Source organism: Vibrio sp. 99K-1, from assembly GCF_013114585.1.
Taxonomy (GTDB): Bacteria; Pseudomonadota; Gammaproteobacteria; order Enterobacterales; family Vibrionaceae; genus Vibrio; species Vibrio chagasii_B.
In genome coordinates, this window is the sequence record NZ_VTXF01000004.1 from 57,672 (window position 1) to 115,342 (window position 57,671).

Below are 57,671 nucleotides of genomic sequence, written 5' to 3' on the forward strand. Positions count from 1 at the left end.
TTGAAGCGGCACTTCAGATGGGACTAACGACTCTCAAATTTTTTCCTGCCGAAGCCTCTGGTGGCATCAACATGGTTAAATCGCTCGTTGGTCCATACGGCGATATTCGACTCATGCCTACAGGCGGTATCACGCCATCAAACATCGATAACTACCTAGCCATACCTCAAGTTTTAGCTTGCGGTGGTACTTGGATGGTCGACAAGAAGCTCGTTGAAAATGGAGAGTGGGATGAGATTGCCCGTCTAGCACGTGAGATTGTTGAACAAGTGAATCGTTAAGCTAAACAAACCAAGTCAGCCAAACCGTTCACCAATTTGAGAACGCATTGCATACAAATAGAGCGAGAGGTTAACCTCTCGCTCTATTTTCTTCAATTTACTGTGACAATTGTTGCTCTACAAGCGTCTTCCAAAACCCAACACCGTGTTCCAAAATATTATCGTTAAAATCATAGTGCGGGTTATGAAGAGCAGTGCCTCCACACTCACCAACACCATTTCCAACTAACACATAACACCCTTTTACTTCGCGTAACATGAACGAGAAATCCTCACTGATGGTGAAGCGTTCACAAGCTCCATTCACATTATCTTCACCGACAACCGCCTGTGCTGCTTTTACCGCATGAGCAGTCTCTTCCGGCGTATTAATCGTTGATAGAAAGCTGTTGTTGAAGTGGTATTGGTAATCAACACCTGCTGACATGCACTGGCCAGCGACGACACGCTCAATCGCTTTCTCAATCTTGTGCAATGCTTGATCGGTGAAGCTGCGAGTATCACCAGAAATAGTCACTTGCGAAGGAATCACATTGACAGTACCGTTAGTAACAAAGTTAGTCACCGAGATAACAGCCGTCTCATCAATGGCGCTCAAATGACGCGAAACGATGGCTTGCAGTGCAGTGACCACTTGAGCACCAACCACAATCGGATCGGTTCCCATGTGTGGCATCGCCGCGTGGCCGCCCGTCGCTTTGATCACAATTTCAAAACTGCTTTCACTTGCCATGAGCGAGCTTGGACGAGTCACAAATTTACCTTCAGGGATACCCGGTAAGTTATGCATAGCGTAAATTGCATCCATATTCCAACGAGTGAACAGGCCATCAGCGATCATCGCTTTCGCTCCTGTACCTCGCTCTTCATCTGGTTGAAAAATGAAGTATACAGTGCCATCGAAATGCTTCTTGGTTGCCAACTCTTGCGCCGCACCCAGTAGCATCGCGGTATGGCCATCATGTCCACAAGCGTGCATCGCTCCTTCATGCTTTGAAGCGTGACAAAAAGTGTTCTTTTCATGAATACGCAGCGCATCCATGTCCGCACGTAGACCAATCGAGCGATCGCTTGTGCCATTTTTCAGAATTCCAAGCACACCTGTCCCGCCAATACCGCGGTGAACTTCAATGCCGAACTCTTCGAGCTTGTTCGCTACGAATTCAGATGTGATGAACTCTTTAGTACCAAATTCTGGGTACTGATGTAAATGGCGGCGCCATTCTGTAACGTTGGCAATGTTAGTCATGGAAACTCCAATAAATACTTAAAATTAATTCGTTAAAACTGTTTTAGATGTCATCTCGCGGGACTTGTTAGATGCCGCAAACAGCGTCATTGCTACAATAATCAAGCCCACAGCCAGCGCCCTAAAAGGTGTGATGGGTTCTCCAAACACCAAAACAGCGATGAAAAATGCAGACATAGGAATGAGATTTAAAGCCATACTGCTGCCTTCAACACCAACACGCTCTATGCCGTATATGTATGCGATGTAGCCCAGTCCTGATACAAAGCCACCCAACACAATAATGCAGAGTAACGACCAAGAAGGGCGAATTACCAGTAACAGACTTGGTACATCAATGCCTGAAACCAGTAGATAAATGAAAAATCCAACCGCCGCAAAACCAAATTGATAATGCATGGTGCAAGTTGCACCGTATTTTTCTGCAAGCTGAGCACGCAAATGAGTCACCGATGCAAAGCTCAGCACACTCAATAGACAAATCAGGTGCCCGATATTTACCCCTCTATCTTGAGAAGTAAACGGAGGAGCGAGCACTAACATGGTGACGCCAACCAAAGCAATTCCGCTAGAGACGATTTGCATGCGAGTAAATCGAGCGCCGTAAAAAAGCTGAGCTATTGCTAAGATAGCGATGGGAACAAGTCCCTGAATGACGCCATTTTCTGACAGTGAAATATAGTCCAACGAGAGAAACGAAAGAAAGCTAAACAAACCTTGGCCAACAACACCGCACACCAACAACTTGAATAGTTCGCTCCGATTAGCCCAACTAAACGCCAACTTCGGTTTGCTTTGAGTTTTCTTGTGGAGCATTGCAGAGAAAATCAGGACTAAAGATAAGACAAAGAATGCCATCATGTAGCGTAACCACACCAACAATCGCGCATCAATGGTTTGTAATGGCAAGGTAGCTAATGCGCCCTCAGAACCCCATAACAACCCTACGCCAATCGCCGCCATCCAACCTTTAGTCACAGATTTCATCATTTAGCTCGCTTCCGGTGTTGCTTTTTTATTGCTAGGCAATCTTTCCGTAGTCTGCTCTTCTTGTTTCGTTTCGAACTTAGTGAATACGTAAAGTGCTACAACAATCAGTGACACGATAATGGTTTTTCCCAGAGCCATCTGTTCGCCTAGTGTTAGTACCGCCACCAAATAACCAACCAAAGGCATTAGGTTAAGAGCCATTGTCGCTTTCTCTACACCAATACGTTTGAAGGAATAAAGTTGAATCAAGTAGCTACCACCAGAGATACCTGTACCTAAGAAAATAAGCAGAGCAATCAACAATGGGCTAGAGAATATGATGTAGATCTGAGATAAGTCTAACCCCATGGTGATCACAACAATAATGCCCATGACAGCAACTGAAATATATTGGTACAGCATAGAAACGACTGAGCCATATTTATCCGCCAGGCTCGCTCGTAAGTGAGCAGTCCACGCTAGCGCCAGCATTGAACACGTCACGTAAACATAGCCTAGTAGTGGTATACCACCTTCAATGGAGTTTGTTGGACCAACACTCATCGCATAGATACATACCGCAGAGGCAATAAAAGCACCCCACTGAATCTTGTTCATGCGGAAGTTCATAAACATCATGCCAAAGAAAACCGTCGCGAACGGCTGCATGCCTTGAATAACACCGTTTTCAGTCGCACCAATGTGAGACAGAGAAAGGAAGTTAAACAGTGAAAACACCCCTTGTCCAACGATGCCACAAAGCGCAATGCGACCAATATCTTTGGTATCGATCTTCAATGAAGAACCTAAATCAGCGCTCAAGCTTTTGCTACGTGATGTAAAAAAGAAAATGATGGAAAGGCCAATTACCGCGGTAACGTAGCGGAAAAATACCAATGTCATCGGGTCAACCGCCATAGAAAGTGGCTTTGATACAACCCCAGTTACGCCCCAGATACAGGCAACAGCAATGGCAGCAGTCCATCCTAAAAATGTGTCTCTGTTTGTTGTGTTCATCTGTCTATCTTCCATAATTTTTGATAACGGCGGTGCAGAACACCGCCTGAATATTCATGATTTACATGTAGAAACTAGTGGTTAATTCGCTTCCGTCGCCGTTTTCAGCTGAGGCACTTTTTTCTTCGCCTTGCCAAACTTCATGAACATCATCATCGAACCAATAACTACGGCTATCGCAAGTAATCGCATTGGTGTAACTGCCTCACCGAGAGCAAAAACAGCGAGTACAAATGAAGATAGAGGCATTAAGTTCAATGCCATACCAGTACCATCTACGCCAACACGTTCCATTGCGTAGATGTAAATCAGGTAACTGATACCAGAGATACCCACACCTAGAATCGCAATACAAAGCACACGAAGGGGAGAACTAAAGATTCCTAGCGCTGATGAGAAATCGGCGCCGACAACCAATAGATAAAGACCGAAACCAATTGCCGCAAAAACAAACTGATGATACATAGTTGCCACTGAACCGTATTTCTCAGCCAGTTTTGCACGAGCGTAAGCCATCGTAGAGAAACTCGCCGCACTACCAAGACAGATCAAGTGACCAATGTTGAACCCACTGCCTTCAACCGATGGATCCATGACCAAGATAGCCACACCAGCAAACGCACCGACAGCTGCTAAAATCTGTAATGGTGTAAAGCGTTCTCCATGACGAAGGAAACCTACACATAAAATGATGATTGGGATAAGGCCTTGGATTACGCCGTTTTCTGAAGCGGTAATGTAGTCAAGAGACAGGAACGATAGAAAACTGAAAGCGCCTTGACCGATAATACCGCAACATGCTGCCCAGAAGATGTCGTGTCGATTTGCCCAATTAAGTTTAAAGTCGACTTTTTTCTGTGGTTTACCTATAGCGTTACTGACTTGGATAATCACAAACAATGTAATGAAGGCTACGGTATAGCGAACCCATACCAAGACTTGTGCATCCATTACTTCAAGAATAGGCGTTCCAACGATCCATGGAACACCCCATAACAGGCCAATGAAAATAGCCGCAATCCAACCTTTTACTGTATTACTCATCTTTAAATTCCTTTCAGTGTTTGCTATTGATTTAGCAATTGGCCGTAACCTGGACATTGAGCTTTGTTGCCGACTAAGTGCATGCAGTGCCAGAACATCGCAGAGTTGCTGCACACGACAGGGATACCAAATCGGTCTTCAATCTCTTGAATGTGGTCAAGAACACGAAGGTTGGTGCAAGACATAAACACCACATCGGCACCTGAGCCTGGCAACATCTTGCTCAACGCTTCCATCATCGATTCCTTTGAAACCGTCGTAATGTCAGTGTCTTTCTCAATGCCAAGTGAACCTAAAACAGGAACTTCAAAACCAGCGGCTGTCAGTTGTTGATAAAGAGGGAAATTCACTTCTGTTGGATAGGGGGAAAACACGGCAACTTTCTTTGCACCCAAGTGCTTAAATGCGGCTTGAGCAGCTGTCCATGGATTGGTTGCGGGAATATCACCGCGATTTTTCGTAAGAAGGTTAGCGACTTTTTCTTCACCGATAATGATAGAAGCTGAAGTGCAACCAAACGCCATGACATCCATGGATAAACCCGTCGCTATCAGATCTGATGCTTCGCTGATCCCAACCGCAATTTGGTCGAGCGCTTCTGGAGTCATTTCGCTGCTGTAATAAACACGGGAGCTAAACACTCCTGCTTGTGTGCCCAGTAATTTAGCCCAGTCCATCTCTAATGAGTGGTCAGTACTTAGCTGCACTAAACCGATATGAACTCGACCAATCCTTGGAGCCTGAACGTGGTGTAATGGGATTTCAAATTGTCGAAACTGTTCTATTGTTTGCATGAGAAACTCGTATTTTTATAGTTTTTATATGCTGACTCCGGAGTCCAGAGTCAGCTTTTGTAGGGTGTTAAGTTTGTAAGGGGCTAAATAATGATCAGCTCTGGTTCAGCACGCTCGCTCAACCATTCAGCACCGTCTTCCGTGATCACGATGTTCTCTTCGTGCACCATTGACTTGCCAGGTGCGTAAACCATGCCCGGCTCTAGCGTCATCACCATGCCTGGTTTAAGCACTGTGTTATCGGTTGCTGTGTTAGACGGGCGCTCTGTCAGCTCCATACCTAAACCGTGACCAAGACGGCCAACGTCATTACCCAATGCACCATTGGCTTCCAATACTCCCCACATTGCGTTGTAAATATCAGTGGTTGTAGCGCCAGGTTTAGCAGCTTCGAAGCCTTTTGTTGTTGCTTCATAAGTAGCACGGTAAGCAGCTTTAGTTTGCTCACTTGCCGAGCCAAATGCCCAGTTACGGTCGAAATCAGAGAAGTAACCATCACGAACAGCACCGGTATCGATGATCAATACATCTCCCGGTTCAATGATGCGGTCGGTTGGGCCCATAATAATACTGTCGTAACCATCGGGGCCTGAACCAGCAATGATATAAGGACACTCATCAGCCCCTTCTAGCAACATATCGATACGGAACTGCTTACAGATTTCGCGCTCGGTCATGCCGGCTTTTGCATACCCAGGAATTTTGCTAAAGCCCACATTGGTAATACGACAGATTTCGCGAGTTTTTTCTATTTCAGCTTGTGATTTAATCTGACGAAGCTCATGCATCGCTAATGACACATCAACAAAATCTTTCTTAACCATGGTGGTTAATTTGAGGTAGTTATTTACTGGCATACGCAAGTGAGACTCAATCCCTAATGTCGCGCCAACTCTGCCGTGACGACAAGGTAAAGAGTTCAACGTGCTTGCAACCAAGCTAATGCCGTCATCTTCTGGCCTTGGTGAAGGCCAAGTAATGATGTTCTCAACCCATGTTCCTGCCATACCGCTAGCACCAATCTCAGGAACAATAGCAATAGGTTTACCTTCTGCTGGGATAACAACGAACCATGGTCTAGTTGGGCTGTGCCAAAACTGAGTGTGAAAACCAGTAAAATAGCGAACGTTTGGTTCCGTAGTAAAAATCATCGCGTCTAGCTTCATCTCATGCATAACTTTTTGAGCGCGTGATGTTCTGTTTTCAAACTCAGCTTGTTCAAAGCCTCGGTTTAGGTAGTTAGTCATTGGGGCCTCTAATTATTATTGTTGGGTCAGCAATTACGAACCGACCCTATAGTTCAATTTTGTTTACGTTACGATGAGCATCTTACTGACATTTCAGTTAAATAATGTGACCAGGATCTTACAGTTAACTATAGTGACCCAAACACATCTAAAACCAGAATTTTTGTTGATTTTGATCAATTTTAGGTACTTATTTGTAACTTTAGGCTTGTGCAAGGAGCGAGTGTATAGTTTTATAGTTACATAAAGTTAATTGGCAACTTGAAATCCATCGAGTAACCAAAGATAATGAAAGGCAATTAAAGTTAACAACAGTGGTCTAAAATGAACGCATCAGCATATAAATCGTTTAACGTAGAATTCACCGACAATGACAGAGAGCATCTCGCACTGAACTTTCGCTTAGCCGAAACTATTGCCGACTTTATTGGTCCGCATTGTGAGGTAGTGATTCACTCATTCGAGAGCTTTGAAAAATCAGTGGTGAAGATCGTGAACGGTCATCACACAGGTCGAGAAGTAGGGTCACCTATCACCGATCTAGGGCTGAAAATGCTGAGTGTGTTTGAGAGCACTGGTGAGGTCACGCCAAAGAGTTACTTCACCACCAGCAAAGATGGGTCACTGCTTAAATCTACGACCTGTGTGCTAGCTGGAGAAAATGGCAAACCGATTGGACTATTCTGTATCAACATGAATTTGTCTCACCCGTTTCCTGAGATCATAAAAACTTTAATGCCGGACATTGCTCATGCCCCTGTGGGTGTGCATGAGAACTTTGGAGCTTCAACAACAGAAGTGATTGAGCAAGCACTTGAGCACGCTATTTTTGAAGTCGATAACGATGAGTCAGTCAACTTGAAAGGTCGAAACAAAGCCATTACCAAGCTATTGCTTGAGAATGGTATTTTCGAATTGAAAGAGGCGACAGCATTCGTATCTGAACGTCTTGGTATAACTCGCCACGCTATCTATAAATATATCCGCGAGTTTAGAGCTTAAAAATCCTATAAAGAGAAATGAAATGAAAACAAAAATCCATACAGATCTAGCACCTGCAGCAATCGGCCCATACTCTCAAGGCATGGCATTCAAAGACCTTATTTTCACTTCTGGTCAGCTGCCTCTTGATGCAAAAACAATGGCGTTTGTTGAAGGTGGCATTAAAGAGCAAGCTCGTATGTCACTAGAAAATTTGAAAGCTGTACTAGAGCAAAGCGGTGGTTCACTGGACACTGTTATTAAGACCACATGTTTCCTATCTGATATGGAAAACTTCGTCGCATTTAACGAGGTATACACAGAAGTATTCGGGACTGAGAATGCACCAGCACGCTCTTGTGTTGAAGCGGCTCGTCTACCAAAAGACGCATTAGTTGAAGTGGAAGCGATCGCTTACATCAAGTAATCGCGTAGCATTTTTCGCAATACTACCTGTCGCTATGAACGACTAAACAAGGTCATTGACCATCGCTTAATGACCTTTAATTCATCTGTCTGTATCTAAGTGTGTCCTATGTTAAAACTATCAAAAAATTCATTCTATACTGGTCAAGTCTGCGAACTATTCACCGCTTCTCAAGCCCAACAAGCGCGTGAGTTTCACCGCCAGATCGAAGGTTACCAACCTACACCACTTGTCTCTCTTCCTAACTTGGCAAAACAATTGGGCGTCAAAGCCATCTTGGTGAAAGACGAATCAAAACGCTTTGGTTTAAATGCCTTTAAAGTGCTGGGTGGCTCTTACGCACTTGGTCGTCAATTAGCTAAACACCTAGGTATTGATATCTCTGAGATCAACCTTAAAACGGTGGCTTCAAAATTAGATAAACCATTGGTATTTACCACAGCGACTGCGGGTAACCACGGTACGGGCGTAGCGTGGGCAGCTCGTGAAATGGGACAAAAAGCCGTAGTTTATATGCCAAAAGGCTCATCTCAAGCGAGTGTAAACCGTATCCAAGGCCTAGGTGCCGAGTGTATCGTGACAGAAGTTAACTATGACGACACGGTACGTATGGCGAACCAAACTGCGCAAGACAATGGTTGGATGCTTGTTCAAGACACCGCTTGGGACGGCTATGAAGAAATCCCAACATGGATTTCACAAGGCTACATGACAATGGCAGATGAAGCCGTTGAACAAGTTCAGGCATCAGAGTTTGGGTCACCCACTCACGTCTTTTTACAAGCAGGTGTTGGCGCAATGGCTGGCGGTGTATTGGGCTACTTAGTTGATAAGCTAGGTGCGGGCACTTTCGAAACCATTATTGCTGAGCCAGCTGCAGCAGACTGTATCTTCCGCTCAGGTGTGAAAGGCGAAATGGTCAATGTATCGGGTGAATTGAATTCGATTATGGCAGGCCTTGCTTGCGGTGAGCCAAATCCCGTGACTTGGCCAGTACTCCGCGATTGCAGCAACCATTTTGTATCGGTTGAAGACAGTGTTTCAGCGAATGGTATGAGAGTTTTAGGAAACCCATTACACGGCGATAGCCAAATTGTCAGTGGTGAGTCAGGTGCAATTACGTTAGGTCTGTTGTACCAACTTTGTCGTGAAGGTGCAGACCAAGCAGTACGTGATCAGCTAGGTTTAAACCGAGATGCAACCATCATGGTCTTTAGTACAGAAGGCGACACGAACCAAGCACGCTACCGCGATATAGTTTGGAACGGTTTGCATCAATCGAACTAATTGATATCTAAAAGACACCAAAATAACAAAGCCACAGCAAAGCGCTGTGGCTTTCTCTTTTTGCTGATAACTGCCATGTGAGTTAGTTGAGTAACCAATAGCTCACTGGGTTATCTGGACACTGATAAGGACCACACTCAACAAAGGTAGCGATGGCATTGAGTGCAACCACGACGATGGCTAATAAGCACGCCACACGCCCCAAGTTACTCATCTTATAAGCTTCTTGCGACGGCTCTTTATTGGTCAATATTAGAATGACGGCAACCGCTAATATGGTCGCAGCAAATAACACGAAAGCCCAAGTGTAATAGTGCATCCCAAAGATAGGACTACCATAGCCAGGCGTGCCTGGAATCACATGCAGCGATACCTGTCTTAGAGAGGTGGCGACACCATACAAGGCACCGATCAAAACAATGCCATAGTGACGAGGTTGAGGCCCGTAAACCACATTCAACATAAAGCCAAACGCAACCATCACGAAACCGATGCGTTGCAATAAACACAGCGGGCAAGGCAACTCATGAAGCACAAACTGAAGGATAAAGCCTATCAACAGTACTGCGGTCATGCCGAGTAGGCCAAGCGTATTTAGGAGCGTTAACTGATTTCGATTCATGTGAGCTCCTTACAATAAGATGGGTAATGAATCAGTCGCATGGTGATTGAACCAATACAACCCAAGGATCACAGAGCCCGCAAAAAAGCCATAAGCCGCGGTCTTCTTCTCGAAAAAAGCGCATAACATCGCCACGAGTAGTAGTAGAAACAGTAAAGACATCATAAGAGGTATTCCCTCGCTATTTATCAAGTCCAGTCATATTGAACGTCAAAATGAATATCCACACCTACGCCCCAAACAGCATTCAAAATCGGCAAATCTATGGATTACGGATTAAAAATCATCAATTTAATACTTGTTAGTAAGCGTTAACCTGTCAAGTTTCCACGACTAACAAAGCCTTCTATGAAGAGAAGATGCAAGTAACACGCCGATATAAGCAAAGTGAGCACCGCTCAGCATTAGACATAACCGGAAACAGAACATAGATATTACGATTGGCTACACTTACGAGACAGGGATAACACTTAAAGAGTGAATGGCTAGGAAACATAATGAAAACAACACGATTAGTCTCAGCCATTTTTCTTACCGGCCTTACCTTTCCCAATATCATTTGGGCCAACTACACGATCGTTCTACCCGTTCAACATGAGCAAGGGATCGACTTGCAAGACAATGACATATCAGCCCACGATGTGGTTGATTGGGAGCTCAACAATAGTGATTTGATGTTTGGAGCGAATGCGGAACCGAGCCTCAACACCAAAGTCCAGGCCGTGGGCTACATGTACAACCAAAAGTTAGAGTTAAATTCAGGCCCATTCGAAAACGAGATTAGAGACATCGCTGAACGATACGGCATCGATTACGAAGACTTTTTTCTACACTTTTCAGAAGACACCATCCTTGCAGAGCCTGACCCGACTCATGGTGAGAACACTCTATTAAACCGCAAGCCTATGCTCGTTGGTTATACCGCAGACGAAATGCACGCAGGTTTTGCCCTTTACCAACCCACACCTTGGGATACCGATGTCTTTGAACATTTCCAACAAGGGGGTGCGCTCTACATTTATCACTCTGAAAAGTTTGACCATTTAGAATTTGAATTTTCACGCTTTGCACAAGGAGGAAAATTCCGGATTGAATATCCATCTTCGATGAATGCTGAGAATCATGTGACCGATTGGTCTCGAATCGAAATAACGGAAGATGGCACCAAGAACATGACTCAAAACCAAGCGGTTAGCTGGCAAGTGCCCTCTGATTGGTTACGAGCAAACACTCATGATGGTAGTGGCCAAAGTTATGGTGGCGGCCAATTTTTTGGCTCATCTTTTGTCCGTGATGGTGGGCGTTTATACGTTGTTAGAGTGCGCTGGCAAGGCCACGCAAATCATATTCGACCTCGTTTAAACCGTGTTCAACTCGGAGATAACTTTCCGAAAGTCGCTCCAAAATACTTGTCATCAGCAGCAGTAAATAACCGCTCTCCCGATAAAACAACGCATTGGAGAAAAATTCGTGGTTTCGACCAATCGGCCGATCTCAACGACGACAACTATTTATCTCCTGCTGAATACCAAAACCGAAGCAACAAATCTGCCACAGCTCGATTTCGTTGGCAGTCCCGTGTTATTCCTTTTGGTCGAATGTGGGACCAAAATTCGTCATGGTCGCTAACCAATCTGGCTAATCCCGGGCTATTGATGGCAATGGGCAGTTATTATGGTCAACACTGGACAAAACTAGGGCTCCGTGGCGCCTACAACGATGACACCAATAAGCTCTTAGGTAGCAATCAATTTGATATTTACTCTGGGGGAAACATCGCTGAGCTTGATGCTATCGCAGGCTCAACTGAAGCGGATGAACGCTATAAACAACAGTTCACCGCCTTTCTCAAACGATTGACTGCCGTTAATGACAAACCATTAATCGGGCTCAACATTGGAACGGCTAACCTCTATGGTCGAAATGGGCAAGCGCACCTTATCGATGCAGGAAACCTGTATTTCAGGGAGCACTATATATTTCCGTCAACGGGCTTTAGCGGCTATGGCGGGCTATCGAAGTTTTGGGATAACTCAGCACTCGGCTATTCAGGGGCGAAGGTTATTCAACAAGCCACTACGCGCTATGGACGAGTGCAGTTCTTTGGAAACAACCAAGAGAACTGGCAACAAGACCAGTACTCAACTCTCGCTGTCTATTACCTCAACTACCACCCTGAACACAGCTATTTCAATCAATGGAACAACAGTTACGTGTATGGGAGCAACAACACCACAACAGATAACTTCTGGAAACCGGGCGTACCCAAAAACATGGCTTATAAGCCCACAGCATTGCTCGATATCACTCTTGGAAAACCTTCAGGTGTGATTCCTTCGGGGTTTGAACCTATCTCATTGATGCTCTCAACTCGTACTCCACAATCTGAGGATTACACGATTGTTGGCAACACTTCGCAATCCCAGGTCACTCATCAAGACTTACCTAATGGCAAGGTTTCACTGCTAACGACTCATACCTATTTCCTATATCAATCAGATAAACAGGTTGTAGAAGGCGGCCCAGAAGACATGGTGATAGCCAGAGAGTTTGAGCATGGACGAGTTCTCTATCGCACCGATTTTTATGGGAAAAATGCTGACTTTTATGCTGCAGAGAAAATCTCGATTCGATTAGCCCCACCAATGAAGCCCGTAAATGCCGACGGCAGAGTGGGAGAATATGTCGATGAAGTACAGATCGGTGGCTACCAAGGTTTGCTATTACTTTACTGACTCGGTTTAAACTCGGAATAGCAATCATAAAACAAAAAAACCTAGCGAGTGACCGCTAGGTTTCACACATAAAAACGAGTTAATCTCTGCTTACTTCAGAGGATCATTATCAGGCAAAGCGTTGTGTATCCATAACGCTAGGCGCTTCTTAATATTTGCACCATCCAACTTACTGTCTGGTAACGGAGTGATTTGATTAACTTCAACAAGAAATAGATAAACAGCCTTAACCTTGATTGGTTGAGATGAGTTCGGCAAATCGAAACCTTGCAACTTTGCCATTTTAAAACCGACTTCTAGAGCCTTCTTAACCAGCTTATCTTCATTCATGATCTTCGCGGTTTTCGACATATCATCTCCATCATCTTCGTAGATTGAACCTTGAGTATACCAAACTGAATCTAAGACAAGATTACCGCGCTCTCAATTCGAACACTCTCTTTGATAAATGACATTAAACGAATTCCAGCCCCTAAATAGATACCAGCCTAATTGACATGTACAGGGCGGAAATCAATACGCAAACGGTATCTTAACAAAATACTCAATAAGTGAGATCTTAAGCCCAGAAATCAAAACGGAGCGAATTTTAGCTTAATATCCAACAAAATACCGAATACTATGTTTTCTTATAAAAATAATAAGCACTCTCTTTTCTATAGATAAACCACTGTTATTTAACTAGTTTTATACCATGTCGACTTAGATCATATTTACAGTCACCTATAACGAAAATTTATTTACAAAACACTCATTAAGAAAATAGAATAAATCCACTAATTTTATACTGGTGTTAAAAATGCGTTACCTATGGGCTTCATTCTGCCATAAAAACCCGATTCCCGGACGAATCGTTCATATCCTTGTTATCTTGGTAGCGTTAGCTTCTATCGTGGTTCCATTAATGACAAAAGATGCAACAACAATACTAATTTCACTTTGTGTTGCTTTGGTGTGTTTTGTGCTGTTTGTATTCTTTGCCCTTGCCGACAAAATGCGTTCGGGTATGCACTGATCTCGGGTTCTGATTACTTTAAGCCCATAAAACTATAGAAAATTTCAAGAAAAACGCCCAAAGTTATCCACTTTGGGCGTTTTTGCTTCAAGCGCAAATTGCATCAGAAATATATTCAATAGAGCTCTGCAAACTCTTCAATCCGATTCTTTCCTCTCAATAATAAAAAGTTTAGAAAGCGCGCTGTGGAAGTCGAGATTACTTTCTCTTCAGGTACTTCATGCTTGTCCAAAAGCGCAATGGCGAGATCTAAATGCGCAATCTCTTCACAGAAGTGAGCATCTGAGCCTGTTGAAAAATACACGCCCACTCCCTTACCGATTTCGACGATTTTAGAGCAGCGTACATCACTTCCCTTGCGGCTTTTTCCAGTCAAAGAGGTATTGTTCACCTCAATCGCCACATTGTGCTGTTTAGCACACTCAAGCACGGCTCGAATATCAAACGGGTAATTTGGGTTACCAAGGTGCCCAAGTACATCAACCTTTCCCCCCTCAATTACATTAATGAGGGCTCGAGTATGTATCTCTTCAGTGGATGGAGGAAACACAGGTTCGTGGAAGCTGGCGATAGTCCAGTCAAGGTGCTGATAGGTTGAAGGGGCGAGATCTAAGTCTCCTTCAATGTTGGTGATATTTGCTTCCACTCCACGAAGGATTCCAACATCGTGAAGAAAGCGGGGCAAAATTCTTTGATTGTTGAAAAACCAGTAGTGGGGGGCACCCGGCATTTCAGGAGCATGATCCGTTGTACAAAGAAGTTTTAGCCCCTTACCCTGTGCTGCTTTAGCGTTCTCAATAATAGTGCTGTAAGCATGGCCGCTGGCAAGAGTATGAGTATGGCTGTCGACGACGATCTTCATAGCGACCTCCTAGAGTTAATTGATATCAAAAGAACCATCTTGGTTCATATATAGAGTCAGGTCCGCTTTTACAGAATGATTTAAAACCATGTCTACATTCTTAGAATCTGAACTTTGATAAAAAGCGAGGGCCTCTTCAGGCGTTGAGCCACCACGAATCTTACGGTTCACTAAACGCTCTTCTAAAAACTTAGGATCGGTATCGATGAAGATGGTGAAATCAGCCAACTCATTCAACCCACTCCATACTGGTTCATCGAGCAGAAGCCAATTCCCCTCAATCACCACAATCTCTTTTTCAACAGTGATAGCATCATCAACCGGATCATGTAGGTTACGGTCATAGTATGGCCATTTCGGATCTTGGACTTTGAGCTTTTTTAGCTTGTCTATCAGGGATGTGAGGTTAAAGGTCTCGTGGGCACCTTTAATACTACGCAGCTTTACCTTCTCTTCACCACGCATGGTGTAATTCGAATCAAGAATCTCATTTGGGTAGTGGAAACCATCAAAAGGCAGCACCTGTAATGGCACGACATTAGGAATGGTTTGGGATAGATGCTCCCAAAATGCCGCTAAGGTCGATTTCCCGCTGCCGGGAGGCGCAGCCAGGAATATCACCGTTCGTTCGTTTTTTTCTTGGTAGAGGCGAGAAAACTTTTCAACCAATGGCTTATGAATTTGTTCGATATTGTTATCTGGGAATACAGCTTCAGTATCAAAGCCACTGACATTTAGGGAAACTTTCATATGAAAAGCCTTAATCTAAGATTTCGTTCTCCACGGTTTCTAACAAACCTTCGCAAGCGAGTTTCAACACGGTTTTGACCAGTGACTCATAGCGAGCTTGAGAAAAGGAGTCGAATGATGAAAATTTTAATTGGTTAATCGAATCAAGATAGATGCTGCCGTCGCTCTTCGAGAGCGTCGCTTGATTAGTGATGAAGTCGTAAATGACATCATCACTAAACGAAATTGGCTCTTGTTGCTGCGCGACAAAACCGTGCATTTGGTCAAACAAGTTAATATCTGCGTAACTCTCTAGTGAGATCTTACCCATCGCAAACATCAGCTTTGATACCACATCAATCTCGACCAAAGGACCATCCTCTTTGAGTAGAGGGGTCACGGCATACTCAATCACCAAAGGATCTTGAACAAATACCCTTGGTAACAAATGCTTTAACTTAACGCTAATCAGCTTATGAGATGCTTGGATAAAACAAGTGGCGGTTTCACACTCTTCTAAGGCATCTAATAATTCGTCTTGCACCGTAATAACATGTTCCTTATTGGTCGTGGCAGCAGTGTAGCTGCCACGAAATCATCGATTACGCCGTTAGGCTAACGCCGTAGAACTCAAGCAGTGCTTTCTCTGCCAGTTCGTTCCAAACGTAGTTGTTGTCTTTCAAAATTCGGTCTAGTTCGCCGAAGAACGGGTCTTGTTCTGCTAGCTTGTGGAATTCATCAATTGCCGTCAGTGGCAGGTCAATATGCGGGTAGATTAGCTTTTTACCACCCGGAATATCCAGTTGATTTAGGATAGTGTGAGGTGCCGCCTGTAAGCCACCAACGTGAGTTAGCATAAATGATGGGTTGATCTTACCCGCTTCCGAAAGTTCAATGGATTCAACCATATCCCCTGTTGAACCGCCAGAGGTTCCTACAATATGCGTAGATTCATAATGCACATTATAAAAGTTGAACGGTACTTTAAATTGCTTGTCCGTTGGACCCGCAAAGAAGTTCAGACAGCCATCGTTACCTAATAGCTCATCAGCTTGCTCAAGCACCTGTGCAACCGCCGCATATACCATGACATCGTCATAGCCATTACCGTCATTGAGTTCTTTTAAGTACGTAACAGGATCATCAATTTTCGCTGTGTTTACGTAATGGAGTTCAATACCATTCTCGGTCGCTTTTGATACCGGGATGAGGCTTTCTGCGCGTGCGAGACGAGCTTCATCGATATCAGTCACCACAATACGGCTTGGCTTCACAGGGCCATTGATCGCGTAATCAATCGCACCAATACCCATAGGGCCTGCACACGCTAGAAGTGCTAGCGCGCCACCTTCTTTAATACCCATTTGGTGTTCATACACGTAAGGCGTGGTGTGATAGCTAGCGTGGAACGCACCGATGATGCAAGACATTGGCTCGGCAAGTGATGCGTTTGCGTAGTAAGAGCTCTTGTATGGCAGCACACAGTCTAAATCAATCGCAACTTTAGGGATGATTGAGTAGGTTGCATTACCACCAAATGTCTCGTAGCTGTAGCCTGCTGAGTAGCCTGTTGGCAAGCCCATTGCTGGCTGCAGTACAAATGGTTCACCTGGTTTGAAACGGTCTTGTAAGTTAGCGCCCACTTCTACAATCACACCTGCGCATTCATGGCCTGTCATTACAGGTACTTCAGCAATATTTTCAGGCACACGTTTGTGGTTACTGCCGAGGAGCGCCGCTTTGTAAGTCGATAGACAGATGCTGTTTGAAACGTTTTTAACCAGCAGTTCATCATCTGAAATCTTTGGTAGACCGAAGGTTCTTAGTTGAACGTCTTTCTCACCACAAATTACCGCTGCAGTTGTTTGAACCATGATTTTATCTCCGAAAAGTGGGGCCAATACCTGACCCCAGAATATTAATTAAGCTTGCTGACCGATGGTGTCCATTAGGTTGTCTAATGCTGGGTCATGTAGGAAGTTCTTGATAGTCACCACAGGAAGACCTGTTGCTTTGATTGCGCGACTCTCAAGGCTCTCGTGGGTCACCACCACGTCCGCGTTGCTTGGCACTTTTTCGATTGCGAAGTTCTTCACTTCAACATTAAAGCCGGCTTTTTCGAGTTTGCGCTTGAAGGTTGATGCCCCCATCGCGCTTGAACCCATGCCTGCATCACATGCAAAGGCGACGAATTTGATGTCTTTAGCTTCTGCTTTTACCGCTGCTGTTGGAGCTTTAGCCACTACGCCTTCTGCTTTCATGTCTTTCATGTCAGTCACAGATTGCTCGAACTCATCTTCAGATTCTGTCTTCTTGCTAACTTTCAGGATTGCACTTGCCACTAGGAAAGACACAATCGTTGCTGTTATTACACCGGCGATGGTTGCGAAGAAGCTGCCTTTTGGTGTTAATGCTAGGTAAGAGAAGATTGAGCCTGGGCTTGGGCCTGCAACTAGACCACCATCAAGTAGGTTGAACGTTGCAATACCTGTCGCTGCACCTGCAATCATCGCGAGAATCATGATTGGCTTCATTAGCACGTATGGGAAGTACAGCTCATGAATACCACCGAAGAAGTGGATGATGATGGCACTTGGTGCTGATTTCTTACTTAGACCTTGACCAAACTTAGCGTAAGCCAAAAGCATACCTAAACCAGGGCCAGGGTTAGACGCCACCATAAAGAAGATAGATTTGCCCGTTTCCGCCGCAGCTTGTAGACCTAGTGGGTAGTAGATCCCTTGGTCGATAGCGTTGTTAAGGAACAAGACTTTTGCTGGCTCGTTAATAATCGCAAGTAACGGTAGGAAGCCAGTCGCAACCAACGCTTCGATGCCTGATTTAACGAACAGGTTCGCTGCAGTCACAGCAGGGCCAACAATCGCGTAGGCAAATAGACACATCAGCATGCCGAAGATACCTAGCGAGAAGTTGTTTACTACCATCTCAAAGCCGGACGGAATCTTGTCTTGTAGGCGCTTATCGATTTGGACAATCACCCAGCCACTCAATGGACCCATGATCATTGCACCAACAAACATTGGGATTTCCGCACCAGCGATAACACCCATAGTACCGATGGCACCCGCTACAGCACCACGCTTGTCACCGACAATTTGGCCACCGGTATAACCAATAAGTAACGGTAATAAATAGGTAATCATCGGACCAACAAGCTCACCGAAATACTCGTTCGGCATCCAACCTGTTGGGATAAATAATGCAGTAATAAAGCCCCAAGCAATGAAGGCTCCGATATTTGGCAATACCATGGCAGTCAGATGACCACCAAAAGCTTGCACTTTGGCTCTTATATTTGTAGACACGTTATATTCCTTATTTTCAAAGGTTATTATTAGTAACTTTTAATAATTTCAAGCACTTCAGCTTTTGAAGAAGAAGCAGCCAGCTTGGCAATGTTTTCTTCATCAACCAGCATTTCGCTAAGCGCTTGAATAACCTCAATGTGTGTATCTGAATCCTTTGCAGCTAATGTTAATAAGACATTGGCAGGCCCCATATCAGACCCAAAATCCACCGGGTTAGAAAAGACATGAATACCAAGACCTGTCTTTAGTACACCTGCTTCTGGGCGGGCATGAGGCATAGCAATACCTGGACAAAGAACGTAATAAGGTCCATTATCATGCGTTGACTGAATGATCGCATCTGCGTAGTTATCGGTAACGTACCCCTTGTCTTGCAGGTAACGAGTCGTTTCCTTAACAGCATCTTCCCACTTATATTCAGAGTGGTTAATAACATCAATTAAGTCGTGGTCAATAAGGTCATAAAGCATAATATATCCCAGTTATTCTTTGTTCGTTGTTGTTGGGATTATTATCAATGGAAGTTGAGGAATAGAGAAATGGCAACAAAATGAGACTTCCATCACTTAAATTTTACTGTCAAATGATTAGTTATTCTCTACCTCTCATATTTATCATGAAATTTAATTACAAATTTATTATTAACAACAAGTCAACACTGTAAATTTGATAAAGCAATCAAATTAAGAATTAAAGTTAAATATCACAAACGTGATAAAGATCTATTTCCGCATGTTGACCAAGCATTAATTGTGATAATGATTACATTTAATTTGGTCGTTTTAATGGTTTGACGCGCTTAAATCAGTGACCAAGATCCCGTATGAAATACAAGCACAACCCACTTGTAAGTAAGTGACATCCCGTTAGCGCACCAATTCAGGTCGGCCTCAATTGGATAGTTTGGTTATCATTGGTTCAGATACGGAAAAGCCCAAAGTTATTAGCTTCGGGCTTTTCTTCTAGCGACTGTGGTTGATTACAACCGAGTGATACGACAACCGAGTCTTACAGCATCATATGCAGAATTGGAAATGGTTTTCCCATGTCATCAAGTGGAGAGCGTGATTCAATTTTGAACCCCATGTGCTGATAGAAACCTACCGCTTGCGGGTTTTGCTCATTGACGTCAACTTTGGTGGCTGCTAACTGCTTAATCGCATGTTGCAACAACACCGTACCTACTCCTTGTCCTCGAACTTCATTCAAAACAAATAGCATCTCGACTTTTGCATCATGAACACCCACGAAGCCAACAATCGAACCACTTTCATTTTTAACGCATTTCAAAGAAACCGCAGGGAACGCATGTTCCATGATGATGGGTTTAAAAAACTCAATATCTTCTTCTGTAATAAAGTCATGAGTTGCTCGGACTGAATTTTCCCAAACCTTAAGCATTTCTGCATAATCTTCAGGAAGCACATTTTCTATAGTCATAATTTTCTCTAGATTGAACTGAATATAAATATGTGCAGCCGCGAAACCGTAGTCTAGCAGTGGTTAGAAAAGCAAAACAACCGTCTTTTCTCGGTTAATCAAAGATTTCGCTAACCCTATTAATCAGGCATTACCACAATACCCATAGTTTCAAGCAGTTGCTCTTGTTGCCAAGCGACAATTTTGATGCCCGATGTGTCCACCTTTCGAGGATCTAACCCTTCTAATTCAGCGTGACACAAGTTTGCTCCCTGCATACTGAACTGTCCCCATACATCTTCAGAGAATACACCGCGGCTCAGGTCCGACTCCTTTAATGACGCTCCTGCAAGGTAAGTCCCTATCCAACGGTTCTCAAACAGCTCACATTTTTCTAAACAAGCCTGTTCAAAGTTAGCATAGGACAAGTTACAGCCTGTGATATACGCCGAGCAAAAGTACATGCGGTTGCTCACTTGGTTGGCAAAGTTAGCACGAGTAAAGTTCGCCCCTTTCAGGTCGCATTCACGTAGCTCAATACCATAACAATTCGCGTTACTAAAATTCGCCATTGCCAACTGACAATTCTGGAAGCTTGCATCTCGTAAGTCGGCAATACCAAAGTGACACCCTTCGATATCACCTTGCTCAATGAACTTACAATTGATAAAGGTTGTGTCACGTAGGTTACAACGCCTAAAGTCACAGCGAATGAAGGTACATGCTGTGAAAGTCATATCGGACAAATCTTGTTGAGCGAAATTGTGGTGATGATAAGTACTGTTATTAGTGTCCATTTAGCCCCCTAAAGAAAGTAAACTAAGACTACCACTGAGATATTCAGAAAACACCAAATTAAAAACCAACAAAAACAGCAACTTAAAACACCTCAAATTAGCCATTCTAGGGCACCAAAATAGCATTCTAAGAGGGTTATTTTCGTTTTATAGCACGCGCTTATCTTAAAAAAAGTTTTATCGCTTGTAGGTGCCAATAAGAGATAAGGTCACTTTGGCGAAACAAGTCATTATTGACAGCCTCCTAACGCACTAGACTGGACGGTTGGTATGTTGCTAGTTACACTATTCCTCATTCTCAGCATAAAGAGTAAGACCAATGAAAGACATGCGACAAGCTATGCTCGATGCAGGGTTTAGTCTTATTAATGAACACGGATTTGCAGGCGTTGGTTTAATGAAAATCATCAACCAAGCTGAAGGAACGAAGGGTTCTTTTTACCATTACTTCAAATCTAAAGAGCACTTTGGCGAGATCCTTCTTACCAACTACTTTGATGAGCATCTCGCTAAGCTGGATGACTTTTTAAGTGATGAGTCGCTTTCTCGTCGTGATCGCGTTAAAGCCTATTTCGAGTTTTGGTGCGCATCAAAACTGACTGAGGACTTCAATATCCAATGTCTTGTCGTAAAACTGGCGGGAGAAGTATCTGGCTCTGCTAACCCATTGCAATCAACCATGGCAGAAGGTGCTGAGAAGATAATCCTACGTATGGCAAAACTGTTTGAAGAAGGCAATGAGGCTGGTGATTTCACTATCGCAGAGCCAGAATCGCTATCTCGAACGCTTTACGGTCTTTGGCTAGGATCTACGTTAATGGCTGCGATGCAAAGAAATCGTTCGATTCTAAGCAATGCGATGGAAGAAACCTTACTAGTTTTGAGTTCAAAAGACTAATCAACGACAATGCTCAAAGGCTCGCATATTTAGCGAGCTTTTTTGTTTTCAAGCTCAATGATTGTCTACTTCGACTTTTACTTGTCACCAGTAAGATAACTTTACCTTGCACGCTGCGGCATCCCATTGGCTTGCAAAAGGGCATTAAGTGTAGGGTCGATATGTTTGAAAAACTTGAGCCAACCTTCACACAAGTAATTTAACCCAGCCTCACCGTCACGACTGGTGATGATTCGGTTTTTAGGACACTCGCCATGACAAGCAAACTTAAACTCACAAGTTTGGCATTGTTTAGGTAGTGACTTTTGCTTAGCAAATCCAAAGGTTTGTTGCTCTGGTGAAAACGCTAATTTTGACAATGGCTTATCGTGGATATTACCCAACTTAAATTCTGGGTAAACATAGTGGTCGCATGAGTACACATCGCCATTAGGTTCGACCGCCAGCCCCTTTCCACAAATTTCACTCAAGGTACACATGGTACTGTCTCTTCCCATCCATACACCGACAAAGTTTTCAAAGTAAGGAATAAGTACTCGACCAAAATCATGTTCGAACCACTCATCAAAAACGGCTTTAAGAAACTCTCCCCACTGTGCAGAACCGACACTCCAAGATTCCACCTCTCCCGAAACCGGAATGATCGCTTGCTGATGGGAAAGCCATTGGTTGTTGGTGTGAGCTTCTCGTTTATCCACGACAGGGATGAACTGAAGCTGCTTCGAACCCACTTCATCGCGTAAAAAACGATAAACTTCTAACGGGTTTTGGCCCGTTACATCGTTGACACAAGTTAAAATTGCAAACTCAACGTCATGCTTCTTTAGAAAACCAATCCCTCGCATGGTTTGAGAGAAGGTCCCCTTGCCTGCTCGGTTGGTGCGATAGTGATTATGCAAATGCTCGGGGCCATCAATGCTCACACCAATAATGAAGTGGTTCTTCTTAAAAAAATCACACCACTCGTCATTGAGTAAAGTGCCGTTAGTTTGCAGGTCATTACTAATTTTACTGTAGCTCGGACAATACTTGTTTTGCAGTTCCACCACCTTTCTAAAGTACTCAATCCCCAGTAAGGTAGGCTCGCCACCATGCCAAGAGAAGATAATTTCTGGAGTGTTTTGGCCTTCGATGTACTGCTTGATATACCGCTCTAGCAGTTCCTCATCCATCACATATTGAGTGCCCTTAGGGTATTCAAGCAGCTGTTGCTTTTCCAAGTAATAACAGTAGGTGCAACTGATATTGCATACCGCCCCAATCGGTTTGGCCAATGCCTGAAGTTTACTGTGTGCTTTACCGTTAAATTGAGGAATAGTGCTTAGATTTGATAGTGATAATGCCGTCATGAAAAGTACCTCGATGTAAAAGTTTTTGTATTGGCTAAAACAGTCCGTAGTTCCTTTACACGGTATCTATCGGCCAACTCAGCTTTACCGCGCTAAGCTGGCCAACTGATTCATTTCCTCTATTTCACGTTCTCAAACGGGTTCCACGCTTCATCAACCGGCACAATATTTTGTGCTTTTTCGTACTCTTGATACTCAGCGATCATCTCATGGAACAGATCAGGCAATTGCTCTCTTAAGTCGTGCTGCTCGGCAGGATCTTTCTTGGTGTTGTATAGATGCCACTCGCTATCACCACCCATGCCGGTAGAGATTCGAATAATCTTATAATCACCTTTAAGTAGAATTCCGCTGCCAAACAGCTCGAACGGAATCGAGTTATCTGAGCTGTGAACCTTTGGTGTCTCTCCTTTGAAGTAAGGCACTAAACTCACACCACTCATCGGTGCCACTTCTCTACCTTGATATTCCGTTCCCGGATGCTCTACATCGGCAATTTCTAGAATGGTGGCTGCGATGTCTTTAACTTGTGACAAGTCATCGGTTTGAGTTCCCGACTCTAATGCTTGCTCCCCCTCTAAGACGGCTTTCGCAGGTTTAACAATGAACGGAACTCGGATACCACCTTCCGCGGTATAGGCTTTGTACCAAGACAAACCACCGGTGGACGCACTCGCCCACTCAGGACCAAGTGACACACTGGAGTTCGCCTTACCTAAGTTTTCGGTCGAATTATCGAAATGATGCGCCGTCCATGTTCGAATCAGATCACTGATATTTTCACCGGTAATATCTGCAGCTTCTGGGCCGTTATCTGCGAGATACATGATGTAAGTATTGTCGTATTCCCCGATCTCTTTTAGGTAATCGACAATCTGGCCAACTTGCTGGTCTTGCATTTCCATCATGCCCATCGCGACAGCCATTTTCTTGCCGTACCACTTTTGCTCTTTCTCAGATAGCGAATCCCAAGGACGACTTAATGAATTACGACCTGAAATATCCGCATCTTTAGGAATTACGCCCATCTCTTGCATACGTTGGAAGCGATCTTCTCGAACCGAATCCCAACCATGTTCAACGTAGTAATCGACTTTATCTTGATAGGCAGACTCTGGCGCTTGCAGTGGCAGGTGAATACCGGTGAATGGGACATAAGCAAAGAAAGGCTTACCGTCGTCTTTTTTGTTGTCGATCATCTTGATGATTTCGTTGGTGTAAACCTGATCTGAGTATTCGCCTCTATATTTATCTGCGACGACTTCACCATTTCGGTAAGTTGGCTCAACTTCAACGCCTGGAATTTCACCTTTTTGAAGTGCATCGGCTGTCGCTGCATTTTTAGCAGGGAACATCATATCTCGATTAAAATGATTCGATCCGCCAGCTAAAATGCCATAACTTTCAGAGAAACCTCGGTCATCAGGTAAGAAGCCATCTTCATGACCTAAGTGCCATTTGCCCGATAAGTAGGTGTTATAGCCATTGTCTTTAAGTAACGTTGCCACCGTTACGCCCTTCTTGGTGAGGTAACCTTCATAGCCTGGCTTACCAATAGCCCCAGGGTACACAGCGTAATCAAAGGTGCCTAAACCAACCTCGTGACTATTGGCACCGGTAAGCATCATTGAACGCGTTACTGATGAGGTTGGTGAAGCGTGAAAGTTAGTGAATTTCACCCCCTCTTCGGCCAACGCCATCAAGTTAGGTGTATCGACTTCTGAGCCATAAGGCTGGGTATCTGCAAAGCCCACATCATCACCAACAATAACCACAATATTCGGTTTTTCAGATTCGGCAGCAAAGGCTGCACTGCTTGCTGCTGCCATTGCGGTGAACAGCACGGATTTCTTGAATGTCTGCATAAGACGTTCTCCAATTTCTATGATTAACTTTTTCTGTGATTAACCTTTTTGTGATTAACTTATTCTGCAATTAACACAGGTTAGGATTTGAATTAGTGCGCGGCTTGGGACATCCAATGTAATAAGTCGAGCGCAGGGTCATAATCTTGAGCGGCTGCCATACCAATCCAGGTGACAGCTTCCGCTTGGCTCACTTCAACGCCACTACCAGAGAAATACATCAGGCCAAGCTGAGTTTGAGCTTCAGGGCTACCTTTACTCGCGGCGGTCTCGAACCACTCCGCCGCTTTATCATCGTTCTGCTCGACGCCCTCTCCGCTCAGGTATAAATAAGCGACAGAGAGCTGGGCATCCAATTGCCCTTGGTAAGCTTGATCCAACAGTTGCACGACATCTTGATGCTGCTGCGATTGAACCATAGTGGCCTGGTTCTTAGAGCTTTCGCTTCCAACACTTGCTTTGGCAAAAAACACAGCAGCCAAAACACAGCAGCCAAAACACCGGTCAGAATCACGGTAGTTAAACGTTTATTGATCATTTATTTCCTCCTCGGGAATAAAGGTCACAACGTCCCTGTTGAATTATTTAGGTGAAAAGTAGGAATGGCGCGATGATGCACAAACTAGCCAGCAATACGTTTTCAATCTTCATGGTGAGTCCTCGGAGTACAATTAATGACTAAATATTCTCAGCAACTAACTAGATGGATTTTTCTATAATCTGCTCAATCACTTGCTTTGAAATTGGGTAAAACTGGAAGCAGATATCTTTTTCAATCGCTTCGGCAATATTGCTCTTCTCTTGCGCGTCAAACTCCCAATGACTAAAGCGTTTCATCGCTCCGACACGGGTTTGGAAATCATTTAAAAAGCCCAACACTCTCTGATAAATCATCTCGTCGGTACCCGTGCAATCAATCGAGAACGCTTGAGCCAATTTGAATGCATTTGGCATATAGAATTCAGGCAGAGCTTCAATCACAACCGGCATCAATACCGTGTTGGCATCGCCATGAGGGATATGGCTAATCGCACCAAATGCATGAGCACAGTTGTGGATCGGGATACCGCCCAATGAAGAGTAGAACGCAGAGATCGCCATCGTACTCGCTTGAAGAAGATTGCCGCGTGCCGTGAGATTTTCAGGTTCCTCAAGTGCCACAGGTAAGTTTTCAACAATCAATTTTGCCGCTTGGATACCGTAAGCATCGGTAAAAGAATTACTCATTGGCGAAACAATCGCTTCAACCGCATGTGTAAGTGCATCCATCGCAGTGGAGCGAGTAAGGTGCGCGGGTAACTTGGTCGTAACCGTTGGATCAAGAATCGCAATGTCAGCTTCCAAGCCAGACGCGACTAAACTTGCCTTAATGTTTTCATGCTCGTTGTAAAAAACAGCAATCGGAGAAGCTTCTGCGCCCGTGCCTGCTGTTGTTGGTACCGCAATGTGAGGCACTCGAATGTCTTCGTTATTTGGCCACACTTCCATAAAGCCACCGCCGGCAATCACAGTGCGGATATCATCAATCTGTTTATGAAGTGCGTATTTCACGCCTTTCGAAGCATCAATCACACTACCGCCTCCGACTGACAAAATAGCGTCTGCATTCAAGTTATTCGCAAACTCAATTGCAGAGTTAATGTTGTCGCACGTCGCATCCGGAGCAATGTCGGTATACACGCCGACGAGTTGCGCAGCATCTTGGCCAGCTTCCTGATTAACAAACAGTGCCGAGAACTGCTCAACAAAGCCCAACGATTCCAATCCCTTATCAGAAAAAAGTACGACACGTTTTGCGCCTAATCGAGTGAATAAAGATGGAATATTTTCGATCCCGTTCTCTTGAGCGTGAACAATGGTTTTCAGTTGAAAATTAAAATTATTGGCTGTCATGGTGGTTACCTCATTTCTAGTTGATGACTAAACAATAACCAATACAAACCGGTCGGTCTAGGATGTAAATGTCAAAGATATGTCAATTAAGATCATTGAAGATCATTTCGCACATACAAAAAAACCCGCAAATGCGGGCTTAGAAATATTTGATTCAATGAGTTAAGCAACCGAGGTTAACGCAAATGAGCGGGCACCTTGGTTTTATCTCGATTGAGATAGTAGTAGAGATAAACCAAAGAGTAGATGGTTACAAACGCGTCAAGCGCAAACACACCACTCCAACCGTAGAACCACTCATAGTCATTAATACAAACGTTGTATAAGAAGATGCCAACAAACATCGACTTCTCAAACGCGCTGTAAATCATGGTCGAAGTACGTAGGGACTTGTACTTGGCAGAGAACATCAATAGCACGCCAATACAACCAACCATTACACCCCAGTGCTGATAAGTACCTAACAGATACTCTTTATTTTCCATCATACTCTCGTTGTAGGAAAACAGCGTCTGCATACTCCAGTCCGGTGCTAAGAAGGTGGAAAAAGCAGTAGCAGTCAACAATCCGGTGATCATCAAATACGACTTCATGGTTCTTTCAAAAAAACGTTCTAACATAAGTAACCTCTTAAATAATTTCTAAAATGAATAGCGGAATGTCGGGTGTGATTTACTTGCCTAGCATGTTCATCACAGCCGCCTTTAATTCGTTGTCTTCTTTTGAAAACAGATGCTTAACGCGATGATCTAAGCCGGTTTCCAATACTGTTTTAGCGTGAGAGAAAGTGATAAACCCTTCTTTGCCGTGATAATTGCCCTGCCCTGATTCGCCAATGCCACCAAACGGCGCATCGTCGACCGCCAAATGAAAGACACAGTCATTGATACACATCCCTCCCGAGTGCACTTGCTGCTTCACTTGAGACTGGAGGCTAGAGTTAAAGCTCATCAAGTACAGAGCTAAAGGTCTTGGTTTGCTATTGATGATCTGGAATGCTTCATCAATGTTTCGATAGGTGATCAGCGGCAGTAACGGGCCAAAAATCTCTTCGTTCATCACCTTAGAAGACAAGCTGGGTTCAATGATCAAGTGCGTCACTAATCGATGAGTATCTAAGTCCATAGCATCGTCATGGCACGCAACAATTCGTGTCCCTGCTTGCTGTTCGTCATTCAATAGGCCGACAATACGGTCACATTGGCGGGGGTTAATCAAAGAGGTCAAATTCTCGGAATAGATCCCTTCATCAAACAGCAGTTGGTACTGTTTTTTGTACTCAAGAATAAAGGCCTCGAGCTTATCTTCGGGAAGTAATACGTAATCCGGAGCAACGCATACTTGGCCGTTATTAAGGCTCTTGCCATAAATGATTCGCTCAACAGCAAGATCAACTGGCGTGTCTTCGGCCACAATCACTGGCGACTTACCACCCAATTCAAGCGTGACAGGGGTTAACGTGTCAGCCGCAGACTTCATCACCTGACGCCCTACTTGAGTTGAACCCGTAAACAAAAGGTGGTCGAACGGCAGCGCAGAGAAAGCCGCAGCAACTTCAACTTCTCCTTCAACAAGGCAAACTTCATCAGAGTGGAATACCTCATCCAACAAGGCTTTCAGTACTTGATTGGTTGCGGGAGTAAATTCACTCATCTTAATCATCGCGCGATTGCCCGCAGCCAACGCTGAGATCAGCGGCCCAACAGACAACATGATAGGGAAATTCCACGGAGTAATAATTCCCACCACACCTTTTGGTTGATAAACCACTTCAACACGAGAAGTTGAAAGTAAAGGGCCGGAGTGGCGAATCGATGAAGTCGACCAATGAGGCAAACACTCAATGCTATGGTCGATGTTTCCCAGACAAGGAAGAATGTCGGCCATCAAGGTGTCTTGTCTGCTTCGGTGACCGTAGTCTTCACTGACCGCTGCACACAAACGGTCGGTGTAATCAATAAGTGCAGATTTCAGAGCTAATAACTGTTCAATTCTCACCGGTACCGTCGGCATCGGATCATTTGCAAAAGCTTCCTGCATTTTCTTCAACGTCGCTGTCATTTGTGTTGCCGTCAATTCATGTTTCATACGTCACCTCATCGTTGGGAGATGCACACAATAGTACAGAACAAACCGGTCGGTCTAGATGTTTTTTGTCAGAGAATCGTTAATGCTATAGGTAATCAATGCATAAATATTAAGTGGACTAGGAGAGTACGCGCAGAAAAAGTGAAAAGCCGAAAGGCCATAATTGAGATGGTAGGATCAAAAATGGCCGCTCTAAGCGACCATTTGTTGCGATTTTAATTCATTGTTTTAAATGAAAAATTAGCTTTTAGCGATATTAGCTATGCCTTCAAGCTGAAGAACTGGAGCCGCGTCAATGTCTTCCGCGTTCATCATAGATGACACACGTTGCATCGAAGAAAGCAGCAGACTTTGCTCCCACGGCTCAAGGTTTTGAAATTTGTTAACGAAGCTATCTTGCAGTGGTGGTGGCGCATTGTTTAGCAGCTCTTGACCTTTTTCGGTCAAGTTTGCATGTACTTTACGACGGTCAGCAACACTACGGATACGTTGTACATAGCCATTCACCTCTAGACGATCAATGATCGTAGTGGTGGTCGCTTGGCTTACATTGGTGTGGTTAGACAATTCTTTGATCGTCACGTTACCCATTTCTTGGATTGCTCTCATTAAGATTAATTGAGGGCCAGTCAAACCATACTCTTTACTCAGCTTCTTCGAATGTAAATCGATAGCGCGAATAATTTGGCGAATAGCGACCAGGATTTCGTCATGTTTGTCCAAGATTCAGACCTTTGTACTAATATACGGTGAATGTTTTCACAGTGCTTAAGCGATTAGAATTCCAATTAATAGAGCTAAAGGTGCTCAGGAATTACACTGTAAATTGATAAATTACTTCATTAATTTTTCCGCATTGTACTGATGTTCATACTATTCTCAATCTTTTCTATGCCTCTGAATTTGCGCAGGGCAACACTTTTGCTCAATGAGTCACGATTTTCGCTCTTATATCAGCTAACAAGGTAACAAAAAGCCAGAAGTCGTTAACAAATAAAAAAGCAGAGCGGTCAAACAGGTAGAGAGATTGTGATGGCCTCACTACCTATTTAATGTTTCGACATCTGACTATTTTAGTTCAAAAGATCAAGCAGCACTGTTTAGTTGAAAATTACCTGTCAGCGCGTTGTAAAACTCACTGTTATCCAAGATTCCGACCAATTGATTATCTTCAACTAGCAAAATCGGATGGTTACTGATCTGCTTGAGCTTAATTGCGTCGCGCATGCCAATCTCTGGGCTTACCACAACAACACTCGAACCGCTTATCTCGGTTAAATCATCAGACTCATTCCACTCGACAAGTGCCAAATCCGATTCACCTTTTACAGACAGCTCCCCTTCGCTATGCTCAACCCATAGGTCTTTAGAATCACAGATCTGCCAGCTGTCGTTATCTTGAGTCAGTGATTCAAGAGGCTGCATCAATGAGCGACCTTTAAGTACATTCAATGGGTTGGTGTGAGCCACGAAGTCCTTAACGTACTCGGTTTTTGGTGTGAGTACGATCTCTTCAGGTTTACCGTGTTGAATCAGTTTGCCTGATTCCATGATCGCGATGTTGTTACCAATCTTCAGCGCTTCGTCTAAGTCATGGCTGACGAACAGAATCGTTTTGTTTAGCTTGTTCTGTAACGTGATCAACTCATCTTGAAGCTGTGCACGAATCAATGGGTCAAGCGCTGAGAACGGTTCGTCCATCAATAGAATGTCAGTGTCCATGGCAAACGCTCGTGCCAAACCGACACGTTGCTGCATACCACCAGAAAGCTCATGCGGGAATTTCGTTTCCCATTCCGCTAAGCCAACCATTTCAAGCTGTTCACGCGCCTTAGCACGACGAACATCTTTGGCGACACCTTGCATTTCAAGGCCAAAGGCCACGTTATCCAACACGGTTAACCAAGGCATCAATGCAAACTTTTGGAACACCATCGAAACACGGTGGGTACGCAGGTGACGAAGTGTCGCTTCATCGCACTGTTCACCTAAATCGACCTGCTTATCGCCATCTTTAATCGCCAGCGAGCCGCGGCTGATCTCATTTAAGCCGTTTACAGCTCGAAGTAACGAAGATTTCCCTGAGCCCGATAAGCCCATCAGCACACAGATTTCGCCCTCTTTAACCGTGAGAGATACATTGTCTACGCCGACGACTTGGCCTGTCTCATCAATGATCTCTTGACGAGTTTTGCCTTGGTCGAGCAACTCAAGCGCTTGCTTCGATTTATCACCAAAAACGACATCGAGGTTTTTAATCGTAATTGCGTCCACTGGCTTTTGTTCCTGAGAAATAGACATGATTAAGCCTCCTTCTGGTTAGGTGTTTTGCACAAGCGATCCAGAATGATAGCAACGAGTACAATCGCAAGTCCCGCTTCAAAACCTTGTGAGATGTTCACTGTGTTCAAGGCACGAACCACTGGTTTACCAAGCCCGTCAGCACCAACAAGCGCCGCAATCACGACCATAGAAAGCGATAACATGATGCACTGAGTGACACCTGCCATGATGCTTGGTAATGCTGCCGGCAATTCCACTTTGAGGAGTAACTTCATACGGCTAGCGCCAAACGCTTTACCCGCTTCAATCAGCTCTTCTGGCACCTTAGTCACACCCAAGTAGGTCAGACGTATTGGCGCTGCGATAGCAAAAATTATGGTTGAGATTAAGCCAGGAACGATGCCTAAACCGAATAGAACCAAGGTTGGGATAAGGTAGACAAACGTTGGTACCGTCTGCATTAAATCGAGAATGGGGCGTAGTAAGGTATATAACCAAGGGCGGTGCGCTGCCATGATGCCAACCGGTACGCCAATTAATACGGAAATCGTTGTCGCCGCAAAGACGAGAACAAAGGTTTCCAGCATTTCTTGCCAATAGCCAAGGTTGAGAATGGTCAGAAGCGCCGCGACAACGAAGATCACCAACGACAATTTACGGTGTAAATACCAAGCGATCGCAGCAGTAATCACGATAGGGAGCGCAGGCGGCATCCATTTAAATACATCGACTAAAAACAGAATAACGGTTTCTAAAAAGATAGAAATAGCATCAAAAAAGCCCGCTGCGTTGATAGTTAACCAGTCAACACCAGCTTCCATCCATTGTCCGACAGGGATTTTGTTTTCCGTAATAAAATTCACAATATTGCCTTTCATTATTGGCGGGCCGAAGCCCACCTTTATTCTTTATGTAGCTTTGGTAAACAGATAGGTAGAACTATGCTTTTACTTGCTTTAGGTATTCAGTAACCGCTTGAGTTGCTGATTCACCTTTATGAGTTTTTACGTTGTCTAACCAAGCTTCCACTTGCTGTGGATTGCTGTTTAACCATTGCTGAGCCGCTTTCTCTGGCTTCACATTTTGGTTCAAAATCGCTTCCATCAACTGGTTTTCCATCTCTAATGTGAACTCTAGGTTTTGCAGAAGCTGACCGACGTTTGAACATTCAGATAGGTAGTTTGAACGAACATTGGTGTAAACATTCGCGCCACCGTAATTCGGGCCAAAGAAGTCATCACCGCCAGAAAGGTATTCCATCTCAACGTTACTGTTCATCGGGTGCGGTGCCCAACCAAGGTAAACAATCCATTGGCTACGGCGTGCTGCGCGTGATACTTGCGATACCATACCCGCTTCGCTTGACTCAACTAGGCTAAAATCTTTTAGACCGAATGCGTCTGAGTCGATCATCGATTGGATTAGACGGTTACCATCATTACCTGGTTCAATGCCGTAGATACGGTCTTTGAACTTGTCAGCGTGCTTTGCAAGATCTGCGAAGCTTTTAACCCCCGCGTCGTACACGTATTTAGGTACCGCTAGTGTGTATTTCGCACCTTCAAGGTTGGCACGAACCGTTTCGACAGTGCCTGCTTCGCGGTATTTAGCAATGTCACCTTCCATAGTCGGCATCCAGTTTCCTAGGAACACATCGATGTCACCATTAGCCATTGAAGAGTAAGTTACAGGTACTGAAAGTAGGTCGGTTTTGGTGGTGTAGCCTAGGCCTTTTAAAAGCTCAGTAGTGACAGCGGTGGTGGCGGTAATGTCAGTCCAACCGACATCGGCAAAACGGACGTTTTCACATTGTTGTGGTTCAACGGAAGCGTTAGCTGCAAATGCAAATGAGCTAATCGCAAATGTGGCTAACGTTTTTGTGGTCACGTTGTGCATGTTTAGAGTCGTCATAATGGTTCCTTTTAATCTTTCCTTTTTTCTGCCTCTTCTCAAACAGTAGAGGCAGTTTTGCTGACTTTTAACTAATTATTTTTATTGCTGTTTTTCACTTAGTCATAGGGCGTTACACTTCCCTGACTGGTTTGTTGATTCTTTGCTTTTCTTGCCATTCCGGCGCAATCCACACTGGCACGTCTTGTTCTTTGAGCATTGGTTTCCCCAAAATCAAATCAGAAGCGCGCTCAGCAACCATGATGGTTGGCGCGTTTAAGTTTCCGTTTGGAATGGTTGGGAAAACAGACGAGTCAACGACACGCAGATTATCAACGCCGCGAACGCGACACTGCTCATCAAGCACTGCCATTGGGTCGTTATCTGAACCCATTTTGCAGCCACAGGATGGGTGATAAGCACTTTCAACATTCTGCTTAACCCACTCGTCAATCGCTTCATCAGAAGTCACATCCGAGCCCGGCTGAATCTCTTCGCCACGGTAAATATCCATCGCAGGTTGCGACAAAATTTCGCGCGTTAGACGAATACAATCACGCCAATCTTGACGGTCTTGCTCAGTCGAGATGTAGTTGAAAATGATCTCTGGCTTAGCATGCGGATCGGCCGAAGTGATAGCTACCGTGCCGCGGCTTTCTGGCTTGTTAGGTCCAACGTGTACTTGGAAGCCATGACCATCAAAAGCGGCTTGGCCGTCGTAACGCATTGCCGCTGGTAGGAAGTGGTATTGAATATTAGGCCACTTCAATCCTTTACGAGATCGAATGAAGGCGCACGATTCAAAGTGATTGGTTGCACCTAAGCCTTTGCGAGTAAGAATCCACTCTGCACCTATCATTCCTTTACTCACTAAGCCAAGCTTACTGTTAAGCGTGATAGGTTCATTACAGTGGTATTGAAAGTACACTTCTAGGTGGTCTTGAAGGTTTTCACCCACACCATTCAACTCGTGTTTAACTTCCACGCCTGCCTTTTCAAGTACCGCTTTCGGGCCTATACCTGACAGTTGCAGTAGTTGAACAGAACCGATAGAGCCCGCAGAAGAGATCACTTCTTTGTTCGACATCGCAGTTTGAACGTGACCAGACTTTTCGAACTCAACACCGACTGCTTTCTTGCTTTGATCCGATTGAGCCTCGATCAGGAACTTGCGTGCCACGATGCCTTTTTTCAACGTAAGGTTGGGGCGCTTCAATGCGCGACGCAGATAAGCGTTAGAGGTTGAGGCTCTAACACCCTTATCTACCGTCATATGCATGGTGCCGAAGCCTTCTTGCTGATAGCCGTTGTAGTCTTGTGTTTCTGGGTAACCGGCGTCTTTTCCTGCATCGATGAAGGCTTGGTAAAGTGGGTTAAGCGCCATGTCGTTACCGTTACATGTGCCGACAGGGCCATTATCACCTCGATATTCGTCGCCACCTTTATTCCACGATTCAGCACGGCGGAAATAAGGCAAACACGCTTGGTAATTCCAACCGGCAGCGCCCTCTTCTTCCCACTGGTCGAAGTCACATGCATGACCACGCACGTAAACCATGCCATTGATTGACGAGCTACCACCTAACACCTTGCCACGTGGACAGTGCAGTTCACGCCCATCAAGGCCCGGTTCCTGCTCGGTTTCAAATTGCCAAGCGTACTTTTCAGTATTCATTGGGTAAGATAGCGCGGTTGGCATCTGGATAAAAATGCTCTTATCCGTGCCACCAGCTTCCAGTAATAAAACGCTATGTTCACCGCTTTCCGTTAGCCTATCCGCTAACACACAGCCGGCCGAACCCGCGCCGACGATAATATAATCGTAGCGTTGTTCCATGTTATCTATTCCCTGAGATGAGTCAGTTGGGCTAGCTCTTCACGCTAGCCCGTTAAATCGAGTGTTACGCGTTAGGCATAAGGGCTGGCGTAATCGCCAAGTTCAATAAGAATGCTCTTAGTCTGCGTATAGTGAAGTAGAGTCTCTGGTCCATTTTCACGACCAATACCCGAAAGTTTGTAGCCACCAACAGGCATTTCTGCGGGTGAATCACCCCACGTGTTCACCCAGCAAATACCCGCTTGCATTTGGTGAATAACGCGGTGAGCGCGAGAAAGGTTTTGCGTGAATACGCCAGCAGCAAGTCCGTATTTAGTATCGTTAGCACGGCGAATCACATCGTCTTCGTCCTTAAACTTCATTACCGACATCACTGGGCCAAAGATCTCTTGTTGGACATGTGGCATAGAGTCATCACAATCGACAAATACCGTTGGAATCACAAAATTGCCGTTTTCGAGGCCGTTGTCCGTTACTTGGTAGCCACCCGTCAACAAAGTTGCGCCAGACTGTTTCGCCAGCTCAATCGCACCAAGGACTTTCGAAAGATGCTCTTTAGAAATCAACGCACCGATCTGAGTCTCCATCTCCATTGGATTACCAATGATCAATTTCTCTGTGCGCGTTTTGAGTTGTTCGATGAATGCGTCATAAATATTTTCGTGCACATAAACACGAGTACCATTGGTGCATACTTCGCCTTGAGTATAGAAGTTAGCGACCATGGAAGCCGCAACCGCATCATCCAATTTCGCATCATCAAATACGATCATTGGTGATTTTCCGCCAAGCTCCATCGTCACAGATTTCAGCGTTTTCGCGCTGTCAGCCATCACAGCTTTACCCGTACCGGTTTCACCCGTGAAAGAGACTTTCGCGATATCTGGGTGCGCCGTTAGCATTTGACCCACACGGTAGTCACCTTGAACCACGTTGAACACGCCATCAGGAAGGCCAGCTTCGGTAAAAATTTCTGCAAGCTTTAGAGCTGTAAGAGGGGTCTCTTCAGACGGTTTGAAGATCATCGCGTTACCCGCCGCCAACGCCGGAGCTGATTTCCACATCGCGATTTGAATTGGGTAGTTCCACGCGCCAATACCCGCACAGATGCCCAGTGGTTCACGGCGTGTGTAGAAAAATTGAGATTCGCTCAGCGGTTGTTGGTCACCTTGTAGAGTTGGAGCCAAGCCAGCAAAGTATTCAATAACATCCGCGCCAGAGGCTACATCCACTTCAATCGCTTCTTGTAGTGGCTTACCGGTATCAACAACCTCAAGTTTTGCAAGGTCATCATTTCGAGCTCTAAGTATTTCTACCGCCTTCAACAGAATGCGACTGCGCTCGACTGCTGTCATTGCAGACCACACTGCGAAGCCACGTTTTGCTGATTCGATAGCGCTATCTACATCCGCTGCAGAGGCTTGGCCCAGCTTGGCAATAGGTTCGCCGTTTGCAGGGTTGATGCTATCAAAGGTTTCACCAGACGTAGCTTTCACTGCTGCGCCGTCAATGTATAACGAGTTCATTTCCATTTGAGATTCTGACTTAATTGTTGTTATTAGACTCTGCTGGTCTAGTTCGAGTATTGGGTGTTAAGTATTAGCCGTTCTAGTGCTGTTCTATGACTAAACTGTGGTCTACTTGGTATGACACGAGTAGAACGTTAGTTGTTTATCAAGGTAATCATTGATGATGGCTTTGGCTTTCTTAGCATCGATACCATCAGGGTTTAACGTGCCTCTCAGCCATAAACCATCAATCAGAGAAGCAATCCCGTGAGCAACGAGATCCGCTTGTTCATGATCCAAAATACCTTTCAATTCAAGGCGTAAATGCGAGAGTAAACGTATTTCATTCACGCGCTGTAATCGTTTTAACTGTTCGTCATGCATGGAGTAAGACCAAAACGCCAACCACGCCTTCGCGACCTTATTCTCGGCTTGATAGCCTTCGAAGTTGCCATCGATGATCGCATTGATCCTCTGTTGGTGAGCATCAACAGGGAGGGCTTTTAATGAGGTGGTGATGGTATTGGAGAGTTGGCGAAGAATTTCGCGCATGGTTTCTTCAAGCAGGCCATGTTTGCCGCCAAAATAGTGATTGATAATACCGGTAGAGACTCCCGCTTCTTTGCTGATCAACGCAATACTTGCGGCATGCAAACCGACTCGATCAATCACCGTCATGGTCGCTTGAACAAGCTGTGGTTTACGTATGTCAGGCATCCCAACCTTCGGCATTTCTCAGTCCTTTTATTTTTTATTGAACGTTCAGTTAAATATAAAATGACAGAAATTTAGTTAGGGTTCAAATGATTATTTAAAACAAACCGTTAACAAAACAACACCACCCAAACAGCAATCACAATAAAAACAACTGCTTAACATTAATTTAGAGCACTAATCAAATTCATTAAAAGTTTGAACTATGATGGTTATGGCTCAACAGATATTGATTAAAACGCCTAAGTTTTAAGCAGAAGAGGAGGTGGGCTTACTAAATGAGAGAGCCCTCTTTTCAGCTCTATTTTTCTTTGGAATAAAGGAAGGGAAAGCAGGTGAAAAATAAAAGTACCCAAATATTTGGGTACTTTACGTTGGAGATACTATCGCTCGATATTTTGTCGAGGAGCGACACGTTACTAGAAAGCCAAATGGTAACTATTGCTCGACTGATCAAGTGTGATCACCCAGCTCTGTTCTTGCTCCTTACTACTCATTGGCACCCAACGGGCATAGATCTGCTCCCAGTTGCCATTGACTTCTAACTCTACGACATCGGTGTGTGTTGGATAAACGGTTGTGATTCGAGAAGTAGGCTCCGCAACAACATCACCATTACTCATGACAAATGCTGACTCAGAGTACAAATGAAGAGCCCCTGCCGTCGTTCCCGTGTAATCCATTGACAAGCTGATCTTCTCCCCAATATCAAATGAGAAACCAACAGGCGCCACAATGTCAGACGTACTGATCGCGGCTGGTTGGATTGCTGACGCAGGCAGTTGAGCAGGCGTTGGAGACGGTGTCGCATCTGGAGTCTGTGCAGGTGATGCACTCGTGTTACCACCGCCACCTCCTCCACCGCCGCCACAAGCACTGACTATGAGTGAGAAGGATGTCATGGTGATTAATTTGCTGATCTTATTCATGCTGCTCTCCTACTCATCCGTCGCTGATATAACTTTGTTAGTGGTCGGTGCTTTATACCATTCATCATCAGTTTCACCGCTGCTGGTTACCCATGTAGGGAATGACGTATAGGCATCACTGATATCAACCAGTTCTACAGGGTGATCCCATTCGTCTCGAATATTAATAACCCATGGCATGTTATTGCTGGTTTTGAACGACTCAGAGCCTGAAGAGCTATCATCATGACTGTTGAACAAGGTGTCATTCATATCACTTGTACCTGAAAACTCTTTTAAGTGAGTTTGCCACGTCATACCCGGTGGGGTCGCAACGAAGTCACCGTGATAAGTACCATCAGCTCCAAAGATAAACGAGTCATAAGGTGGGTAACCTATATCATCACGTGATACTGGTGTAGTAAATTCCACGTACAGTTGGTAGTTAAGCACGTCACCGTTTTGTACCCCAGAACATGCACTTTGGGTTCGGTAGAAAACACAGCTCTCTGTTAGTTCACCTAAGTTTTCCAGATCCTCTCTTAGATTTTCTGACACCATCAATATCGTCTCACTGTCTCCCGCTTGTAAAATCGTGTGACCAACGGCAACGCCATTACGAGTGAGTGTGGTAGATGCTACGTTCGCAGGTAAAACATTCGGTAGTTTCACTGCATAACCATTCGAGTAGCCTGCCCCCATCGCTTGAAGTGTGTAATCTACAGTCAAGTTTTTAAGTTCTCGTTGACCATTGAGCTGCTCCGTCACTTTGTAGCGCCAAACCACATCATTGAAGTCGTAGTCACCTTTTAGTGGCCAGTTATCCTCAAAGGCGATCGTTGCGTAGCTGTTCGAACTTGGGTAGACGGTTGTCACTGTCACATCTTCATTGTTCTCTTGGACAAGCACCTCATATTTTGAGTCTGTTGTGCCATCTTCGTTAACCCCATCAACAGCAATAAATGGCGTAACTTCAACAGTAAAGATCAAATCATTAAAATCGTTGTCTCCAGTTGGACGATAAATATCCTCAAAGCCAAGTACCAAAAACTCATTCTCTGTATCCAGGAAAGCAACATTATGTCTTCTATTGTCAGCTGACGCCTCAGGGTTAAGCGCTGGATAGCTGTAGAAAGGTGTGCCCCAGCCACCAAGCCACGGGATGTTGTTATAAGATCCTTCCCAGCCCCAACCATTCGAGATGATAAAAAAGGCTAATGTTTGACCTGCCGTAAGCTGGACACTGAGATCGATGGAGTCCCCTTCTTGCATTTCCCCAACATCAGCAATGGACGTATTAGGAAACACCACGACGTGTGCGTTGATATCGTCTTTAGTAACTGGAGGGTTATTGGTATCAAAAACGAAGTAACCAAGAGTGTTACGGTAACCCGCCCCTTCGTTCAAAAAAGTGATTGTGGCTGTGGCGTACTCTGCACCGTCCAACTCATCATCAATGTCGATGCTCGAGTAGCGCTCAGGGGCAATAAAAGCGCTGTTGACGGTGGTACCTTCAGGCAACATCGAATAGACGTTGGTTAGCACGTCTTGGGGCAGTGATGCTGACACCGAATACGTATTATTAGGTTTACCTTTTTCTGAATAGTTGGACGCATCCGCGCCAGATTCAAACGTTAGATCCGCCGTGGTCAACGCCATCGCGACACATGGCACCAAGCAACTCGGCAGTATGACTGAATTCCAATTTCTCATTCTGTTCCCTCTTTCACTAGCCTGAAACGTGTAAAGAGGAGAGGAGCAAGTATAGTGCCGAAAGATAAAGTCTTTCATAACAAAGATTTACATTCGAGCTATTCATTTTTCTCAATTTGAGAATGAAGTTGAAATGGAAACAAAAACCACAAAAAAGGTTGATAATGACAAAGCCACTATCAACCTTTAGCAATCGGTGGATAACGATCAGTTGTCGTCCCCAAACTTACTCAATACGGGTAATGAAACTGTATTTATCAGAGTCCGCTTTCGTCATCCAATGCTCACCAGAAGCTGGGGCTGAATTTAGGGTAAACATATAGAAAGCGATCCCTTTGTCTCCCATCACCTTCTTAAAGTAAGTCGCTTGGCTGCGATGGCTCTCATTAGTGTAAGGAAATTCTTTCGCGGTTTTATCTCCCTCAGCCCAACTATGCACACCAACCTGCTTATTCTGTTCAATGGCTTTACTGGTGTCTGCACGTTGTAAAATACGTGGGTAACCCGCTGCGAATAAGTCCGTACCACCCGAGAAAACCGACCCTCTTGGAGTCACGATGGTTGTCATCTTATTGCTATGGATCATGCGTCCGGTGTACATGTTGATTTCATCATCGGCACTCCCGCCAATATGATTATCGAACTTTAATGTCATATCTCGGCCTTGAGATAACTTCACAATATCAAACAGCTGAGAATAGGTTGATGCGCCTAACGTTGAGTCAATACGCTCACCAACACCGGGCTTATTAAATCTATCTCGGTAAAAGGCTTGAAAAGCGAACGAAGTAGTAATCGTGACTTTGTTATCTTGTAGAGAGCGGGTTAGCACCGTAGAGCCTAGCGTTGTCACGTAATCTAACGCTTCGGTATAGAACTCAAATTCAATAGGCCGTTTTCTGTCACTAGTTGTCGTTTGGATTAACGTGGTTTCATTCGACACTGAGCGCTGTGCAGCATTGCACTCAAACGCATCATAGAAGTTGCCTTCCTTGTAAATGCCACAGGTATCGACTCCAGCATCGGGAAGATACACATCAATAGTTTGTCCTAGCCGGTCGACAAGCCTGATAACTTTCTGCTGCTCACTTATATCCTCGGCAAACATCACTTTCTCGTACTTCACCCCATCGTAAGTCAGTCTGAAGGCTTCTTGGATCTCTTCTCGCTCTTGATACAACTCTCCTAGCTTGGCCGATGAGAACACGTAATCGGCTTTAGGTTGAGGTAATTGTTTCTTCATTGTGTTAGAGCCAGACTGGCATCCAGCTAACAGGATTAATGGTAATGCCAACAACGCGTTTCGATAGTACTTCATGCAATGATTCCCCAAACGTAAGATGGGGAAATTCTATTATTTAGACTTCAAACTATCTGTCGTGGGAATGTAATAGAATGTACAGCGACTGATACTCGAAAAAACGGGACTGCCTCCAAGCTCATTGAAAGTCACCCGAGAGTTCCAAGTATCCCATTGGGTAGGCTTAGTGCACCTACCGCCTTACATCTAGTCTCTTGAAATAGAACCTCACCATTAAACCCATTCGAAAATTGGGTTTGGTGGCGGCCAGTCTTACATTTGAACAATGTTTTTTATTTTTGTTATAAATGCCAATTCAGCATTGAACTAACTTATAAAGTGTTTAATCATTTGCATCAGGTATTTTTCGTGAAGCATTCGAACCGAATATGCAACTATGATTATCCTGGCAAGATAATTGCACTCATGAAATCTCATAAGTTAAACACACGATAAGGCTGATAATGGAATGACAAAACCTAGAATGATCATCGTGGAAGATGATTTGAAGCTTCAAAGAATGTTGCAAGACTACTTTATCGCACAAGACTTTGACGTCTCGGTACTCGATGATGGCAGCTGTGCTGCACAGACTATCCTCGCTGAACAGCCAGACATTGTCTTACTGGATCTGATGCTTCCTGTAAGCGACGGACTTACAATCTGCCGACAGACGCGTACACATTACAAAGGTAAAATTCTGATGCTCACCGCTAGCGATGACGACTTTGATCATGTCGCAGGCTTAGAGACCGGGGCTGATGACTATGTCACCAAGCCAATCAAACCAAGAGTTCTGCTTGCAAGAGTTCGTTCATTATTACGCCGCCAAGACGCTAACACCGCTTCAGCCGATGACTCGGACAGCCTACAGTTCGATCAACTGTTGTTGAAAAACACCTATAAGAAATGCGAACTAGCGGGTGAGGTTTTGTCACTTACCGACAGTGAATTTGACCTACTCTGGCTATTAGCGAGTAACCCAGATACACCACTATCTCGTGACTATTTAACACAAACGTTGCGCGGCATTGAGTATGACGGGATTGATAGAACCATTGATAACAAGGTCGTACGCCTGAGAAAAATACTGGGTGACGACCATGCGCCAGCAGAAAAAATTCAGACCATTCGCGGTAAAGGTTACTTATTTGTTTCCACCGCTTGGCATTAACCTCGCTCAGTACGAGCGTAATGAAAGAGAACAATTATGCGACGTATCTATTTGGAGTCCCTAATAGGGCTGTTAGTTTGTTTTATGGCAGGTATTATCGCCTATGAAATCAGTGTCTATCAGCTCAATACTGACTACGAATATGTACTGCAAGATTATGAAGCGGCAGCCCATCAACAGCTGATAGAAAACATCGCTAAGAATCAAGGGCTTGAAGCTGCTCATCAAGCGATAAACCAGTTTGTCGAAACCACACGAAATAAACTGGTGATCCTCAGCCCACAAGATGAAGTACCAGGTCCCGTTTCACAATTCTTCATTGCTCATCCAGACACCTTTATCTTTCATGATGACGAACGTGACCTGTGGTTTCGCTTAGCAAGTAGTGACAACACTTACCACTACCTCCCCAACAGCGAAGCGTTTGTTAGGCAAAAGATAGAGTTAGAGGATGATCTTATTTGGTTGTTCTTTTTAGGAAGCTTTATCTTGTATGGCTTATGCCACGTACTGATCATATTCCGCCGAGTTAAAAAGCTAGAATCTGCCACTCTCAGCTTTGCAGAAGGAGACCTCTCTTCGCGCGCTGAAACCTCAAGTGGCATTGCGATTGGATCATTGAACAAGTCCTTCAACCTCATGGCCGATCGGATTCACCGCTTAATTGAAAGTAATCGCTCGCTCACCAATGCGGTCGCTCATGAACTACGCACACCAATATTTCGTATTCAGTGGCAAGCTGAAATGCTGAAAGACACGCCGTTGAGCGAAGAACAAGAGAAAACCATTGAGAGCATCGTTGAAGACACGGAAGAGATGGAGAAGATGGTTGATGAGCTCTTGTATTATGCCAAGCTCGATAGCACTGAACTCGAAAGCCTACAGCAGCCATTGGAAATAAAAGACTTTCTCAAGCACGCGACGACGCGCTGGAGCAAAGAGACCGCGCTCAGTATTGACCTTTACTTACCAGAACACGAGCAATCGATAGTGGCTGACGAAACCCTGCTCAATCGTGCATTGGATAACCTCGTACGTAACGCAATGAAATTTGCACGCACACAGATTTCAATTGAAGTAACTAAACACCAAGAGCAGCTGCAAATCGCGGTACACGACGATGGTGATGGCGTTGCAGAAGAACACCGAGCACACCTATTCGATCCCTTTTATGTTGGCGACAAAGCACGTAACAAAGCGAAGAGTGGTCATGGCTTAGGGTTATCTATCGTCCATAAAATCTGCGCCCAACACCATGCAACCGTCCAAATTGCTCAAAGCCCAAGTTTGAAAGGTGCGGTCTTCACCATCACTTTTCCACTGTGTAACGAAGCAGCTGACAAAGCCATACAGTAACGACAAAACACCTCTGAAATAATGCTCACATCGGTTGGGAGACACTGTCTCCCTATCCATTTATTCGATCTAGATAACCTTGGTACCACTATTGATGGCTTGTCACTTGAGTGCGGCGAAGAACCGCTCCGACGTTCTTTATGAGTCATGAGTGCCAAAGGGTAACCCTCTAGATCCCAATTATTCTAAAGGTATGTTTATGAAAAAGTTATTAGTTGTTTTGGGCATTGTCTCTCTTGCAGGCTGTTCAGGTATTAGCCACAACGATGAAGTGTACACAGCGCACGCCGAAAGCTTCAACATCGTAGGCTTCCAAATTCCTGGTAACACACAAGATCGTGCAATGGAACTGGTTCCTGAAGGTGCAAGTGTTGATACCATCCGTTCAACAAACTCTGACACAAGCTCCGCCCTTGGTATCATCAACCGTATTATCGGTATCGACTACGTACAAGTTGGCGGTAAGAAACAGTAAGTTGCCAGAGCTTGCGTAACTTTAAACGCTAGCGAACCCAAGCAAGAATCTTCAAACCAGTGGCATTCGTCGCTGGTTTTTTTATTCCTGGCGTTTTGAGCTCTGTGCCAAAGAATTCCTCAAAAAGCGCAATGCAAAATAAATGACAAATTAGGCAATAACCCTCTAAAAGATAAAAACTTCGTCAAAACTGTTCTTAAAATCAGCTAATAGCCGAAACGCGTAACGTACTCCTCCCAACCATTTACCCTTCTATCAATTTAAGCTCGATTAATTGAGGCACAGATCAATTCACGTGAAGATCTTATTTCGCATAAAAAAGTATCAGTTAATAAAAGTGTCATGGTTTTATAAATAAAAAATATAAGCACATCGAAAAATAAACATAAATCATAACCATCTGTAAATACGAGAAATATAGATTTCATGAATAAAATAGAGCCCTGCCATGCTACTAATTAATTCGATCGAATAATGTAAATTCAATGTGATATTTTTGTTACGTTTTCATGGATTTTACATGGAAAGAGAAAATAACAATGAAAATGAAAAAGCGTTTAGTTGCCGTTGCTATAGCGAGTGCTATGTCTTTATCCGTACACGCGGGTGAATCCGTTAGCATTAATCAACCTATCAACTTTACTAGCTTTTCTGGGTTAAATACTCAGCTAGGCGTCAGTAATGCCTCTAGCTTCAAGATGGTTAAGGAAGTTAACCTGAAAAAGCGCGGTATCTACAAAGTTAAGATCCAGCAAAACATTTGGGGGACGCCGGTTTGGGGACACTACCTAAACGCAACCCAAAGTGTTCAAGGTGGCGCTCTTAAGTCCGTTCAAGGTCGCTACTTAAAAACCACCACTCTGGAGCGATCTTTCGTTAAGCCATCCATCAACAGTGCTCAAGCTGTTGAACTGGCGAGTAAAGACCTGAAAGCCCAGAGCGTAGCTAGCAAATCACTAGACAACGTACAACATGAGCTGTTTATCTACCAAGGCGCGTCGAAGCAAGGTGTTGGAGCACAAGGGGCTGATAAGACACGACTCGTGTACGTGGTTTCTTACCTTGTGAAAGGTAGCGAAAAGCCTTCACGCCCATTCACTATGCTCGACGCTCATACGGGTGAAATCATCGACCGCTGGGAAGGTATTGCTCACGCTCAGATAGGGACAGGCCCTGGCGGTAACGAGAAGACTGGCATGTACGAATACGGCACCGACTACCACTACCTTGATGTTCAAGAGAATGGCACTGAGTGTGTGATGGAATCGGAAAACGTTGTCACGGTTGACCTAAATGGCGCAACAGACGGTGATACTGTTTACAGCTACGAATGCCCTCGCAACGAACATAAAGAAGTGAACGGAGCTTACTCTCCTCTGAACGATGCTCATTACTTCGGTAACATCGTTTTCGACATGTATAAAAACTGGTTCGATACAGCACCACTCTCATTCAAACTCATGATGCGTGTCCACTACGGCTCTAGCTACGAGAACGCATTCTGGGACGGCAAAGCGATGACCTTTGGTGATGGTGAAAGCTTCTTCTACCCACTTGTGAGCTTAGACGTGTCTGCCCACGAGGTGAGCCACGGTTTCACAGAGCAAAACTCAGGTCTGATCTACGCAAACCAATCTGGTGGTATGAACGAAGCATTCTCTGATATGGCCGGAGAAGCAGCAGAATACTACATGAAAGGCACCAACGACTGGATGGTGGGTCGTAACATCTTTAAAGGTGACGGCGCTTTGCGTTACATGGATGACCCATCGCGTGACGGTTCTTCCATCAACAACGCATCGGAATACTACGACGGCTTAAACGTGCACTACAGCTCAGGTGTGTTCAATAAGGCGTTTTACCACCTAGCAACGGCACAAGGTTGGGATACCAAGAAAGCGTTCGAACTTTTCGTTTTAGCAAACCAAATCTACTGGCAGGAAAACAGTGATTTTTGGCAGGGTGCGTGTGGCGTGAAAAACTCAGCCACTGACCTTGGTTACAGTACCGAAGATGTGGTTTCCGCGTTCGCACTGGTTGGTGTAACACCATGTGATGAGCCACCACTACCGCCAGAGCCTGAATATCAGCGTCTAGAAAATGGTGTTGAAGCACCAGTGGCTGGTGAAACAGGTTCCAAGACTTACTTTGATATCGAAGTACCAGAAGGCCAAAACAAACTGACGATTGATCTGGCTGTCTCTACGGGTGATCCAGATATGTATGTCGGTCTCGATTATGCACCAAACCCACAAGAGAACATCTGTAAAAGTGAAAGCGTGACAGATGAAGTCTGTGTTATCGATAACCCAACAGCTGGTCGCTACACCGTTAACATTCTGGGCTACTCAGATTACACAGGTGCCAACCTGAAAGCGTCATACGAAGCTGGCAGCACTAACGTACCACCGGTATCTTCGTTCGAACACACTGTGGTTGGCAAAGAAGTCGAACTTCGCAGCACAAGTTCAGATAGCGACGGCCAAATCGTCTCTTACCAATGGAACCTTGGCGATGGCAACACGCAAACGGGTGAAGTAACTCGCTACACTTACGCTGAAGCGGGTGACTACGTGGTAACACTGACCGTCACTGACGATGCTGGCGTTGCAACATCAACAAGTAAATCGGTCACGATTGAAGGCGACTCTGCGGAAGGTTTCCCTCTAAAACTGAAGTTCGGTAATAAGAATCCGAATGGCAAAGCTCGCGTTAAACTCGCATGGGATTACGACACAAACGACTACTTTGTGATTAAACGTAACGGCAAGAGTGTTGGTGCAACAGACTTCAACTCATACGTCGATAAGTTCCGTCACAACGGTACGGTAGATGTGGAGTACCAAGTATGTACCTCAAGTGATGTTTGTTCAGAAACCAAGCACTACCGTTTCATCAAAACACAATAATCGATAGTTAATTCAGGGCTCCGAAAGGGGCCCTTTGACTATGTGGGTAATGAAAATCCTCATAGCTAAAACAATAAAAAAAACAAAAATATAACGATAAAAAGGACATCAAATGGCTATTCAAAAAAGTATCCTCGCTATGGCTCTGTTTGGCAGCGCTACGGCTTATGCATCTTTAGGAATCACACCGCCAGAAAACTCTGAAGTTTGGATCACAACCGATGCAGACGCTCAACACCTGATCGTGGAACACGGCGCAACGGTATACCCAGCTGTGAATGGAAACAAACACTCCATCGTTGCAAAAATCAACGCAAAACAGTTGGCTAAACTATCTAGCCACATGCACGAAGAAACCCACCGCTGTGGTGGCTACATGGTGCATGAAAACAAGGCTAGCGCATTGAAAGCTGCCGCAATGCCGCTGACAATCAGCACCTTCGAAAAGCCGACGATCAGCCACCAAGATACAGTGAATGATTTACTCGCTCAGGTTGAGCCAAGCAATATGGTTACGACCATCGAAAATCTAACCAACTTCACCAACCGTTTTTATACCACTTCTACGGGTGTTGCTGCTTCAGATTGGCTGCTAGAGCGTTGGAAAAGGGAAATCAAAGATGTGCCATACGCCTCAGCACGCCAAATCACGCACGCAGAGTATCCGCAAAAATCGGTCGAAGTCACCTTACTTGGCGCGAAGTATCCAGAAGAGATCGTTGTCGTTGGCGGACACCTTGATTCAACCGTAGGGTCTTGGACAAGTGAAGGCACTATTTCCCCGGGGGCTGATGACGATGCTTCTGGTATTGCTACCGTCACAGAATCGCTGCGTTTGATGATAGCTAGTGGTATTCAGCCAGACAAAACCATCAAGTTCTATGGCTATGCAGCTGAAGAAGTGGGACTGCGTGGTTCACAAGATGTTGCTAATGCTCTGAGAGACGAACAAGCGAACGTTATCTCTGTACTTCAGTTGGACATGACTAACTACAACGGCTCCGCGCACGATATTACCTTCATCACCGACTACACCGACAGCAACCTAACGGCTTACCTGAGCGAGTTGATTGATACCTACGCGAGCGACATCAGTTACAGTTTTGACCGTTGTGGTTATGCCTGTTCCGATCACGCCTCATGGCACAACGTTGGCTACCCTGCAGCTATGCCATTCGAGAGCATGTTCAACGATTACAACCCGAGCATCCACACGCAGCATGATACGTTAGAGAACTCAGATCCGACGGCAACCCATGCCTCGAAGTTCGCGAAACTGGCGATTGCTTACCTCGTTGAAACCAGCCTTGATTCACCCGTTACTGGGCCAACAGAGCTAGAGCCTGGTGTCCCTGTTGGCGACCTATCTGCTGGCTATGGTGAAGAGCAATTCTTCAACTTTACAACTCAGCAAGCTGGTCAGTTAACGGTAACTTTGACTGGCCCTCGCAGTGGCGATGCCGACTTATACGTCAAATATAACGGTGTGGCATCAAAATCAAACTTTGACTGCCGCCCATACCAGAACAGCAGCAACGAACAATGTGTATTAAACAAACCTGCGGGCGAATTCAGCATCATGGTGCGCGGCTATCGCAACTTCAGCGATGTGTCTATCATCGCTAACTTTATTCCTGAACTTCTCTAGGGCTGACTAGCTAAACTCAAGCATGACACGGCTTACTGCCAAAATAACCAAAACAAACGCAGCCGACCTGGCTGCGTTTTTTGTTAGAGAGACTGAGGAACTTGAGAGCCAATACTATTTTACGAAAATGAGTTAATTTAAGTGTAAATAGAGAAATTCGTTTCACCTAATAATGACCATAAATATATTACGCTTATTTGAATCAGTGAAAACCACTCTCACATATTAACTTAAAGAAAAGCTAAAATAGAAAAATCTTAATTAGATAATCCTTTATTAATTCTATTCTCTCCTCTCTATTATGGGAATCAACAACTCAGACCAGTAAGAAAGTTTAAATAAAATTAAACAAACTTTCATTTTATGATTTATTTAAAGTAAACAAATGCCATAACCTTATTTTAATTAAGGGCAACAATCAACGAGCAACCCCATACACACCAAGGCATAAGCAATAAAATCAGCAAGTAAGACCAGTTTGATTCTGGGATATTGGTTCAATAAAAACAAACACTCGATACACCAAATAAATAAGTAATCAATGCATTTAATAAATATTGCATATATTAATTAGATGTATATTATTCACAAATAAACCAAGCTTATACGTGAATTTTATAAGTGTTATATTATTTAAAGTTCGGACATTCGTCTGAATTATAAGAAATCTTAAAAATAATCAACACTGCTTATATTGGAACAAGTTATGAGTGCTAAACTAAAAATAATGCTTTCTATTATGGGGCTAACAGTCATGTTAATCATGACGACAAGCTTTTTAAGCTGGAAGAATTTCGAGACTTCGTCGACCGTAAGTTATAAAAAACAGTTGGGATATAAATCTCAACTTATCGCAGATACTATCGGACAAAAAATTAATCGCTACTTTGATATTTTGAAAGTAGTGAGCAATGGGCTGTCTTTCGATGAGCGTGGTCAAGTCGACACATCACGGGCAATCACAACGCTCCATAGTGCCATGAGCTCAACCAAGGTTACTAACATCTACTTTTCTCTAGCGGATGGCACTTCCTACTCGTCAAAAACCAATGGCATCATCGAAAACTTTAATGCCAAAACCAAACAACGCGAATGGTTTTTGAAAGCAATGAGTGGCGAGGACAAAATCATTACTCGTCCTTACCTGGCGTCAACCGGTGACCAAGTAATGTCTCTAGCAACGCCTATCTACAAACAAGGCAAGATTGTCGGCGTTGTTGCTCTAAACATCCTGGTTGAAGACCTGACCAGATTCACCGAGCAACTCACCACAAATAATAAAATCTTCGTCACTCGTGAAGATGGCTTTATCTTAGCCGCACAAAACGCGTCTTTGATAGGTAGAAATATCTTCAACGAGATCCCAGCTTTTGCGAACAGAGACACCACGCGAGAAGAGAGCTTCGAGTACGTTTATCAGAATACAGAGTTCTTGGCAGCAGGCGCTAAAATCAACGATCTTGGTTGGAGTGTATGGGCGTGGGATAAAGAGACCAATGTTAATCAGGACTCAAAAGATAACCTGACTCAAACTCTGATCACCTCTTTGACGCTACTGCTTATTTGCGCGGGTTGCGTGTACTACGTTGTTGAAGTTTTGGTTTACCGCCCACTCGGTGGAGAGCCAAGCGAAATAGAAGCAACCGTAGCTAAAGTGGCCTCTGGTGACTTTACCGCAATCAAACAACAACAGGGCAAAGCGATTGGTATCAATGCTGCGGTTAACGATATGGTCAATGAGCTGAGCACCACAATTGAGACCATCCGTAACTCATCGAACGACCTGTTTACCTTTGCCGAAGGCATAACCAACGCAGCCGATAGTGTAAACGCAAGTTCCGCTTCGCAAATGGAACAGTTAGAGCAGACTTCGACGGCAATGAACGAAATGTCGGTCGCTGTAGATGAGGTTGCGCAAAACGCCCACCGAGCTTCAGAAGCAGCGATGCAAGCAGCGCAAGAAGCACAGTCTGGCAATCAAACATTTGATACCGTGAATCACAGTATTGTGAGCCTCTCTCAAGGTATTCAGGAAGTGTCTGATGTGATCAATACCGTGGGTGAGAAAACCTCAAGCATTGGCACCGTGCTGGACGTGATCAAGGACATTGCAGATCAAACCAACCTGCTTGCTCTTAACGCTGCCATTGAAGCTGCGCGAGCAGGTGAGCAAGGCCGAGGTTTCGCAGTTGTTGCTGACGAGGTTCGTAACCTAGCTAACCGAACTCAACAGAGCACCAACGAGATCCAAGAGGTGATTACTTCACTTCAACATGAAGCCAATAGCTCTATGGACATGATGCAGACGAACCGAGAAGCATCAAATGTCACCATGGAAAATGCGAAAAGAGCGCAGGCTTCACTCAATGAAATCTCGAGCTCTATTACCGTCATTGAAGACATGAATACACAGATAGCCACAGCGACTGAAGAGCAAACTCTTGTCGCTGGCGAAATCAATCAGAGTATCGTTGACGTCAATGACAAAGCCCGCGAAACACACAACTTGTCGGCATCAAACCAAGAGAAAGCCTCGGAACTGATAGCGCTGTCTGAAAAGCTCACGCAAGCAGTCAGTACCTTTAAGCTAAACCGTTAACCTCAACAGCATTTGATAAAAACTGATTAGGGGGAGGCAATTCCCCTAATCACAACGCCAAAGCGAAAACCTCATCTCACTGCCCGGGTGATTTGAGTAAACGATTTCTCGAAGTACCCCTACACACAACCTCTAGCTGTCTCTTTTCCATCTCGGCAAGGAGAGGCTTTTTGCTTTCTAAATTAAGCATATAACTTCACTAACAATAAGGATAAACCTATGAAGTTAAAAAGATTAGCACTTATTACTGCTATGATTTCATCCAACGTTAATGCCTTTCAGGTCTGTAACATCGGCGACGAATATAACGTCTTGGACAGCGATAGCTTTCATCAGATCCGACAGAAAAACTATGATGCCTTCGGTGAAGGTATTACGCCTGAAAACCTTTTTCCATCAGCGCCAGAGCACATTGTCGACTTAAAACCCTCTCTCTCTGAAGCCAGTGATGTTTTCCCTGAAACTGCTACCTTGCTAGAAACAGGACCCGCCTCAGCTGTTACGCTAGCACCGGAGGAAGCAGCAAGGCTGATGGACACCTTGGGCCGTTCAACGACAGGGCTAGCGCAAGGTGCATTAGAAGCTCTGGGACCGATTGGCGACGCGGTTGCCGTTGGACTTTGGGCAAATGAGGTCGCAACTAGCTTCCAAGATGAATCACGTACCTCTTACGATCGATTTGCCACTGTAATGGGACTCGTCGATTGGTTTGGCATTTTAAAGCTGCCCGCGAGAGAGATCGACCGCCAAATTTTGAGTAGTCGCTGGGATAGAATTGCAGCAGGTAACCATTACAGTTATCACGTTCATGAGGATCTCGTCACCCAGCAAGATTTAAGAGACAAAATTTATTGGGCAGAACTCGCCTCAGATCAGCAAGCGATGTTGAACGCCGTTGCACGCGGCTTTGCCACCGATCTTGCCCTCAAATACCAACAACATTATCAAGAAGTGGTAAAGGCTCAGACCATTATGGCGGAAGAGCTGATCACCGCGGTCGATCACGAGCTCCGCAAGGCCATCTTTAGCCAACTGGTTCTCGACCATAAAGACTCTCGACTGTTTGCATCGGACATTGCCGCTAGCTGTAACGAGGAAACTCGAGTACTGGCAGACCTTTATCCTGATCATGATATTGAAGAGAGTAATTCCCTGCCACCAGCATTACCTTCCAAACGCCAAGCAAACCGCGCTCTGGCCAAACTTCAGCACTGTCAGCAGAACCTGCTAGATCAAGCCATTGCCAAACTGAATGAGTTACGAACAGGTCAAATTGAAGGGCTTGATCAAGCTGCAGTTCAACAGCTGTATGCTCGCACACTTGCAGCCAAAACACAGATCATTGAAACGGCAGATAACCATACCAATCTGCTGATGAGTAAGCTGCAAAGAGATATGTTCACACAAGGTGATATCGCCATAGAGCGACTATTCCGTTCAGGCTCGGTCGACACCATGCATAATTTCTTCAAGGGACAAGCAGAGCGCAGCGCCATTGACGAGATGACACGCAGTATTCTGGGGCGCCCAGCAACAACACAAGAAATACGCAACAAAGAGATCGTCCTTCAAAGTGGCTACGAGAAATGCGTTCGTATTGGCATTCTAGGAGGCGATCCAAACTTTAGGGGGTGTGTTGAGTACGCTTGGGTGCCGGCAGAAACTCGCCCATTTATTCCATCTGAAGATACCGTGATTGCTCAGATCTCCGTGCCAAGCAAAGAAGCAGTAAAACGCGTGCTTTTCGATTCACTCAGTAACCTAATTGATCATGGCTGGAATGCCGAAGCTGAGGAGCGTTGGTTGGAGCAACAGCTGTTGGACTTTTCTACGCAGCAACGTCTAAAACAGCAAGCCGAATTCGACAAACAACAGGTTTATCACTGGTTACTGGACTCAAGCGCAATGCTTGAAGGTGAATGTGGTGGCGGTAGCGCATGTGCTGGGTGGAGCTTGTCTTACCTTCAAAGAGAGAACCTTTCACGACAAGCGTCGCTGCATTACATCAACAATTGGCACGCAAACTACTCAGGCAAAGGCGCCTATGTGCACTCGAAGCGCTATCAAAAGCTTGGTGGCTTGATTACTGCTGCGCTAGAGAGCGAGTGGCAAGCTAAGAGAGCTGTCGAATTTTATAGCTTCACTTACCCAGGAAGCATTGATCTTCAAAAAAATGCACCACTGATTTATTCCGCACTGAAATCGTCCTCACTGGATCTTGCTCATCTGGAAGGCAACACGCTGCAACTCGCGAAAGGGATCGTAAAAACTCGTCTTGCTGAAGCGATCAGTGTCTCCGACAGCAACGGAGTTGAGTGGCTACATTCACAAGTGGGCCAATTCCAGCGCTATACATCGATCATCCATTCTCAGCATATCTCTACTGGGCACTACGCCTCTGGGGAAGGGGAAGTCACCGCTTTGTTTTCAGAGATGCTGCCTGCTCACCTTATGCGCTACCTGATTTCAGACATCATCCCTGATAGCTACGATGCGCGCATTGAGCGCTCCATCGATGCCATCTTTAACCCAACGTCTGAACTCAATCAAAAGCTCGATAAGTTAAGCAATACAAACGAAAACTTTACCGATAAACCGGGCCGTAGCTGCATGATTTACTACCCATACCTTAAGAGCGCACTGCTTGATGTTGCGGCTGATGATGACCTGTATTGGATTTCGCCTATCTCAGAATGGTACGACGCCGTCACTCGCCAACAGCTCAATATGTTTGGGGCTCTGAAGTATGCCGTCATCAATCAGAACACTTTCGGCATTCCATGTGATTTAAGCCCTAACAGCTATCAATACCAATAAAGGGCGGACACTATGAATACTCATTTTTTATTACTGCTCTGTTGTCTGAGTTTTACTGCCTTCTCTCAACCGTTTGATGTGCTCAAACAGCCAAACCGTTCAGAGGAAGAGGTGACCCAGCTAGCAGAAGACTTCAAAGACTGGTCAAAGGCTTCCAATGGTTGGCGCTACTCCTTCATAACTGCCAATGAAAAGGAAGCGGTGGAAGACTTTTCAATTTCTGGCTATCAGACCGCTAATGACTACCTAAGGGCGACTGACACCTCAACATGGGGTGTCGCGGGAGCAGATGCGAGGCATTACATTCGCACGGTTAAATCAGCCCTCAACAAGCTGCCAAAATACAAAGGGACCGCCTATAGAGGGACTTGGGTAAAACAATCTTTACTTAATAAGCTCGAAGAAGGGGACGTGTTGGTCGAGCCAGCGTTTACCTCAACTTCTACTCTCCCAGAAGTCGCTAAGCGCTTTTCGGTAGTGCATCCCAACTCCCCGCAAAGGCTCAAGCGAGTCCTGTTTGAAGTCAAGATCAATCAAGGGGGTCACACCATTGCAGGGCTTTCGGAATACAGCAAAGAAGCAGAGGTTCTGTTTGCGCCAAATGCACACTTTCGAATCACCCAGATAGAGCGAACCTCTACCCATACCTACATCGGCGTGGAAACGGTGAAGGCACCTGCCGTCAAAAATACTCAGAAATATAACCTCTATTCAGGCGAAGAGGTAGAAGCGTCATTTTGGCACTCTCTCGTTTGTACATAAGCTAAGGATCAAGCAATGAAAAAATTTATTTGGGGGCTTTGCCTCTCTTTATTGACAAGTTTTTCGGCACAAAGTGAGGAGTTTCCAGAGTTTAAAGGGCGTTCACTCTCCTATCAGGCGCAACAACAAATTGCGGATGACCTGATGGATTGGGCAACGACACACCATGTAAAAGCTGAAAAAAAGATGATCAGTGAAGAGTACTCTGCCATTAAGAATTACGGCCGAGTTGACCATGATGTGGTGAATGAATACATGAGAGCGGGAGAGCCTGAAGGTTACTTATCCGAAATGTTTGGCCGTACATTGAAATCACGCGTATTCCACATGCGAAATGTCATGAATAAACTGCCTAACTACAAAGGTACGGTTTATCGTGGCTCATCCATCAAGAACGCCCTACTCGATAAACTCAACGTGGGTGATATTCTGCATGAGAAAGCATTTTTGTCGACATCGACTCTACCAAGTGTCGCCAAGAACTTTTCTTCAGCCGGTGTTTATGAAGGTGCTTCTGCTGCTCAATTCAAAATTGAACTCAAGTCGGCAGGTCGCGCCATTAACGCGTATACGTTCAAACCAGATGAAGCAGAAATACTCGCGAAGCCAAACACCTACTTTCGAGTCGAAGCGATTGAGCGAGTCTCACCAAACAAAAACTACATCAAGATGCGAGAAGTAAAGAACCCTGCTCGATACCTAAAAGCGGAGCCTGATATCCACATCTATGACAGTTACAGCGGTGAAGAGGTAGCAGTTCGCAGCCGTAGCTCACTCTATTGCCTATAGTGTAGCGTGCTTGCTATTTAGTAAGCGGCTGATAAAAAAAGACCATCATCAAGATGGTCTTTTTTATTGCTGAGGCTAGGGCGATTTAACTGGCTGTTTTACGCATTATCTTGCCACAAATGTATTCGCCAATAGGCATCGCTGAGGTCGCTGCTGGCGATGGTGCATTGCACACATGCAAGCTTCTTGGGCTCTCCGCAAACAGGAAGTCATGAACCAAGGTACCATCTTTGAGTACCGCTTGAGCACGAATACCTGCAGGGTATGGCTTGAAGTCAGACACAGTGATACTTGGGCAGTACTTATTAACCAACTTTAGATATCCCGGCTTCCACCACGAGTTTTTAAACTCAACCAAACCGGTTTTTAGGTGCTTAGCCGTCACCTTCCAAAAACCAGTAAAGCTCAGCATCTGCAAAGTATCCTTAACGCTAAAATTAAGCTTACCGTAACCTTCTCGCTTCCACCCTTGAACCGCGTTAGGTCCTACCGTTACCGAGCCATCAATCATGCGTGTTAAATGGACGCCGAGGAAAGGCAGTTCAGGGTCAGGGATCGGATAGATCAGGTGGTTCACCACTTGGTTATGTTTAGGATCAAGCTGATAGTATTCACCGCGATAAGGGACGATTTGGAAGTCGGTTTCAATACCAAGCATCTTGGTCATTCTATCAGCCATCAAACCCGAACAAGTGATCAAGAATCGACTGTTGAGTTGCAAGGTCTGCCCGTCCACTTTACAGGTCAATTGCACCTCGTCATCTTGCTCATCCGCCAAGATAACTTCAGTCCCTAAGCTGAGCTTACCACCAGCCTCCACAAACTCTTGAGCCATCACTTCGGTGACTTTTTTGTAGTCGACGATACTGGTGGTTTTGACATAAATCGCGCCCAAGCCCGTGATGTTTGGCTCGGCCAGTTTGAGCTGCGCTTGGTCCAACAAATCGACATCAATATCGTTATGGTGACAACGCTGATAGAGCGCGTTCATGCGCTCGACTTCTTGTTCGTTGGTCGCGACCAACAACTTACCGCAGTTTTCAACGGGGATATCATGTTGGCGACAAAAGGCGATAGTGCGCTCAACGCCACGCTTACAAAAATCCGCCTTTAAACTACCCGGAGCATAGTAAACACCAGCGTGAATCACGCCACTGTTGTGACCCGTTTGATGCTGCGCAAAGCCACGCTCCTTTTCGACTAAAAGGATACTTTTATCAGGGTGAGCTTGTTGCAGTTGCCATGCCGTCGACACGCCAACAATGCCACCACCAACGATAATATAGTCGTATATTGAGTTCATAATGTTCCTACATTCAGTCCTTTAAATTATAGGGAAGAAGCGACAGTGTCAGGCTCGGTTTGAGACAAAGACTTTTGCTCTTCATCCGACTGCTTTTTCACTTGATTGATATCGTACTTACGACCGCTGTAGATGAAGATAGCAACAAACAGTGCCACACCTACCAAGCGAATCACGATTGACACATCAGGCCAAACCAAAGCCACACCTAAGGCAATCAATACCGCGCGTAGCACAAGATTGATTTCACTCTCTAAGTAACCCTCAATCGCTGCAACAAACGCATAAGTGCCAATAATAGCAAAGCCGCCAGTCACTAAAACCGAGGTCACATCCCAACTTACCAAGTTGGTGTAAGCGATAAGTAGTGGCACCAAGTACAGGCCTTTAGCGATCTTCCATGCCATTAAGCCCGTTCTCATTGGCGGCGTTTTAGCAATGGTCGCGGCTGCAAATGCGGTTAAACAAACCGGTGGCGTCACGTTGCTGTCTTGCGATAGCCAGAAAATAATCAAGTGTGCAGAGAGCAGAGCAAGGCTGATCGCTTCCAAGCCTAAGCTTTGCTCAAGCAGCGTTTCCACAAAATCAGCCGGCACTAACGCTATTAGCTCTTTGGCTGTTTCAAGAGCCATTGGCGCATTCAGTAGTTCCAGTTTTTCTGGCGCTGCCAACATGAAAATCGCTTTCGCCTGTTCAGGTAACTGACCCGAAACCAACAGGTCAAGCAACTGACTTTCAGCAATCAACTTGTACAAGGCTGGAGCGGACAGAGTACCCAACACAATGTAA

Annotated in this window: 50 protein-coding genes and 1 pseudogene (2 of these 51 cut by a window edge); 16 read left to right on the forward strand and 35 right to left on the reverse strand. The window is 44.9% G+C overall.

All coding sequences use genetic code 11. From position 1 onward, the window contains the following. On the forward strand, window positions 1-281 hold the 3' portion of the coding sequence (locus F0228_RS04320) for a bifunctional 4-hydroxy-2-oxoglutarate aldolase/2-dehydro-3-deoxy-phosphogluconate aldolase (protein WP_171730239.1). The gene continues 349 nt to the left of window position 1, outside the view; 281 of the gene's 630 nt are visible here — the last part of the coding sequence; its start codon lies off the left edge, out of view; its stop codon occupies window positions 279-281. Window positions 282-378: 97 nt separating this feature from the next. Here F0228_RS04320 and F0228_RS04325 read toward each other — a convergent pair whose 3' ends face one another. From F0228_RS04325 to F0228_RS04350, 6 genes are all read right to left on the reverse strand, one after another. Next, a complete protein-coding gene (locus tag F0228_RS04325) occupies window positions 379-1,530 on the reverse strand; it encodes a M20 aminoacylase family protein (protein ID WP_171730240.1) in 1,152 nt (383 codons plus the stop codon). Window positions 1,531-1,554: 24 nt separating this feature from the next. Beyond that, window positions 1,555-2,520, reverse strand: coding sequence for a DMT family transporter (locus F0228_RS04330; RefSeq protein ID WP_239936418.1), 966 nt, complete (start codon window positions 2,518-2,520; stop codon window positions 1,555-1,557). Beyond that, a complete protein-coding gene (locus tag F0228_RS04335) occupies window positions 2,521-3,516 on the reverse strand; it encodes a DMT family transporter (protein ID WP_171730241.1) in 996 nt (331 codons plus the stop codon). A gap of 81 nt (window positions 3,517-3,597) precedes the next feature. After that, entirely contained in the window at window positions 3,598-4,560 is a 963-nt protein-coding gene (locus tag F0228_RS04340) for a DMT family transporter (protein ID WP_061032019.1), read from the reverse strand. Between the two features lie 23 nt (window positions 4,561-4,583). Further along, entirely contained in the window at window positions 4,584-5,354 is a 771-nt protein-coding gene (locus F0228_RS04345) for an aspartate/glutamate racemase family protein (RefSeq protein WP_061032018.1), read from the reverse strand. Window positions 5,355-5,437: 83 nt separating this feature from the next. Next, window positions 5,438-6,601: a Xaa-Pro peptidase family protein gene (locus F0228_RS04350; RefSeq protein ID WP_061032017.1), complete on the reverse strand. Its 1,164-nt coding sequence runs from the start codon at window positions 6,599-6,601 to the stop codon at window positions 5,438-5,440. Window positions 6,602-6,925: 324 nt separating this feature from the next. Between F0228_RS04350 and F0228_RS04355 the strand changes: the two genes are divergently transcribed. The 3 genes from F0228_RS04355 to dpaL all read left to right on the forward strand — a co-directional run bounded on the left by F0228_RS04355 (window position 6,926) and on the right by dpaL (window position 9,296). Then, window positions 6,926-7,603, forward strand: a complete 678-nt coding sequence (locus F0228_RS04355) for a PAS domain-containing protein (protein ID WP_017068123.1) — start codon at window positions 6,926-6,928, stop codon at window positions 7,601-7,603. Between the two features lie 22 nt (window positions 7,604-7,625). Beyond that, the gene (locus F0228_RS04360) at window positions 7,626-8,009 is read left to right on the forward strand and encodes a RidA family protein (protein WP_004732389.1); all 384 of its coding nucleotides are present in this window, start codon (window positions 7,626-7,628) and stop codon (window positions 8,007-8,009) included. Window positions 8,010-8,117: 108 nt separating this feature from the next. After that, the gene (dpaL, locus tag F0228_RS04365; protein WP_017072480.1) at window positions 8,118-9,296 is read left to right on the forward strand and encodes a diaminopropionate ammonia-lyase; all 1,179 of its coding nucleotides are present in this window, start codon (window positions 8,118-8,120) and stop codon (window positions 9,294-9,296) included. Window positions 9,297-9,378: 82 nt separating this feature from the next. Here dpaL and F0228_RS04370 read toward each other — a convergent pair whose 3' ends face one another. Both F0228_RS04370 and F0228_RS04375 read right to left on the reverse strand, forming a co-directional pair. Then, the gene (locus F0228_RS04370) at window positions 9,379-9,918 is read right to left on the reverse strand and encodes a disulfide bond formation protein B (RefSeq protein ID WP_061032015.1); all 540 of its coding nucleotides are present in this window, start codon (window positions 9,916-9,918) and stop codon (window positions 9,379-9,381) included. A gap of 9 nt (window positions 9,919-9,927) precedes the next feature. After that, the gene (locus tag F0228_RS04375) at window positions 9,928-10,083 is read right to left on the reverse strand and encodes a DUF5993 family protein (protein ID WP_162884309.1); all 156 of its coding nucleotides are present in this window, start codon (window positions 10,081-10,083) and stop codon (window positions 9,928-9,930) included. 332 nt (window positions 10,084-10,415) lie between these two features. On the opposite strand from F0228_RS04375, the gene F0228_RS04380 reads away from it, so the two are divergent. Then, window positions 10,416-12,653 (forward strand): hypothetical protein, encoded by a 2,238-nt coding sequence (locus F0228_RS04380; protein ID WP_171761924.1) that lies wholly within the window; start codon window positions 10,416-10,418, stop codon window positions 12,651-12,653. Between the two features lie 90 nt (window positions 12,654-12,743). Here F0228_RS04380 and F0228_RS04385 read toward each other — a convergent pair whose 3' ends face one another. Continuing rightward, entirely contained in the window at window positions 12,744-13,004 is a 261-nt protein-coding gene (locus tag F0228_RS04385; RefSeq protein WP_017072477.1) for a DUF5062 family protein, read from the reverse strand. A 448-nt stretch (window positions 13,005-13,452) separates the two neighbouring features. Between F0228_RS04385 and F0228_RS04390 the strand changes: the two genes are divergently transcribed. Then, a complete protein-coding gene (locus tag F0228_RS04390) occupies window positions 13,453-13,668 on the forward strand; it encodes a hypothetical protein (protein ID WP_061032013.1) in 216 nt (71 codons plus the stop codon). 115 nt (window positions 13,669-13,783) lie between these two features. Here F0228_RS04390 and F0228_RS04395 read toward each other — a convergent pair whose 3' ends face one another. From F0228_RS04395 to F0228_RS04430, 8 genes are all read right to left on the reverse strand, one after another. Next, window positions 13,784-14,530 (reverse strand): phosphatase, encoded by a 747-nt coding sequence (locus F0228_RS04395; protein ID WP_171761925.1) that lies wholly within the window; start codon window positions 14,528-14,530, stop codon window positions 13,784-13,786. Between the two features lie 15 nt (window positions 14,531-14,545). Next, a complete protein-coding gene (locus F0228_RS04400; protein WP_171761926.1) occupies window positions 14,546-15,280 on the reverse strand; it encodes a nucleoside/nucleotide kinase family protein in 735 nt (244 codons plus the stop codon). A gap of 10 nt (window positions 15,281-15,290) precedes the next feature. After that, window positions 15,291-15,809 carry an MltR family transcriptional regulator gene (locus tag F0228_RS04405; RefSeq protein WP_048609996.1) on the reverse strand — a complete coding sequence of 173 codons (519 nt, stop codon included), beginning with the start codon at window positions 15,807-15,809 and terminating at the stop codon, window positions 15,291-15,293. Between the two features lie 52 nt (window positions 15,810-15,861). Next, complete coding sequence (locus F0228_RS04410; RefSeq protein ID WP_171761927.1) at window positions 15,862-17,133, reverse strand: zinc-binding dehydrogenase; 1,272 nt, start codon at window positions 17,131-17,133, stop codon at window positions 15,862-15,864. A gap of 48 nt (window positions 17,134-17,181) precedes the next feature. Beyond that, window positions 17,182-18,585: a PTS mannitol transporter subunit IICB gene (locus F0228_RS04415; protein WP_061032009.1), complete on the reverse strand. Its 1,404-nt coding sequence runs from the start codon at window positions 18,583-18,585 to the stop codon at window positions 17,182-17,184. 29 nt (window positions 18,586-18,614) lie between these two features. Beyond that, window positions 18,615-19,058, reverse strand: a complete 444-nt coding sequence (locus F0228_RS04420; protein ID WP_017065190.1) for a PTS sugar transporter subunit IIA — start codon at window positions 19,056-19,058, stop codon at window positions 18,615-18,617. Window positions 19,059-19,596: 538 nt separating this feature from the next. After that, window positions 19,597-20,028 carry a GNAT family N-acetyltransferase gene (locus tag F0228_RS04425; protein WP_116871182.1) on the reverse strand — a complete coding sequence of 144 codons (432 nt, stop codon included), beginning with the start codon at window positions 20,026-20,028 and terminating at the stop codon, window positions 19,597-19,599. A gap of 119 nt (window positions 20,029-20,147) precedes the next feature. Next, window positions 20,148-20,804: a QnrS family quinolone resistance pentapeptide repeat protein gene (locus F0228_RS04430; RefSeq protein ID WP_171761928.1), complete on the reverse strand. Its 657-nt coding sequence runs from the start codon at window positions 20,802-20,804 to the stop codon at window positions 20,148-20,150. A 319-nt stretch (window positions 20,805-21,123) separates the two neighbouring features. Between F0228_RS04430 and F0228_RS04435 the strand changes: the two genes are divergently transcribed. Next, entirely contained in the window at window positions 21,124-21,702 is a 579-nt protein-coding gene (locus F0228_RS04435; protein WP_171761929.1) for a TetR/AcrR family transcriptional regulator, read from the forward strand. Between the two features lie 101 nt (window positions 21,703-21,803). On the opposite strand, the gene F0228_RS04440 is transcribed toward F0228_RS04435, so the two are convergent. From F0228_RS04440 to F0228_RS04515, 16 genes and pseudogenes are all read right to left on the reverse strand, one after another. Beyond that, entirely contained in the window at window positions 21,804-23,051 is a 1,248-nt protein-coding gene (locus F0228_RS04440) for an anaerobic sulfatase maturase (protein ID WP_171761930.1), read from the reverse strand. 119 nt (window positions 23,052-23,170) lie between these two features. Then, window positions 23,171-24,916, reverse strand: a complete 1,746-nt coding sequence (locus F0228_RS04445; protein ID WP_105058555.1) for an arylsulfatase — start codon at window positions 24,914-24,916, stop codon at window positions 23,171-23,173. A 92-nt stretch (window positions 24,917-25,008) separates the two neighbouring features. Then, window positions 25,009-25,454 (reverse strand): annotated as a pseudogene (locus F0228_RS04450) (tetratricopeptide repeat protein). A 161-nt stretch (window positions 25,455-25,615) separates the two neighbouring features. Continuing rightward, a complete protein-coding gene (locus F0228_RS04455) occupies window positions 25,616-26,809 on the reverse strand; it encodes an iron-containing alcohol dehydrogenase (protein WP_171761931.1) in 1,194 nt (397 codons plus the stop codon). Window positions 26,810-26,985: 176 nt separating this feature from the next. Next, window positions 26,986-27,429: a hypothetical protein gene (locus F0228_RS04460; RefSeq protein WP_116871177.1), complete on the reverse strand. Its 444-nt coding sequence runs from the start codon at window positions 27,427-27,429 to the stop codon at window positions 26,986-26,988. A 52-nt stretch (window positions 27,430-27,481) separates the two neighbouring features. Next, window positions 27,482-28,897, reverse strand: coding sequence for a coniferyl aldehyde dehydrogenase (locus F0228_RS04465; protein WP_171761932.1), 1,416 nt, complete (start codon window positions 28,895-28,897; stop codon window positions 27,482-27,484). A gap of 240 nt (window positions 28,898-29,137) precedes the next feature. After that, window positions 29,138-29,620, reverse strand: coding sequence for a MarR family winged helix-turn-helix transcriptional regulator (locus tag F0228_RS04470; protein ID WP_004736861.1), 483 nt, complete (start codon window positions 29,618-29,620; stop codon window positions 29,138-29,140). Between the two features lie 363 nt (window positions 29,621-29,983). Beyond that, window positions 29,984-31,198: a choline ABC transporter ATP-binding protein gene (choV, locus tag F0228_RS04475; protein ID WP_061031998.1), complete on the reverse strand. Its 1,215-nt coding sequence runs from the start codon at window positions 31,196-31,198 to the stop codon at window positions 29,984-29,986. A gap of 2 nt (window positions 31,199-31,200) precedes the next feature. Then, a complete protein-coding gene (choW, locus tag F0228_RS04480) occupies window positions 31,201-32,043 on the reverse strand; it encodes a choline ABC transporter permease subunit (RefSeq protein ID WP_004736863.1) in 843 nt (280 codons plus the stop codon). Between the two features lie 76 nt (window positions 32,044-32,119). Continuing rightward, the gene (locus F0228_RS04485; protein WP_061031997.1) at window positions 32,120-33,091 is read right to left on the reverse strand and encodes a choline ABC transporter substrate-binding protein; all 972 of its coding nucleotides are present in this window, start codon (window positions 33,089-33,091) and stop codon (window positions 32,120-32,122) included. Between the two features lie 112 nt (window positions 33,092-33,203). Further along, a complete protein-coding gene (gene betA / locus F0228_RS04490; protein ID WP_171761933.1) occupies window positions 33,204-34,907 on the reverse strand; it encodes a choline dehydrogenase in 1,704 nt (567 codons plus the stop codon). Window positions 34,908-34,978: 71 nt separating this feature from the next. Then, window positions 34,979-36,439 carry a betaine-aldehyde dehydrogenase gene (gene betB / locus F0228_RS04495; RefSeq protein WP_171761934.1) on the reverse strand — a complete coding sequence of 487 codons (1,461 nt, stop codon included), beginning with the start codon at window positions 36,437-36,439 and terminating at the stop codon, window positions 34,979-34,981. A 105-nt stretch (window positions 36,440-36,544) separates the two neighbouring features. Next, window positions 36,545-37,147 (reverse strand): transcriptional regulator BetI, encoded by a 603-nt coding sequence (betI, locus tag F0228_RS04500; protein ID WP_061031994.1) that lies wholly within the window; start codon window positions 37,145-37,147, stop codon window positions 36,545-36,547. A 401-nt stretch (window positions 37,148-37,548) separates the two neighbouring features. Then, the gene (locus tag F0228_RS04505; RefSeq protein WP_102425773.1) at window positions 37,549-38,058 is read right to left on the reverse strand and encodes a hypothetical protein; all 510 of its coding nucleotides are present in this window, start codon (window positions 38,056-38,058) and stop codon (window positions 37,549-37,551) included. Window positions 38,059-38,067: 9 nt separating this feature from the next. Continuing rightward, window positions 38,068-39,750, reverse strand: a complete 1,683-nt coding sequence (locus tag F0228_RS04510; RefSeq protein WP_171761935.1) for an LruC domain-containing protein — start codon at window positions 39,748-39,750, stop codon at window positions 38,068-38,070. Between the two features lie 226 nt (window positions 39,751-39,976). Beyond that, the gene (locus F0228_RS04515; RefSeq protein WP_116871170.1) at window positions 39,977-41,068 is read right to left on the reverse strand and encodes an alpha/beta hydrolase; all 1,092 of its coding nucleotides are present in this window, start codon (window positions 41,066-41,068) and stop codon (window positions 39,977-39,979) included. Window positions 41,069-41,519: 451 nt separating this feature from the next. Here F0228_RS04515 and F0228_RS04520 point away from each other — a divergent pair, with 451 nt between their 5' ends. From F0228_RS04520 to F0228_RS04560, 9 genes are all read left to right on the forward strand, one after another. Further along, window positions 41,520-42,224, forward strand: a complete 705-nt coding sequence (locus F0228_RS04520; RefSeq protein WP_171761936.1) for a response regulator — start codon at window positions 41,520-41,522, stop codon at window positions 42,222-42,224. 36 nt (window positions 42,225-42,260) lie between these two features. Beyond that, window positions 42,261-43,580, forward strand: coding sequence for an ATP-binding protein (locus F0228_RS04525; RefSeq protein WP_171730252.1), 1,320 nt, complete (start codon window positions 42,261-42,263; stop codon window positions 43,578-43,580). A gap of 199 nt (window positions 43,581-43,779) precedes the next feature. Then, complete coding sequence (locus F0228_RS04530; protein ID WP_061031988.1) at window positions 43,780-44,055, forward strand: hypothetical protein; 276 nt, start codon at window positions 43,780-43,782, stop codon at window positions 44,053-44,055. Between the two features lie 539 nt (window positions 44,056-44,594). Continuing rightward, on the forward strand, window positions 44,595-46,964 hold the full coding sequence (locus F0228_RS04535) for a M4 family metallopeptidase (RefSeq protein WP_171761937.1): 2,370 nt from the start codon (window positions 44,595-44,597) through the stop codon (window positions 46,962-46,964). 112 nt (window positions 46,965-47,076) lie between these two features. Next, complete coding sequence (locus tag F0228_RS04540) at window positions 47,077-48,612, forward strand: M28 family metallopeptidase (RefSeq protein WP_171761938.1); 1,536 nt, start codon at window positions 47,077-47,079, stop codon at window positions 48,610-48,612. Window positions 48,613-49,318: 706 nt separating this feature from the next. Further along, window positions 49,319-51,211 carry a methyl-accepting chemotaxis protein gene (locus F0228_RS04545; RefSeq protein ID WP_061031985.1) on the forward strand — a complete coding sequence of 631 codons (1,893 nt, stop codon included), beginning with the start codon at window positions 49,319-49,321 and terminating at the stop codon, window positions 51,209-51,211. Between the two features lie 219 nt (window positions 51,212-51,430). Beyond that, complete coding sequence (locus tag F0228_RS04550) at window positions 51,431-54,028, forward strand: hypothetical protein (protein WP_171761939.1); 2,598 nt, start codon at window positions 51,431-51,433, stop codon at window positions 54,026-54,028. A gap of 12 nt (window positions 54,029-54,040) precedes the next feature. Further along, entirely contained in the window at window positions 54,041-54,790 is a 750-nt protein-coding gene (locus F0228_RS04555; protein ID WP_171761940.1) for an ADP-ribosyltransferase, read from the forward strand. A 15-nt stretch (window positions 54,791-54,805) separates the two neighbouring features. After that, a complete protein-coding gene (locus F0228_RS04560) occupies window positions 54,806-55,579 on the forward strand; it encodes an ADP-ribosyltransferase (protein WP_171761941.1) in 774 nt (257 codons plus the stop codon). Window positions 55,580-55,664: 85 nt separating this feature from the next. Here the strand turns inward: F0228_RS04560 and lhgO are convergent, their stop codons facing one another. Both lhgO and F0228_RS04570 read right to left on the reverse strand, forming a co-directional pair. Further along, window positions 55,665-56,882, reverse strand: coding sequence for an L-2-hydroxyglutarate oxidase (gene lhgO / locus F0228_RS04565; protein WP_171761942.1), 1,218 nt, complete (start codon window positions 56,880-56,882; stop codon window positions 55,665-55,667). Between the two features lie 26 nt (window positions 56,883-56,908). Further along, a protein-coding gene (locus F0228_RS04570; protein ID WP_171761943.1) for a TRAP transporter permease crosses the window boundary here: on the reverse strand, window positions 56,909-57,671 show its 3' portion. It continues 1,415 nt past the right edge of the window; the window shows 763 of its 2,178 coding nt (coding positions 1,416-2,178); the start codon falls outside the window, past its right edge; its stop codon occupies window positions 56,909-56,911.

Coding starts and splice junctions, on each gene's coding strand:
- F0228_RS04325 (WP_171730240.1), bottom strand. CDS start 1,530: ATGACTAACATTGCCAACGTTACAGAATGGCGCCGCCATTTACATCAG.
- F0228_RS04330 (WP_239936418.1), bottom strand. CDS start 2,520: ATGATGAAATCTGTGACTAAAGGTTGGATGGCGGCGATTGGCGTAGGG.
- F0228_RS04335 (WP_171730241.1), bottom strand. CDS start 3,516: ATGAACACAACAAACAGAGACACATTTTTAGGATGGACTGCTGCCATT.
- F0228_RS04340 (WP_061032019.1), bottom strand. CDS start 4,560: ATGAGTAATACAGTAAAAGGTTGGATTGCGGCTATTTTCATTGGCCTG.
- F0228_RS04345 (WP_061032018.1), bottom strand. CDS start 5,354: ATGCAAACAATAGAACAGTTTCGACAATTTGAAATCCCATTACACCAC.
- F0228_RS04350 (WP_061032017.1), bottom strand. CDS start 6,601: ATGACTAACTACCTAAACCGAGGCTTTGAACAAGCTGAGTTTGAAAAC.
- F0228_RS04355 (WP_017068123.1), top strand. CDS start 6,926: ATGAACGCATCAGCATATAAATCGTTTAACGTAGAATTCACCGACAAT.
- F0228_RS04360 (WP_004732389.1), top strand. CDS start 7,626: ATGAAAACAAAAATCCATACAGATCTAGCACCTGCAGCAATCGGCCCA.
- dpaL (WP_017072480.1), top strand. CDS start 8,118: ATGTTAAAACTATCAAAAAATTCATTCTATACTGGTCAAGTCTGCGAA.
- F0228_RS04370 (WP_061032015.1), bottom strand. CDS start 9,918: ATGAATCGAAATCAGTTAACGCTCCTAAATACGCTTGGCCTACTCGGC.
- F0228_RS04375 (WP_162884309.1), bottom strand. CDS start 10,083: ATGATGTCTTTACTGTTTCTACTACTACTCGTGGCGATGTTATGCGCT.
- F0228_RS04380 (WP_171761924.1), top strand. CDS start 10,416: ATGAAAACAACACGATTAGTCTCAGCCATTTTTCTTACCGGCCTTACC.
- F0228_RS04385 (WP_017072477.1), bottom strand. CDS start 13,004: ATGTCGAAAACCGCGAAGATCATGAATGAAGATAAGCTGGTTAAGAAG.
- F0228_RS04390 (WP_061032013.1), top strand. CDS start 13,453: ATGCGTTACCTATGGGCTTCATTCTGCCATAAAAACCCGATTCCCGGA.
- F0228_RS04395 (WP_171761925.1), bottom strand. CDS start 14,530: ATGAAGATCGTCGTCGACAGCCATACTCATACTCTTGCCAGCGGCCAT.
- F0228_RS04400 (WP_171761926.1), bottom strand. CDS start 15,280: ATGAAAGTTTCCCTAAATGTCAGTGGCTTTGATACTGAAGCTGTATTC.
- F0228_RS04410 (WP_171761927.1), bottom strand. CDS start 17,133: ATGGTTCAAACAACTGCAGCGGTAATTTGTGGTGAGAAAGACGTTCAA.
- F0228_RS04420 (WP_017065190.1), bottom strand. CDS start 19,058: ATGCTTTATGACCTTATTGACCACGACTTAATTGATGTTATTAACCAC.
- F0228_RS04425 (WP_116871182.1), bottom strand. CDS start 20,028: ATGACTATAGAAAATGTGCTTCCTGAAGATTATGCAGAAATGCTTAAG.
- F0228_RS04430 (WP_171761928.1), bottom strand. CDS start 20,804: ATGGACACTAATAACAGTACTTATCATCACCACAATTTCGCTCAACAA.
- F0228_RS04435 (WP_171761929.1), top strand. CDS start 21,124: ATGAAAGACATGCGACAAGCTATGCTCGATGCAGGGTTTAGTCTTATT.
- F0228_RS04440 (WP_171761930.1), bottom strand. CDS start 23,051: ATGACGGCATTATCACTATCAAATCTAAGCACTATTCCTCAATTTAAC.
- F0228_RS04445 (WP_105058555.1), bottom strand. CDS start 24,916: ATGCAGACATTCAAGAAATCCGTGCTGTTCACCGCAATGGCAGCAGCA.
- F0228_RS04455 (WP_171761931.1), bottom strand. CDS start 26,809: ATGACAGCCAATAATTTTAATTTTCAACTGAAAACCATTGTTCACGCT.
- F0228_RS04460 (WP_116871177.1), bottom strand. CDS start 27,429: ATGTTAGAACGTTTTTTTGAAAGAACCATGAAGTCGTATTTGATGATC.
- F0228_RS04465 (WP_171761932.1), bottom strand. CDS start 28,897: ATGAAACATGAATTGACGGCAACACAAATGACAGCGACGTTGAAGAAA.
- choV (WP_061031998.1), bottom strand. CDS start 31,198: ATGTCTATTTCTCAGGAACAAAAGCCAGTGGACGCAATTACGATTAAA.
- F0228_RS04485 (WP_061031997.1), bottom strand. CDS start 33,091: ATGACGACTCTAAACATGCACAACGTGACCACAAAAACGTTAGCCACA.
- betA (WP_171761933.1), bottom strand. CDS start 34,907: ATGGAACAACGCTACGATTATATTATCGTCGGCGCGGGTTCGGCCGGC.
- betB (WP_171761934.1), bottom strand. CDS start 36,439: ATGGAAATGAACTCGTTATACATTGACGGCGCAGCAGTGAAAGCTACG.
- betI (WP_061031994.1), bottom strand. CDS start 37,147: ATGCCGAAGGTTGGGATGCCTGACATACGTAAACCACAGCTTGTTCAA.
- F0228_RS04505 (WP_102425773.1), bottom strand. CDS start 38,058: ATGAATAAGATCAGCAAATTAATCACCATGACATCCTTCTCACTCATA.
- F0228_RS04510 (WP_171761935.1), bottom strand. CDS start 39,750: ATGAGAAATTGGAATTCAGTCATACTGCCGAGTTGCTTGGTGCCATGT.
- F0228_RS04515 (WP_116871170.1), bottom strand. CDS start 41,068: ATGAAGTACTATCGAAACGCGTTGTTGGCATTACCATTAATCCTGTTA.
- F0228_RS04520 (WP_171761936.1), top strand. CDS start 41,520: ATGACAAAACCTAGAATGATCATCGTGGAAGATGATTTGAAGCTTCAA.
- F0228_RS04525 (WP_171730252.1), top strand. CDS start 42,261: ATGCGACGTATCTATTTGGAGTCCCTAATAGGGCTGTTAGTTTGTTTT.
- F0228_RS04530 (WP_061031988.1), top strand. CDS start 43,780: ATGAAAAAGTTATTAGTTGTTTTGGGCATTGTCTCTCTTGCAGGCTGT.
- F0228_RS04535 (WP_171761937.1), top strand. CDS start 44,595: ATGAAAATGAAAAAGCGTTTAGTTGCCGTTGCTATAGCGAGTGCTATG.
- F0228_RS04540 (WP_171761938.1), top strand. CDS start 47,077: ATGGCTATTCAAAAAAGTATCCTCGCTATGGCTCTGTTTGGCAGCGCT.
- F0228_RS04545 (WP_061031985.1), top strand. CDS start 49,319: ATGAGTGCTAAACTAAAAATAATGCTTTCTATTATGGGGCTAACAGTC.
- F0228_RS04550 (WP_171761939.1), top strand. CDS start 51,431: ATGAAGTTAAAAAGATTAGCACTTATTACTGCTATGATTTCATCCAAC.
- F0228_RS04555 (WP_171761940.1), top strand. CDS start 54,041: ATGAATACTCATTTTTTATTACTGCTCTGTTGTCTGAGTTTTACTGCC.
- F0228_RS04560 (WP_171761941.1), top strand. CDS start 54,806: ATGAAAAAATTTATTTGGGGGCTTTGCCTCTCTTTATTGACAAGTTTT.
- lhgO (WP_171761942.1), bottom strand. CDS start 56,882: ATGAACTCAATATACGACTATATTATCGTTGGTGGTGGCATTGTTGGC.